Annotated in this window: 57 protein-coding genes and 1 tRNA gene (1 of these 58 only partly in view); 20 read left to right on the top strand and 38 right to left on the bottom strand. The window is 67.5% G+C overall.

Annotated features, from left to right (window positions below):
- Both ACK5F2_RS06425 and ACK5F2_RS06420 read right to left on the bottom strand, forming a co-directional pair.
- Positions 1–354, bottom strand: the 5' portion of a protein-coding gene (locus ACK5F2_RS06425; protein ID WP_409863602.1) for a PTS sugar transporter subunit IIA. 75 nt of this gene lie to the left of the window's left edge; the window shows 354 of its 429 coding nt (coding positions 1–354); it begins with the start codon at positions 352–354; the stop codon falls past the left edge of the window.
- Between the two features lie 30 nt (positions 355–384).
- Complete coding sequence (locus tag ACK5F2_RS06420; RefSeq protein ID WP_409863601.1) at positions 385–846, bottom strand: hypothetical protein; 462 nt, start codon at positions 844–846, stop codon at positions 385–387.
- A 144-nt stretch (positions 847–990) separates the two neighbouring features.
- On the opposite strand from ACK5F2_RS06420, the gene ACK5F2_RS06415 reads away from it, so the two are divergent.
- The 5 genes from ACK5F2_RS06415 to ACK5F2_RS06395 all read left to right on the top strand — a co-directional run bounded on the left by ACK5F2_RS06415 (position 991) and on the right by ACK5F2_RS06395 (position 5,684).
- On the top strand, positions 991–2,250 hold the full coding sequence (locus ACK5F2_RS06415) for a CaiB/BaiF CoA transferase family protein (RefSeq protein WP_409863600.1): 1,260 nt from the start codon (positions 991–993) through the stop codon (positions 2,248–2,250).
- Complete coding sequence (locus ACK5F2_RS06410) at positions 2,247–2,966, top strand: alpha/beta fold hydrolase (protein ID WP_409863599.1); 720 nt, start codon at positions 2,247–2,249, stop codon at positions 2,964–2,966. Before ACK5F2_RS06415 ends, ACK5F2_RS06410 begins: the two co-directional genes overlap by 4 nt.
- A gap of 152 nt (positions 2,967–3,118) precedes the next feature.
- The gene (locus tag ACK5F2_RS06405) at positions 3,119–4,273 is read left to right on the top strand and encodes a hypothetical protein (protein WP_409863598.1); all 1,155 of its coding nucleotides are present in this window, start codon (positions 3,119–3,121) and stop codon (positions 4,271–4,273) included.
- 46 nt (positions 4,274–4,319) lie between these two features.
- Positions 4,320–4,832 (top strand): TlpA family protein disulfide reductase, encoded by a 513-nt coding sequence (locus ACK5F2_RS06400; RefSeq protein WP_409863597.1) that lies wholly within the window; start codon positions 4,320–4,322, stop codon positions 4,830–4,832.
- 15 nt (positions 4,833–4,847) lie between these two features.
- The gene (locus ACK5F2_RS06395) at positions 4,848–5,684 is read left to right on the top strand and encodes a substrate-binding periplasmic protein (RefSeq protein WP_409863596.1); all 837 of its coding nucleotides are present in this window, start codon (positions 4,848–4,850) and stop codon (positions 5,682–5,684) included.
- 15 nt (positions 5,685–5,699) lie between these two features.
- Here ACK5F2_RS06395 and lipA read toward each other — a convergent pair whose 3' ends face one another.
- The 3 genes from lipA to ACK5F2_RS06380 all read right to left on the bottom strand — a co-directional run bounded on the left by lipA (position 5,700) and on the right by ACK5F2_RS06380 (position 8,288).
- On the bottom strand, positions 5,700–6,701 hold the full coding sequence (gene lipA / locus ACK5F2_RS06390) for a lipoyl synthase (protein WP_409863594.1): 1,002 nt from the start codon (positions 6,699–6,701) through the stop codon (positions 5,700–5,702).
- Positions 6,702–6,734: 33 nt separating this feature from the next.
- Positions 6,735–7,403 (bottom strand): lipoyl(octanoyl) transferase LipB, encoded by a 669-nt coding sequence (gene lipB / locus ACK5F2_RS06385; RefSeq protein WP_409863592.1) that lies wholly within the window; start codon positions 7,401–7,403, stop codon positions 6,735–6,737.
- A gap of 66 nt (positions 7,404–7,469) precedes the next feature.
- Positions 7,470–8,288 carry a hypothetical protein gene (locus tag ACK5F2_RS06380; protein WP_409863590.1) on the bottom strand — a complete coding sequence of 273 codons (819 nt, stop codon included), beginning with the start codon at positions 8,286–8,288 and terminating at the stop codon, positions 7,470–7,472.
- A 142-nt stretch (positions 8,289–8,430) separates the two neighbouring features.
- On the opposite strand from ACK5F2_RS06380, the gene ACK5F2_RS06375 reads away from it, so the two are divergent.
- A complete protein-coding gene (locus ACK5F2_RS06375) occupies positions 8,431–9,729 on the top strand; it encodes a leucine-rich repeat-containing protein kinase family protein (RefSeq protein WP_409863588.1) in 1,299 nt (432 codons plus the stop codon).
- Positions 9,730–9,752: 23 nt separating this feature from the next.
- On the opposite strand, the gene ACK5F2_RS06370 is transcribed toward ACK5F2_RS06375, so the two are convergent.
- From ACK5F2_RS06370 to ACK5F2_RS06330, 9 genes are all read right to left on the bottom strand, one after another.
- Entirely contained in the window at positions 9,753–9,947 is a 195-nt protein-coding gene (locus tag ACK5F2_RS06370; RefSeq protein WP_409863587.1) for a DUF2892 domain-containing protein, read from the bottom strand.
- Positions 9,948–10,049: 102 nt separating this feature from the next.
- A complete protein-coding gene (locus ACK5F2_RS06365) occupies positions 10,050–10,733 on the bottom strand; it encodes a Crp/Fnr family transcriptional regulator (RefSeq protein WP_409863585.1) in 684 nt (227 codons plus the stop codon).
- 70 nt (positions 10,734–10,803) lie between these two features.
- Positions 10,804–11,079, bottom strand: a complete 276-nt coding sequence (locus ACK5F2_RS06360) for a DUF493 family protein (RefSeq protein ID WP_409863583.1) — start codon at positions 11,077–11,079, stop codon at positions 10,804–10,806.
- A 14-nt stretch (positions 11,080–11,093) separates the two neighbouring features.
- Positions 11,094–11,969 carry a D-amino acid aminotransferase gene (locus ACK5F2_RS06355; protein WP_409863582.1) on the bottom strand — a complete coding sequence of 292 codons (876 nt, stop codon included), beginning with the start codon at positions 11,967–11,969 and terminating at the stop codon, positions 11,094–11,096.
- Between the two features lie 41 nt (positions 11,970–12,010).
- Positions 12,011–13,159 carry a D-alanyl-D-alanine carboxypeptidase family protein gene (locus ACK5F2_RS06350; protein WP_409863580.1) on the bottom strand — a complete coding sequence of 383 codons (1,149 nt, stop codon included), beginning with the start codon at positions 13,157–13,159 and terminating at the stop codon, positions 12,011–12,013.
- Positions 13,160–13,211: 52 nt separating this feature from the next.
- Positions 13,212–13,829 carry an alpha/beta hydrolase gene (locus ACK5F2_RS06345; protein WP_409863578.1) on the bottom strand — a complete coding sequence of 206 codons (618 nt, stop codon included), beginning with the start codon at positions 13,827–13,829 and terminating at the stop codon, positions 13,212–13,214.
- Positions 13,830–13,840: 11 nt separating this feature from the next.
- A complete protein-coding gene (locus ACK5F2_RS06340; protein WP_409863576.1) occupies positions 13,841–14,167 on the bottom strand; it encodes a (2Fe-2S) ferredoxin domain-containing protein in 327 nt (108 codons plus the stop codon).
- Positions 14,168–14,216: 49 nt separating this feature from the next.
- Positions 14,217–15,344 carry a VanZ family protein gene (locus ACK5F2_RS06335; RefSeq protein ID WP_409863575.1) on the bottom strand — a complete coding sequence of 376 codons (1,128 nt, stop codon included), beginning with the start codon at positions 15,342–15,344 and terminating at the stop codon, positions 14,217–14,219.
- A gap of 2 nt (positions 15,345–15,346) precedes the next feature.
- Positions 15,347–15,775 carry a CopD family protein gene (locus tag ACK5F2_RS06330; protein ID WP_409863574.1) on the bottom strand — a complete coding sequence of 143 codons (429 nt, stop codon included), beginning with the start codon at positions 15,773–15,775 and terminating at the stop codon, positions 15,347–15,349.
- Between the two features lie 284 nt (positions 15,776–16,059).
- Here ACK5F2_RS06330 and hemB point away from each other — a divergent pair, with 284 nt between their 5' ends.
- Positions 16,060–17,088, top strand: a complete 1,029-nt coding sequence (hemB, locus tag ACK5F2_RS06325; RefSeq protein ID WP_409863573.1) for a porphobilinogen synthase — start codon at positions 16,060–16,062, stop codon at positions 17,086–17,088.
- Between the two features lie 10 nt (positions 17,089–17,098).
- Positions 17,099–18,190, top strand: a complete 1,092-nt coding sequence (locus ACK5F2_RS06320; protein ID WP_409863572.1) for a magnesium transporter CorA family protein — start codon at positions 17,099–17,101, stop codon at positions 18,188–18,190.
- A gap of 13 nt (positions 18,191–18,203) precedes the next feature.
- Here ACK5F2_RS06320 and ybeY read toward each other — a convergent pair whose 3' ends face one another.
- The gene (gene ybeY / locus ACK5F2_RS06315; protein WP_409863571.1) at positions 18,204–18,647 is read right to left on the bottom strand and encodes an rRNA maturation RNase YbeY; all 444 of its coding nucleotides are present in this window, start codon (positions 18,645–18,647) and stop codon (positions 18,204–18,206) included.
- Complete coding sequence (locus tag ACK5F2_RS06310; protein WP_409863569.1) at positions 18,644–19,648, bottom strand: PhoH family protein; 1,005 nt, start codon at positions 19,646–19,648, stop codon at positions 18,644–18,646. Before ACK5F2_RS06310 ends, ybeY begins: the two co-directional genes overlap by 4 nt.
- Before the next feature lie 94 nt (positions 19,649–19,742).
- Here ACK5F2_RS06310 and ACK5F2_RS06305 point away from each other — a divergent pair, with 94 nt between their 5' ends.
- The 4 genes from ACK5F2_RS06305 to ruvB all read left to right on the top strand — a co-directional run bounded on the left by ACK5F2_RS06305 (position 19,743) and on the right by ruvB (position 23,471).
- A complete protein-coding gene (locus tag ACK5F2_RS06305) occupies positions 19,743–20,984 on the top strand; it encodes a sensor histidine kinase (protein ID WP_409863567.1) in 1,242 nt (413 codons plus the stop codon).
- A 104-nt stretch (positions 20,985–21,088) separates the two neighbouring features.
- Positions 21,089–21,742, top strand: a complete 654-nt coding sequence (locus ACK5F2_RS06300) for a response regulator (RefSeq protein ID WP_409863565.1) — start codon at positions 21,089–21,091, stop codon at positions 21,740–21,742.
- A 101-nt stretch (positions 21,743–21,843) separates the two neighbouring features.
- The gene (gene ruvA / locus ACK5F2_RS06295) at positions 21,844–22,413 is read left to right on the top strand and encodes a Holliday junction branch migration protein RuvA (protein ID WP_409863563.1); all 570 of its coding nucleotides are present in this window, start codon (positions 21,844–21,846) and stop codon (positions 22,411–22,413) included.
- On the top strand, positions 22,410–23,471 hold the full coding sequence (gene ruvB / locus ACK5F2_RS06290; protein WP_409863562.1) for a Holliday junction branch migration DNA helicase RuvB: 1,062 nt from the start codon (positions 22,410–22,412) through the stop codon (positions 23,469–23,471). Before ruvA ends, ruvB begins: the two co-directional genes overlap by 4 nt.
- A gap of 100 nt (positions 23,472–23,571) precedes the next feature.
- On the opposite strand, the gene ACK5F2_RS06285 is transcribed toward ruvB, so the two are convergent.
- The 5 genes from ACK5F2_RS06285 to ACK5F2_RS06265 all read right to left on the bottom strand — a co-directional run bounded on the left by ACK5F2_RS06285 (position 23,572) and on the right by ACK5F2_RS06265 (position 29,111).
- Positions 23,572–24,492: a porin gene (locus ACK5F2_RS06285; RefSeq protein ID WP_409863561.1), complete on the bottom strand. Its 921-nt coding sequence runs from the start codon at positions 24,490–24,492 to the stop codon at positions 23,572–23,574.
- 164 nt (positions 24,493–24,656) lie between these two features.
- Complete coding sequence (locus ACK5F2_RS06280; RefSeq protein WP_409863560.1) at positions 24,657–25,304, bottom strand: histidine phosphatase family protein; 648 nt, start codon at positions 25,302–25,304, stop codon at positions 24,657–24,659.
- The gene (locus tag ACK5F2_RS06275; protein WP_409863559.1) at positions 25,304–25,624 is read right to left on the bottom strand and encodes a DUF1840 domain-containing protein; all 321 of its coding nucleotides are present in this window, start codon (positions 25,622–25,624) and stop codon (positions 25,304–25,306) included. Before ACK5F2_RS06275 ends, ACK5F2_RS06280 begins: the two co-directional genes overlap by 1 nt.
- Positions 25,625–25,689: 65 nt before the next feature.
- Positions 25,690–27,819, bottom strand: coding sequence for a putative bifunctional diguanylate cyclase/phosphodiesterase (locus tag ACK5F2_RS06270; protein ID WP_409863557.1), 2,130 nt, complete (start codon positions 27,817–27,819; stop codon positions 25,690–25,692).
- Positions 27,816–29,111, bottom strand: coding sequence for an HD-GYP domain-containing protein (locus tag ACK5F2_RS06265; protein WP_409863556.1), 1,296 nt, complete (start codon positions 29,109–29,111; stop codon positions 27,816–27,818). Before ACK5F2_RS06265 ends, ACK5F2_RS06270 begins: the two co-directional genes overlap by 4 nt.
- 330 nt (positions 29,112–29,441) lie before the next feature.
- Here ACK5F2_RS06265 and pcaF point away from each other — a divergent pair, with 330 nt between their 5' ends.
- A complete protein-coding gene (pcaF, locus tag ACK5F2_RS06260; protein WP_409863555.1) occupies positions 29,442–30,650 on the top strand; it encodes a 3-oxoadipyl-CoA thiolase in 1,209 nt (402 codons plus the stop codon).
- A 440-nt stretch (positions 30,651–31,090) separates the two neighbouring features.
- Positions 31,091–31,921 (top strand): IclR family transcriptional regulator C-terminal domain-containing protein, encoded by an 831-nt coding sequence (locus ACK5F2_RS06255; protein WP_409863553.1) that lies wholly within the window; start codon positions 31,091–31,093, stop codon positions 31,919–31,921.
- Positions 31,922–31,993: 72 nt separating this feature from the next.
- Here the strand turns inward: ACK5F2_RS06255 and ACK5F2_RS06250 are convergent, their stop codons facing one another.
- The 3 genes from ACK5F2_RS06250 to ACK5F2_RS06240 all read right to left on the bottom strand — a co-directional run bounded on the left by ACK5F2_RS06250 (position 31,994) and on the right by ACK5F2_RS06240 (position 35,884).
- Entirely contained in the window at positions 31,994–33,469 is a 1,476-nt protein-coding gene (locus ACK5F2_RS06250) for a M20 family metallopeptidase (RefSeq protein ID WP_409863551.1), read from the bottom strand.
- Between the two features lie 50 nt (positions 33,470–33,519).
- On the bottom strand, positions 33,520–34,395 hold the full coding sequence (locus ACK5F2_RS06245) for a lysophospholipase (protein ID WP_409863549.1): 876 nt from the start codon (positions 34,393–34,395) through the stop codon (positions 33,520–33,522).
- A 100-nt stretch (positions 34,396–34,495) separates the two neighbouring features.
- Positions 34,496–35,884, bottom strand: a complete 1,389-nt coding sequence (locus tag ACK5F2_RS06240; RefSeq protein ID WP_409863548.1) for an esterase-like activity of phytase family protein — start codon at positions 35,882–35,884, stop codon at positions 34,496–34,498.
- Between the two features lie 178 nt (positions 35,885–36,062).
- Between ACK5F2_RS06240 and ppk2 the strand changes: the two genes are divergently transcribed.
- Positions 36,063–37,223 carry a polyphosphate kinase 2 gene (ppk2, locus tag ACK5F2_RS06235; protein ID WP_409863547.1) on the top strand — a complete coding sequence of 387 codons (1,161 nt, stop codon included), beginning with the start codon at positions 36,063–36,065 and terminating at the stop codon, positions 37,221–37,223.
- Between the two features lie 13 nt (positions 37,224–37,236).
- Here the strand turns inward: ppk2 and ACK5F2_RS06230 are convergent, their stop codons facing one another.
- The 4 genes from ACK5F2_RS06230 to sppA form a co-directional block, all read right to left on the bottom strand.
- Entirely contained in the window at positions 37,237–37,611 is a 375-nt protein-coding gene (locus ACK5F2_RS06230) for a VOC family protein (protein ID WP_409863545.1), read from the bottom strand.
- Between the two features lie 73 nt (positions 37,612–37,684).
- On the bottom strand, positions 37,685–38,269 hold the full coding sequence (gene metW, locus ACK5F2_RS06225; protein ID WP_409863543.1) for a methionine biosynthesis protein MetW: 585 nt from the start codon (positions 38,267–38,269) through the stop codon (positions 37,685–37,687).
- Positions 38,266–39,399 (bottom strand): homoserine O-acetyltransferase, encoded by a 1,134-nt coding sequence (locus ACK5F2_RS06220; RefSeq protein WP_409863541.1) that lies wholly within the window; start codon positions 39,397–39,399, stop codon positions 38,266–38,268. Before ACK5F2_RS06220 ends, metW begins: the two co-directional genes overlap by 4 nt.
- A gap of 174 nt (positions 39,400–39,573) precedes the next feature.
- The gene (gene sppA / locus ACK5F2_RS06215) at positions 39,574–41,436 is read right to left on the bottom strand and encodes a signal peptide peptidase SppA (RefSeq protein WP_409863539.1); all 1,863 of its coding nucleotides are present in this window, start codon (positions 41,434–41,436) and stop codon (positions 39,574–39,576) included.
- Between the two features lie 125 nt (positions 41,437–41,561).
- On the opposite strand from sppA, the gene ACK5F2_RS06210 reads away from it, so the two are divergent.
- Positions 41,562–42,461, top strand: coding sequence for an alpha/beta hydrolase (locus ACK5F2_RS06210; RefSeq protein WP_409863538.1), 900 nt, complete (start codon positions 41,562–41,564; stop codon positions 42,459–42,461).
- A 1-nt stretch (position 42,462) separates the two neighbouring features.
- On the opposite strand, the gene ACK5F2_RS06205 is transcribed toward ACK5F2_RS06210, so the two are convergent.
- The 10 genes from ACK5F2_RS06205 to ACK5F2_RS06160 all read right to left on the bottom strand — a co-directional run bounded on the left by ACK5F2_RS06205 (position 42,463) and on the right by ACK5F2_RS06160 (position 51,402).
- Positions 42,463–43,974 (bottom strand): 3-hydroxyacyl-CoA dehydrogenase, encoded by a 1,512-nt coding sequence (locus tag ACK5F2_RS06205; protein WP_409863537.1) that lies wholly within the window; start codon positions 43,972–43,974, stop codon positions 42,463–42,465.
- Positions 43,975–43,988: 14 nt separating this feature from the next.
- Positions 43,989–44,774 carry an enoyl-CoA hydratase-related protein gene (locus ACK5F2_RS06200; protein WP_409863536.1) on the bottom strand — a complete coding sequence of 262 codons (786 nt, stop codon included), beginning with the start codon at positions 44,772–44,774 and terminating at the stop codon, positions 43,989–43,991.
- Between the two features lie 136 nt (positions 44,775–44,910).
- Complete coding sequence (locus ACK5F2_RS06195; protein ID WP_409863534.1) at positions 44,911–45,219, bottom strand: hypothetical protein; 309 nt, start codon at positions 45,217–45,219, stop codon at positions 44,911–44,913.
- 227 nt (positions 45,220–45,446) lie between these two features.
- Positions 45,447–45,812 carry an HU family DNA-binding protein gene (locus tag ACK5F2_RS06190; RefSeq protein WP_133602312.1) on the bottom strand — a complete coding sequence of 122 codons (366 nt, stop codon included), beginning with the start codon at positions 45,810–45,812 and terminating at the stop codon, positions 45,447–45,449.
- Positions 45,813–45,826: 14 nt separating this feature from the next.
- The gene (locus tag ACK5F2_RS06185) at positions 45,827–46,126 is read right to left on the bottom strand and encodes a hypothetical protein (RefSeq protein ID WP_409863532.1); all 300 of its coding nucleotides are present in this window, start codon (positions 46,124–46,126) and stop codon (positions 45,827–45,829) included.
- Positions 46,097–46,181 (bottom strand) — tRNA-Leu (locus ACK5F2_RS06180). Before ACK5F2_RS06180 ends, ACK5F2_RS06185 begins: the two co-directional genes overlap by 30 nt.
- 66 nt (positions 46,182–46,247) lie before the next feature.
- Positions 46,248–47,684 (bottom strand): FAD-binding oxidoreductase, encoded by a 1,437-nt coding sequence (locus tag ACK5F2_RS06175; protein ID WP_409863531.1) that lies wholly within the window; start codon positions 47,682–47,684, stop codon positions 46,248–46,250.
- A gap of 1 nt (position 47,685) precedes the next feature.
- Entirely contained in the window at positions 47,686–48,714 is a 1,029-nt protein-coding gene (locus ACK5F2_RS06170; RefSeq protein WP_409863529.1) for a DUF1338 domain-containing protein, read from the bottom strand.
- A 61-nt stretch (positions 48,715–48,775) separates the two neighbouring features.
- Positions 48,776–50,293 carry an aldehyde dehydrogenase family protein gene (locus tag ACK5F2_RS06165; RefSeq protein WP_409863527.1) on the bottom strand — a complete coding sequence of 506 codons (1,518 nt, stop codon included), beginning with the start codon at positions 50,291–50,293 and terminating at the stop codon, positions 48,776–48,778.
- 14 nt (positions 50,294–50,307) lie between these two features.
- Complete coding sequence (locus ACK5F2_RS06160; protein ID WP_409863525.1) at positions 50,308–51,402, bottom strand: saccharopine dehydrogenase C-terminal domain-containing protein; 1,095 nt, start codon at positions 51,400–51,402, stop codon at positions 50,308–50,310.
- Positions 51,403–51,557: 155 nt separating this feature from the next.
- Between ACK5F2_RS06160 and ACK5F2_RS06155 the strand changes: the two genes are divergently transcribed.
- The 4 genes from ACK5F2_RS06155 to ACK5F2_RS06140 form a co-directional block, all read left to right on the top strand.
- Positions 51,558–52,001, top strand: a complete 444-nt coding sequence (locus ACK5F2_RS06155) for an Lrp/AsnC family transcriptional regulator (protein ID WP_409863523.1) — start codon at positions 51,558–51,560, stop codon at positions 51,999–52,001.
- 183 nt (positions 52,002–52,184) lie between these two features.
- Positions 52,185–52,337 (top strand): hypothetical protein, encoded by a 153-nt coding sequence (locus ACK5F2_RS06150; RefSeq protein ID WP_409863521.1) that lies wholly within the window; start codon positions 52,185–52,187, stop codon positions 52,335–52,337.
- A gap of 150 nt (positions 52,338–52,487) precedes the next feature.
- Complete coding sequence (locus ACK5F2_RS06145) at positions 52,488–53,408, top strand: DUF3365 domain-containing protein (RefSeq protein WP_409863520.1); 921 nt, start codon at positions 52,488–52,490, stop codon at positions 53,406–53,408.
- Between the two features lie 2 nt (positions 53,409–53,410).
- A partial coding sequence (locus ACK5F2_RS06140) for a mechanosensitive ion channel family protein (RefSeq protein ID WP_409863518.1) occupies positions 53,411–54,345 on the top strand: 935 nt, incomplete at its 3' end.

The following is a 54,345-nucleotide window of genomic DNA, read 5'->3' as shown; positions in this document are numbered from 1 at the left end:
GCCGTCGCTGGCACGCTGCACCAGCTGGGCCACCGGTTCCGCGGCGTAACACAAAGACCGCCAGAGCATGGGCACATTGACGCCGGCAATCACGCGAACATGACCGGCGTCGTCCAGCAAACGCTGGGCGGCATTGCAGGGCGTCGCACCGAACACATCGGTCAGCACCAGAAACTCGGCATGGCCGGCCGCCGCGAGCAGGGCCCGAGCTTCGCGTTCCACGGCCTCCACCGACATCTCCGGCGTCACATCCAGAACGGTCAGCTGCGGGGCGCAGTTGGGAAATGTATGCTCGGCCACCGCCTTCAGGGCGGTGGCCAGGGGAGCATGGGCGATCAGCAACAAGCCGGACATGCGCCCATTATCCCCGGCAGACCCCACACTTCAGGGCAGCAACTTCAATCCCGTGAGAAAGGTCTCCCAGGCTTGCTCGTCAAGGCCTGCTCCCATCTGCGTCAGCTGATAAACCCGGAGACCTCGGGCGAAGACCGCCACCCTCGCAGCCTGATCTCGTCCCTGCAGTCGCAGCTGAACGGCCTCCATCTGGGGCGTCATGCCGGGCACGACCAGCGTCTGGGCCTCTGGTAGCGGGGCGCCCAGCTTCACCGCCAAAGCCTCGCGCATGGCGCGCAACGCCGCGCCGACCTGGGCGGGCTCGGCCACCTCGGCCCAAGACAGCGAGAAACTCTGTGCCGCCGCCTTGCAGACCACCAAGCCCCTGGGGCTGGGCGCCGGGCGCACATCGATATCGGGCTTGCAGGGAAACAGCGCTTGCGCACCGCTGCCCTCGGGGCGCAGCTCTCGCCAATCAAGATGGGGTGAGCACGCCGCCAAAGCCAGTCCCACCAAGAGGCAGACGCCGGGCCGAGCCGCCCCCGGGAGCGGGGTCGCGGGGCGGACTGCGAGCGGTTTGTTCATCATGCGCCCATTATGGACAGCCGCGCCTCAGGGACGCGGCGACAGACCGCAGCGCTGCAGCACAATGCCCGCATGAACAAGCAAGCCGACCGCGACACGCAAGCCCAAACTCCCGGAGCCCTCAGCGGGGTCCGGGTGCTGGACCTCTCGCGCGTGTTGGCCGGCCCCTGGTGCACCCAGACCCTGGCCGACCTGGGGGCTGACGTGATCAAGATCGAGCGCCCCGGCAGTGGCGACGACACGCGCGCCTGGGGCCCGCCCTATCTGAAGGACCGCGAGGGTCAGGACAGCTCCGAGGCCGCCTACTACCTGGGCGCCAACCGCAACAAGCGCTCCCTAGCGGTGGACATCGCCAGCACCGCGGGCCAGGCCCTGATCCGCAAGCTGGCCGGCCAGGTGGACGTGCTGGTGGAGAACTTCAAGGTGGGCGATCTGGCTCGCTACGGCCTGGACGCCCAGAGCCTGCTGGCGCAGTACCCGGGCCTGGTGATCTGCTCCATCACCGGCTTCGGCCAGACCGGCCCCTACAAGGACCGCGCCGGCTACGACTACGCTGTGCAGGGCCTGGGCGGCCTGATGAGCGTCACCGGCGAGCGCGACGATCTGCCCGGCGGCGGCCCGCAGAAGGTGGGCGTGGCCGTGGCCGATCTCTTCACCGGCCTGTACAGCACCGTGGCCATCCTGGCCGCCCTGCGCCACCGCGACGCCACCGGCCAGGGCCAGGTCATCGACATGGCCCTGCTGGACACCCAGGTCGCCATGCTCGCCAATCTGGGTGCCAACTACCTGTGCACGGGCGTCGCGCCGCGGCGCATGGGCAATGCCCACGCCAATATCGTGCCCTATCAGGCCTTTGAGGCCAGCGATGGCCACCTGATTCTGGCTGTGGGCAATGACAACCAGTTCGCCAAGTTCGCCGAGATCGCCGGCCGCCCGGACTGGGCGACCGATGCGCGCTTTGCCCGCAATGCCGACCGGGTCCGTCATCGCCAGCTGCTGGTGCCCGAGATTGCGGCCACCCTCAAGACCCGTCCCCGACAAAGCTGGCTCGACGCCCTTGAAGCCGCCAAGGTGCCCTGTGGCGCCATCAACAATCTGGCCGAGGTGTTTGCCGACCCGCAGGTCCAGGCCCGTGACTTGCAGGTGTCGATGGAACACCCGCTCAGCGATTCGCTGCGCCTGGTCGCCAATCCCATCAAGCTCTCGGCCACGCCGGTCAGCTACCGCCGCGCGCCCCCCTTGCTGGGCCAGCACAGCGAAGAACTGCTGGTGGAAGCCGGTCTCAGCGCAGACGAGATCGCGCAACTCAAGGCGCAAGGGGTCGTGCAATGAGTGACTTCGTCCTGGTGCACGGCGCTTGGCATGGTGCCTGGTGCTGGAAGCGGGTTCTGCCGGGCCTGTGGGCTGCGGGCCACAGGGCTTTCACCGTCAGCCTGACAGGCGTGGGCGAGCGCGCCCATCTGGCCGGCCCGGGCGTTGGCCTGTCCACCCATATCGAGGATGTGGTCGCCGTGATCGAGGCGGAAGAGTTGCAGCACTGCATCCTGGTGGGCCACAGCTATGCCGGCATGGTCATCACCGGCGCAGCCCAGCGACTGGCCGCGCGCATCGGCCAACTCGTCTATGTGGATGCCAGCGTTCCCCTGCCCGGCGAGGCCTGGAGCAGCGCCCACGCACCCGAGACCCAAGCGCAGCGCCGTGTCACCATCACCGCCCTGGGGCATCTGCCGCCCTCTCCGCCCGATGTCTTCGGACTGCAGGCCGAGGATGCTGAATGGGTCAGCCGGCACCTGACACCCCAGCCCGGGGGCTGCTATGACGAGCCCCTACATTTCGATGCGGACCGCATTGCGGCACTGCCGCGCAGCTTCATCGATTGCACCGATCCAGCCCTGCCCACCATAGACCGGGCACGGCGCCGTGTACGCGAGCAGGCGGGCTGGCAGGTGCTGGAGATTCCCACGGGCCACGATGCCATGATCAGCGCACCCCAGGCCCTTCTGCGCCATCTGCTGGCCGTGGCTGACGCGCCTCGCGGCGTGAGATAGTGCCGGAGGGGGCGGCGCGCACCACCTCGCCACGGGGGTTTCCCCCGGGACGGGGGATGGACGGGTCAGAGGCCCGCCCAGACCATGGCGACCGCTCCCACTGCCCCACCCCATTCAGACAGCCATCGCCAACAGCGCAGCCAGCCTCGCCCATGGAAAGCCCCAAACCCGCCCCTACAGCCGCGCCGATCACGGGCGCAGCCAATGATGTGGCGCAGGAGCTGACCGCGGCGCAATGGGCCCAGATCATGCAGCAACTGGGCGCCGAGATTGCGGGCCCCTTGTCGGCGGCCCTGGAACGCATCCACAACCTGACCGTCACCGGCCAGATCGATCGACAAGGCCTGCGAACCTTGCGCGAGTCCGTCGGACATGCCCGCGAGGCCGGCATGCTGGGCCAGCAACTGGCCCGCCTGGCTTCGGGCAGGCTGCGCCTGGCCCGCGAGCGCCTGCACCTGGCCCAGTTGTTGCGCGGCGTGCTGGCCCAGCGCAGCCGGGAAACCCAGGCCCGCGGTATTCAGATACGCCAGATGCTCAAGCCCATCGAGGTCATGGCCGACGGCGCGCTGATGCACTCCCTGCTCAATGCCCTGATGGACTGGGCCCTGAACAGCACCCACTCCTCCATCGACCTGCGCCTGGATCTGACGCCCTGGCCTCACAAGGCGAGGCTGGTGTGCCGTTTCGCCCACCGCTCCCAGGACCTGACGCAGGCCGCCCTGAACTCCGCCGAGCCCCCTGCCACGCTCAACTCCCTGGCTTGGCGGCTGGTTGAACAGACCGCGCTCACCATGGGTGTGCTGCCGCTGCGCGAAGACCAGGCCGGCATCACCGCGCTGACCCTGGAGTTCCCCCAAACCATGGGTGAGGACGACGCGCCCGCGCCGCCAGCGCCGCTAGCGCCGCCCCTGGCCGAACCCGCTGGAGCCGCCAAGCCGCTGACAGGCAGTCACTTGCTCATCGTCTCGCCACGCCAGGAACTGCGCAGCCAGCTGCAGTCCGCTGTGCAGCATATGGGCCTGCTGACAGACGCGGTCGACTCCGTCGCGCAGGCCGCGGACTTCTGCGCCGAAGGTCTGCCTCACGTCATTCTCTTTGAGAGCGCCCTGCGCAGCCCCGAATTGGAGCGCCTGCGTCAGAACCTGAGCCTGGATGCGCCGGGGCTTTGCTTCATCGAAGTCCTGGACGGTGAACAACTCACGCAGCTCTCCACCGCCACGCCTGAGGGCATTGCGCGCATCTCGCGGAGCCATGTCGACGACGCCCTGCCGTCGGTGTTGAGATTCGAGCTGTCCAAGCCGCAGTAAACGCGCGGCACTGCGGGCGCTCGCCCCCTGGTCTACACTGCCAGCCATGAAAGCGAGCCGACTTCTCGGGCCCCTGCTGGCCGTGGCGCTGCTGGCCGGCGCTGGCCTGCTGACCTACCAAAGCCTGGGTCAGCGGGACAAAGCCCCTGCCATCAGTTATGTGCTGCTGGACGGCAGCAAATTCGACTCCGCCCAGTGGCAGGGCAAGGTCATGCTGGTGAACTTCTGGGCCACCAGCTGCACCACCTGCGTGGCCGAGATGCCCGAGATCGTCGCCACCCACGAGAAGTTCAAGTCCCGCGGCTTCGACACCCTGGCTGTGGCCATGAGCTACGACCCGCCGGCCTATGTGGCCAACTTTGCCGCCAGCCGCAAGCTGCCTTTCGGCGTAGCCATCGACAACACCGGGGCAATCGCCCAGAAGTTCGGTGATATCCAGCTGACCCCCACCACCCTGCTGATCAACAAGCGCGGCGAGATCGTCAAGCGCTATGTGGGTACGCCGGACTTCGCCGCGCTGCACGGCCTGGTCGAAAAGCTGCTGGCAGAAGCCGGCTGAGCAGCGGAGCCTCGCATGCTGGCCCCGTGCATCCTGCGGCAGGCACTTCATCGTGGGGGCTTGGTGGCCAGGGCCACCCTGACTCTGGCACTGATGCTTGGCGGATATTCCTCAGCAGGCGCGCAATCAGCAGCCCCTGCGCAGCCGACCGCCGAAATCGTGTTGGCGGGGGAGGACGACTGGCCCCCTTACAGTTCGGCATCGACTGCCGAGCCTCAGGCTGCTCCTGTCGGCTTCGCCGTCGACTTGGTACGCGCTGTCTTTGCCTCTCAGGGCCTGACTGTCAAAATCATCTCCGTGCCCTTCGCTCGCTGCATGCTGTACGCCAAGACCGGACAGGTGGCGGGCTGCTTCAACGCCACGATCACCGACGACAACCGGGGCGACTATGTCTGGCATCAGCCGGCGATGTTCGAAGAGGAGTTGTCCATCTACGGACGTGTGGAGGAAACCGCATCGGAGATGCGCTTGTCCGACCTGCGCGGCAAGCGCGTGGCCTATACGAACGGCTACACCTACCCCAGCGAGTTCATGCATGACAGCCGCATCCAGAAGTTCAGCGCGGTCTCGGACACGGCACTCATCCGCATGCTGTTGAGCAGGCGTGTGGACTACATCTTGCTCAATCGAACGCCTGGCTCCATGCGGATCGACAACACGCCTGAGTTCCGTGGTCGGGTCAGGCGCACCGGCATCGTCTCGATGGACGGCTTCTGGCTGGCCTTCTCGAAGCAGCATCCGCAGGGCGAGCGCCTTGCCCTGCAATTCGGACAAGGCCTGAGCCAGATGCGCAGGGATGGCAGCTATCAGCGCATGCTCGACGAATTCAGGAGCCGCGTCGGCTACCGCTGATTCGCCGAAGCGGCTTCAAAGCACTTCGCGAGCACCGGCTTTCAGCACATCGTGGGCCTGCTGGTCGGCATGGTAGCTGCTGCGCACCATGGCGCCCACGGCGGCATGGGTGAAGCCCATCTTGTAGGCCTCTTCCTCGAACATCTTGAAGGTATCCGGGTGCACATAGCGGCGCACCGGCAGGTGGTGGCCCGAGGGCGCCAGGTACTGGCCGATGGTCAGCATGTCGATGTTGTGCTCGCGCATATCGCGCATGACCTGGAGGATTTCCTCGTCGGTCTCGCCCAGGCCCACCATGATGCCGCTCTTGGTGGGCACGCCCGGCACTTCTTCCTTGAAGCGCTTGAGCAGGTTCAGGCTGAACTGGTAATCCGAGCCCGGGCGTGCTTCCTTATACAGGCGCGGCGCGGTCTCGAGGTTGTGGTTCATCACGTCCGGCGGGGCGGCCTTCAGGATGTCCAGCGCGCGGTCCATGCGGCCGCGGAAGTCGGGCACCAGCACCTCGATCTGGGTCTGGGGGCTGAGCTCGCGCACCTTGGTGATGCACTCGGCAAAGTGGCCGGCGCCGCCGTCGCGCAGATCGTCGCGGTCCACGCTGGTGATCACCACGTACTTGAGCTTGAGCGCGGCAATGGTCTTGGCCAGGTTCTCGGGCTCGTTCACATCCAGCGGATCGGGGCGGCCATGGCCCACATCGCAGAAGGGGCAGCGGCGGGTGCACTTGTCACCCATGATCATGAAGGTGGCCGTGCCCTTGCCGAAGCATTCGCCGATATTGGGGCAGGAGGCTTCCTCGCAGACCGTGTGCAGCTTGTGCTCGCGCAGAATCTGCTTGATCTCGTAGAAGCGGGTGCTGGGCGAGCCGGCCTTGACGCGGATCCAGTCCGGCTTCTTCAGGGTCTCGGCCGGCACGATCTTGATGGGGATGCGCGCGGTCTTGGCCTGGGCCTTCTGCTTGGCTGACGCATCGTAGTCAGCGGCGCTCTGCGCCTGGTGGATCACGTTCTCGGTTGCCATGGCGGCTGCTCGCTTCTTGTGGATGCGGAAGAATCAGCGGCTCAGCTGGGCTTGAAGCCGCTCGCCGAATCGCCGGGCCACCTCGGGCCAGTCCGTGGAAACCCCGATTCTAGCGAGGTCCACCGTCTCCAGCCCGGCATAGCCACAGGGGTTGATGCCGCGAAAGGGCGCCAGGTCCATGGCCACGTTCAGGGCCGCGCCGTGATAGGTGCAATGGCGGCTGACCTTCAGCCCCAAGGCCGCGATCTTGCCCAGGCCCTTGAAGGGGTCGCTGGGATCGGCCGGGCCGCTCAGCGCGCCATGGGCGCCGGGATCGTCCAGGCGCACATAGATGCCCGGCGCGCCCGCCACGCGGTGCCCGGTGACGCCGAACTGCTCCAGGGTCTGGATCACCGCGGCCTCCAGGCGGAACACATATTCCTTGACGAAGATGCCCAGGCGCTTGAGGTCCACCAGGGGATAGGCCACCACCTGGCCGGGGCCGTGGTAGGTCACCTGGCCGCCGCGGTTGGTCTGCACCACGGGGATGCCCTGGGAGTTCAGCACATGGCCGGCCTGGCCGGCCAGGCCCTGGGTGTAGGTGGGGGGGTGCTCGCAGAGCCAGAGCTCGTCCTCGGTGTCCGGGCCGCGTGCCTCGGTGAAGGCGCGCATGGCGGCCTCGGTGGGCGCGTACTCAACCCGCCCCAGGGTTTTCACAATCATGGGCAGGATGTTAGCCTCAGCCCCTAAGGCCTGAGCTTGGCGGGGCGACTGAGCTGGACAAAGCACTCAGGCGCCGGGCACCCAGACCATGGCCAAGCTCACCCAGACACCCACGCTGAAATAGGGCGTGAGCCACAGGGCATCGGCCTTCCAGGCCGCCCAACTGCCGCTGGGCACGCGGCGGCGCCAGGCATCGCGCGCGCCCTGGTCCAGCGGCATATAGGCCTGGCCGCGGGCGCGGCCCGCCTGGTAGCGGCGCCAGTACATGGGCGCATCCACCATCAGCACATAGCTCACAAAGGCCAGGGCGCCCACGATGCCAAAGCCGGCCAGGGCAGGCACCCAGCCATCGCTGTTGACCGCGATCAGACCCAGCAGCGCGGCCATCAATGTGAAGCCCGCGGCCCAGAGCAGAGACTCCACGGCCTGGGTGATGTGGTTGAGCGTGAGCACGCTATGCCAGCAAAAGCCCTGGGCCAGGGTCATGAAGATCGGAATGGCCCAGGCCGCGCGCTGCACGCCGGGCAGGCCGGCATGGCCGGCCAGCTGATGCACCAGCAGGCCCAGCTGCAGGGCAAAGCAGATCTCGGCCACGGTGGCCGCGGCACGGCCCAGAAAGATGCTGGAGAGGTGGCTGTCCACCACCACCAGGCGCTCCAGGTCCACCCGCGGCAGCACCGAGCGGTAGGCGCAGACCAGCACATAGACGCCCGACAGCGCCAGATGCGCCTCGCCATAAGGGCTACCCACCGGCCCCAGATGCAGCATGGTGAACCACAGGCCCACATTCAGCAGGGCCAAGGCGCAGAGCAGGCGCCACCACAGCAAAACCCGCGCGTCCGCTGCAGCAGGCTCTAGCGAAAAAATATGGCGAAATGATGACATGGCGCCGTGAGCGTAACCGTGCTCTGCGCCGCGCGGCAAGCATGGCCCGGATGGATCATGGCCACCCCGGAGCCCGCAGCGACAATCGGGGCCCGCCGGGCGCTCAGGCCCGAGGCTCCCCGATTCTCTTTGGCTACACCGCGTGTCCCACACCCTTGAACAACTGCGCGCCGGCGCCCTGGCCGGCAGCCCGCGCATCAGCCTGAACGGCGCCGGGCTCACGGCCCTGCCGCCCGAGCTCTTTGAACCGGCCATGGCCCAGACCCTGGAGATCCTGGATGTCTCGGGCAATGCCCTGGATACCCTGCCCGAGGCCCTGGCCGCGCTGCCGCGCCTGCGCATCGTCTTCGCCTCGGCCAACCGCTTCACCGCCCTGCCCGAGGTGCTGGGCCGCTGCGCGCAGCTGGAGATGGTGGGCTTCAAGAGCAACCAGATTCAGGAAGTCACGGACGCCGCCCTGCCGCCGCGCCTACGCTGGCTCATCCTCACCGACAACGCCATCGAACAGCTGCCCGAGGCCCTGGGCGAGCGTCCCCGCCTCCAGAAGCTGGCCCTGGCCGGCAACCGCCTTCGCGCCCTGCCGCAGCGTCTGGCCCAGGCCCGGCAGCTGGAGCTGCTGCGCATCTCGGCCAACCGGCTGGAGGCCCTGCCCGAGGGCCTGCTGCAGCTGCCGCGCCTGGCCTGGCTGGCCTGTGGCGGCAACCCCTTCAGCGAGGCGCGCGAGCAGGCCGCCCTGGCCCACACGCCCGTGCCCACACTCACCTGGACGGCCCTGCGCCTGCACGAGCGCCTGGGCGAAGGCGCCTCGGGCGTGATCCACCGCGTGGAGTGCGAGGGCCAGGCCCTGGCCCTCAAGCTCTTCAAGGGCGAGGTCACCAGCGATGGCTGGCCGCACAGCGAGATGGCGGCCTGGCTGGCCGCCGGCAGCCACCCGGGCCTGATCCCGGTGACGGGCCGGCTGCACGCTCACCCCGAGGGACGCGCCGGCCTCTTCATGCCCCTGGTCCCGCCCAGCTTCCGCGCCCTGGCCGGCCCGCCCAGCCTGGACTCCTGCACCCGCGACATCTACCCCAGCGGCCTGCGCCTTGACCTGGGCTCCGTACGCCGGCTGGCCGGTACGGTGGCCGCTGCGCTGGCTCAGCTGCACGAGCGCGGCATCAGCCATGGGGATCTGTATGCCCACAACATCCTCCACGGCCCCGGTGGCCAGGCCTATCTGGGTGACTTTGGCGCAGCCAGCCTCTTTGAACCCGACACGGCGCATGCCCGCGGCCTGCAAGGCTTGGAGGTGCGGGCCTTTGGCTACCTGCTGGAGGAACTGCTGGCGCACTGCCCGGATGGAGAAGATTCCTCCGAGCTGCGGACGCTGATGCAGGCCTGCCTCGTGGAAACGCCCGCGGAGCGGCCGCTGTTTGCGACGCTGGCGCGGGCACTGGGCTGAGCAGACGGCTCCGCCGTCCGTCTTCAGTCCTGCTTGACGGGGCAGGTGCTCATGCCCAGCAGGGGGTAGGCGGGGCAGAAACGAAACAGCCCCGTCAGCAGGGGCACCACGCCCAGATAGCCCCACAGGCCCACGGCGCCCGTCGCCGCGGCGGCAATGAGCGCCGCGCCCACAACGATGCGCAAAACGCGGTCGATGCCGCCGACATTGCTTTTCATGATTCAGCTCCTCGCGATTGAGTGGTCCGGATTGCCACGGATTTCGTGATCCGTGACCCCACTGTCGCAGCGGTCTCGGCCCGCGTCTGTGACCGGGGTCACTTAAGCCTGGCCGCCGGCCAGAGCGCGCAAGGCAGCGGCATCAAGAATCTCGATGCGCTCCCGTCCCAGGAGCAAGCAGCCCTCGCGCTCAAAGCGCTTGAGCAAGCGGGTCACGATCTCGCGTACCGTGCCCAGCTCGTCGGCAAGCTGCTGATGGGTGGTCTGCAGAACGGCACCATGCCCCAGCAGGGCGCCGGCCAGGCGCTGGTCAAGACGCTGAAAGGCCACGGCCTCGGCCAGGGCCATGAGCTCGGCAATGCGGTCGGCAAAGATGCCGAAGACATAGCGTCGGAAGCCTTCATCGGCCGTCCATTGCGCAAAACCCTGCGGGTCAAGCAGGATCAGCTCACAGGGCTCGGTGCTCACACCGTGCGCGGCCAATACCGCATGCCCGAACAGGCAGGAGGTCGAGGCCACGCAGAGCTCACCATGCTGCACACGGTAGAGCTCCAGCGAGCGACCATTGGGCGCGCCGCGCGCCACGCGCACCTCGCCCTTGAGCACCATGGGGAAGCCCTGGCAGGGCTGCCCCTCGCTGAACAGCAGCGTGCCGCCCGGCACCTGCAAAGCCACGGCATGCTCGGCCAACACGGACTCACGCATCGCGGCGGGCAGGGCGGCTACCGCGGGGTAGCGCGCGAGCAAGTCTTCAATCTGTGCCGCATTCGGGGCGCTGGAGTTCATGTGATCTCGGGGGTGATGTCAGCGGCGCCGGCACGCCCGGGGTCCGGGCCGATGAGCCCAGTCGGACGGCTCAGAGCACCACCTTGACCATGGGATGGGTGGTCAGGGTGCGGTAGAGCTCATCGAGCTGCTCGCGGCTGGTGGCCGTGATGGTGATGGTCAGGCCGAGGTAGTTGCCGCCCTTGCTCGGGCGCTGCTCGATGGTGGCGGCGTCAAACTCCGGATCGAACTGCCGAGCCACATGGGTGATGGCTTCGATGAACCCCTCCACATGCGCGCCCATCACCTTGATGGGAAAGCGCGAGGGGTACTCGATCAGCGACTCTTCGGGGGAAATGTCACGCATGGTGTGTCGGTCTTTCAGATCGATTGCAGGGGCTTGGCCCGCTGGTAGGCCTCGTACAGGCGCGCATAGACCGGCCCTGGCTTGCCGCGCAGGGCGCCATGCCCTACGGGCTCATGGTCCAGCGTGGTGACGGGCAGAACTTCCTTGGTCGCCGAGCTCAGCAGGATCTCGTCCGCCGTAAAGACCTCGCTCTCGGCGATGGGGCGCAGATTGAAGGCGATGCCGCAGTCCTCGCAGAGCTCACGCAGCAACTCCACGCGTATGCCCTCCAACACCTGCTCGCTCTTGGGTACGCCCAGCAGGGCGCCTTCCTTGACGATCCACACATTGGAGGCCGAGGCCTCGGTCAGATGACCGTCGCGGAACAACAGGGTTTCGAGCGCGCCGGCATCGGCCGAAATCTGGCGGGCCAGCACATTGCCCAGCAAGGAGGTGCTCTTGATATCGCCACGCTCCCAGCGGAAGTCACGCGCGCTGATGCAGGCCACACCGTGATGGCGCTGCTCCGCGGTGGGCAACTTCGCCGGCACGGCATAGGCAAAGGCCGTCGGTTCGCAGTCCTCGGGCATCACATGGTTGCGCGGCGCGGGACCACGGGTGACTTGCAGATAGATCCACTGATCCTCGGCAGACTGGCCATCGACCAGCCGTCGGCACACGCTCAGCCACTGATCCCGACTCAGGGGATTGGGGATGCGCAGCTTGGACAGACTGCGGTCCAGGCGGTCCATATGCTGGACAAAGCGGAACAGGCGTCGCGCATAGACCGGGATCATCTCGTAGACACCGTCACCGAAGATGAAGCCCCGGTCCATGACCGAGACTCTGGCCTGGGCCAGAGGGCCGTACTCGCCGTTCAGATAGCACTGAACCTCGGGCAGCTCGATCATGCGCACCTCCTGAGCAGAGTGCTCAGCATAGGCTCAAAGCCTTACTTGATCCACAGGCGGATGGAGTCCCAGGCGCGGCCGAAGATACCGGCCAGGGGCACGTCCTGCTGCACCACCAGGGGCACCTCGGCCACGGCCACGCCGGCGGTCGTGGTGACCTTGAGCGTGCCCACGCGCTGCCCCTTGGTGAGGGGGGCCACCAGGGGGTCGGTGCGCTCGACCTTGGTCTGCAGCTTGCCACCTTCGCCGCGCGGCACGGCCACGAAGACCGGGCCCAGGGCGCCCAGCTTGGCCTCGGGCGCAGCGCCCTTCCAGACCGGCACGGTGGAAACGGCCTGGTCCTTGTCGAACAGGCGCACCGCGTCGAAGGCCGCATAGCCCCAGTTCAGCAGCTTCTGGCTCTCGGCGGCACGGGCCTCCTTGGAGGCCGTGCCCATGACCACGCTCAGCAGTCGGCGCTTGCCATTGGGAAAGTCGCGTTGAGCGCTGGACACCAGGCAATAGCCGGCGGCATCGGTGTAGCCGGTCTTCATGCCATCCACGCTGGGATCACGGCCCAGCAGCAGATTGCGGTTGTGCTGCTTGATCTTGTTGAAGGTGAAGTCGCGCTGCGAGTAGTAGGTGTAGTACTCGGGGAAGTCCTGAATGATGCGCGAGGCGATCACGGCCATGTCGCGGGCCGAGCTCTTGTGGCCGGGCTCGGTGATGCCGGTCACATTCTTGAACTGGGTGTTCTTCAGGCCCCAGGCCTGAGCCTGGCGGTTCATCATGGCGACGAACTGCTCCACCGTGCCGCCCACGCCCTCGGCCAGAGCCACCGAGGCGTCGTTGCCACTCTGGATGATCATGCCCTTGAGCAGCTCATCCACCTTGGGCGTCATCGTGGTGTCGATGAACATCAAGGAGGGATCGCCCTTGCGCTCATCCCAGGCTCGCTTGGACACAGTCAGGGGCTGGTCCAGCGTGAGGCGCTTTTCCTTGAGCGCATTGAAAACAATGTAGGCCGTCATCAGCTTGGTCAGCGAGGCCGGGTCCTGGGCCACATCGGCCTCGCGCTCGGCCAGCACCTTGTTGGCGGTGACATCGAGCAGCAGGTAGTTGCGCGCCGCGATCTCGGGCGGCTGCGGAGCCTGGGCCAGGGTATTGGAGGCCGCAGCAGCGGCCAGCGCAAAGGCAATCAAACGCTTCATCGGAACAGAGGCAGCAAGGGAAAACGAGCAAGAAGACGGAACATGAACCGGCTCAATGCCAGCCACGCACCACGATGTCACGCAGCAGCGGCAGCTGCCCGTGAAAGAAATGGCCCACACCGGGCACCACGGTCACCGGCAGCGCCTGCGGGCGCGCCCAGTCCAGCACGGCGGAGAGCGGCACCACATCGTCCACCTCGCCATGCACCACCAGGGTGTCGGCGGGCACGGGCGCCATGTCGAAGCGGCTGGCTGCCGGCCCCACCAGGGCCAGACGCTCGGGGCGCAGGTCCTCGGGCAGGGCCTGGTTGGCCCGCGAGGCCACATAGCCGCCGAAGGAAAAGCCTGCCAGGGCCAGGGGCAGGCTCGCCTCGCGGTGGGCGGCAATCACGGCCAGGGCGTCGTCCACCTCGCCACGGCCCTCATCCCAGCCGCCCTGCGAGCGGCCGATACCGCGGAAGTTGAAGCGCGCCGTGCGGTAGCCCAGCTGCAAAAAGGCGCGCGCCAGGGTCTGCACCACCTTGTTGTCCATGGTGCCGCCCTGGGTGGGATTGGGGTGGCAGATCACGGCCACGCCACGCAGCGAACGCTCGGCGGCGGGCTGGTCGATGGCGCATTCGATCGCGCCGACCGGACCGTCGATCAGGCGCTTCTCGGTCTGGGAATTCATGGGGCCGGACCTCAGCGCCCGACGTTGTCGGGCAGCACCAGGCGCTCGACGACCTGACCGTTCTTCAGATGGCTCTCGACGATCTCGTCGATATCGCTCTGGTCCACATAGGTGTACCAGACCGCATCGGGGTAGACCACGGCCACCGGCCCGCCTGCGCAGCGGTCCAGGCAGCCGGCCTTGTTGACCCGCACGCCGTCCTTGCCAGCCAGGCCCAACTGCTTGACGCGCGACTTGCAGTGCTCGAAGCCTGCCTGCGCATCGTGCTGGGCGCAGGCGGCCTCGCCGTTCTCGCGCTGGTTGAGGCAGAAGAAGATGTGGCGCTGGAAATAGCTCATGGCCCGATTGTAGGCAGGCCGGGTTTTCCCCGGCTCAGCGCGGGCCGGCTCAGGACTCCCGCCGCACCAGCAGGCGCAGCAGCCAGGCCAGCACGCCAAAGGGCCAGAGCCAGCCCACCCATTGCGCTAGGCCGTAGAAGCTGATGAAGCGCCCCTGCTCCCAGCCCTGCAGGCTCTGGGCCAGATAGGGATCACCCGGCGCTTCGCTCACCAGGGCGATCAGGGCGCACACCGCCACCAGGCCCCAGGCCGCGCAGGCGCGGCGCGAGCAGGCGCAGAGCATGCAAGCCAGGCCCAGGCCCAGGGCCAGGCCCGGCCAGCTGCTGGGCGTGAGCCAGGCCCAGGCATGTTGGGGGCCGAAGTTCAGCGCGGTGGACAGAGCCGTGCCCAGGACGCCCAGACCCGCCGCGCCAAAGACCAGGAGCAGGCGCTGCCAGCCCGGCCGCGCCACCGAGAGCGCCAGCACGCACGGCGCCAGCAGGCCCAGGGCAATGGTCAGGCCCTCCAGACCGGGCGGCAGCGGCGGGCTGTCGGCCAAGCTCGCGGCCTGATCCCACTGCAGGTCCCAGGGCGTGTCCTCCAGCGCGCTGGCCGCCAACTCGCGCAGCCGCGGCAGCACCTGGCCCAGGCCCAGGGGCACGGGCGCGGGGAAGAGCAGGCCCATGGGCCAGAGCGCCAGCAGGGCCAAGGCCCCGGCGCTGTGCGGCACGAACCAGTGCTCGCGCCGCGCCTGCCAGCGCGTGAGCCCGCCGATCAGGTGCAGCAGCAGGCCCAGCAGCGCGCCGGCCGCGGCGCCTGCGGTATTGAGCCACCAGTCCACGAGCGAGGGCACGCGGCGCGGCAGGAAGTACTGCAGGCTCTCCATGCCGAAAGACAGCAGGGGCGCCAGGCCCAGGCCCAGGCCCAGGGCCAGCAGCAGAGACCCGCCGCTGCGCACCACGGCCGCATAGACCAGCAGGCCCAGGGGCAGGTAACCGGCCAGATTGGCCTGCACATCGAAGCCCCCCCAGTACTTGGGCCAGGGCAGGCCGATCAGATCGCCGGCCTTCAGGCCGGGCGGCCAGGCCCAGGGCCCGAAGGGATAGAGGCTGGCATAGACCACCAGCATCGCGTAGGCCAGGGCCAGCAGGCTTGCCGAGCTGGGACGCCGCGGCAGGCGGGGAGGCAGCCAGGCCATACTCAGAAGGGCTTGACCACCACCAGGATCACGATGGCAGCAAAGCCCAGTACCGACACCTCGTTGAAGACGCGGAACCAGCGGTGGCTGCGCTTGTTGGCCAGCTGCTCAAAACGGCGCAGCAGGGCGCGGCAGTAGTGGTGGTAGCCGATGGCCAGCAGCACCAGCGTGAGCTTGGCATGCATCCAGCCATTGCCCGGGCCGCGGCCAATGCCGTAGTACAGCCAGAGGGCAAGACCCAGCAACAGGGCCGGAATCATCAGCAGGCTCGTGAAGCGGTAGAGCTTGAGCCCCATCAGGAGCAGGCGCTCGCGCTCGGCATGACTGTCCGTCGGCACCATGGCCAGGTTCACGAAGATGCGGGGCAGATAGAACAGGCCAGCAAACCAGGCGGCCACGAAGACGATGTGGAAGGCTTTGATCCAGAGCATCGGGCCATCATAAGCGGCGGCCGCCCACAGCCTGTGGTGGCACGAACGAGCCCACTGGGCGAAAAAAAACCCCGGCCATCAGCCGGGGTTAGAAAGCCTTTTCGCTGTCATCACGTTAAGGCTCCTGCTCAGGGAGGAAAAGCAGGGAACGACCACCTTGCGGCTATCATTCGCTGGCAAGTTTAACAGAGGACGTCCGGCCGCGTCTCTACGGGATGTTGCGTAGAGTGAGCATATTGGCACACTCCGCCCTGCGTCCCACCTTTGCTCACGGAGTCCCGCCCTTGTCCGCCTTCCGCCGCGCCGCAGCCGCCATCCCCGCCCCCTACCCTGCCAGCCGCCCGCGCCGCCTGCGCCGCGATGCCTTCACACGCGCCCTGGTGCGCGAGCATGCGCTGCAAGCCAGTGACCTGATCCTGCCGGTCTTTGTGCACGAGGGTGAGAACCGTGTCGAGGCCGTGCCCTCCATGCCCGGGGTGTCACGCCTGAGCCTGGACAAGCTGCTGGAACTGGGCCACGAGTGCGTGGCCCTGGGCATTCCGGTGATGGCCCTGTTCCCCGTGATCGACCCCGCGCTGAAGACGCCCGACGGCCGCGAAGCCACCAATCCTGACGGTCTGGTGCCGCGCGTGGTGCGAGCACTCAAGGCTGAACTGCCCCAACTGGGCCTGCTCACCGATGTGGCGCTGGACCCCTACACCAGCCATGGCCAGGACGGCGTGGTCGATGAGACGGGCTACATCATCAATGACACGACGGTGGATATCCTGGCTCGCCAAGCCTGCATGCAGGCACAGGCCGGGGTGGACATCGTGGCGCCCAGCGACATGATGGACGGCCGCGTGGGCGCCATCCGTCAGGCGCTTGAGGACGCAGGCCATGTGCACACCCGCATCATGGCCTACAGCGCCAAGTACGCCAGCGCCTTCTACGGCCCCTTCCGCGACGCGGTGGGTTCCAAGGCCAATCTGGGCAAGGCCGACAAGAAGACCTACCAGATGGACCCCGGCAACAGCGACGAGGCCCTGCGCGAAGTGGCGTTGGACCTGGCGGAAGGCGCGGACATGGTGATGGTCAAGCCCGGCATGCCGTATCTGGACATCGTGCGCCGCGTCAAGGATGAGTTCCGCGTGCCCACCTTCGCCTACCAGGTGAGCGGCGAGTACGCCATGATCAAGGCGGCCGCCGCCAATGGCTGGCTGGACCATGATGCGGTGATGATGGAATCGCTGCTGGCCTTCAAGCGCGCGGGCGCCGACGGCGTGCTGAGCTATTTCGCGCTCGAAGCGGCGCGCCTGCTCAAGCGGGGCTGATAAGCGCCTGATGCGGATCTTCCACGTTCAGGGCGATCGCTTTCTCGAGCTCGAGGCCCTGCCGGCCCAGTTGCCGGCCCAGGGCTTTGTGTGGATCAGCTGCGCGCAGACCGAGTTCGGCCAGCGCGTGGCCGCGGTGCAGGAGAAGCTGCAGGCCTGGACTGGCGGCCAGCTGGTGGACCTGCATGTCTCCGACCTGCTGAACCCGCAGCTGCCCTCGCATTTCGACTACACCTCCTGGTACGACCTGCTGGTCTTTCGCCGCCTGGGCTCGGCCCTGCTGGAGGCGGCGCCGGACGAGCCCGCCGCGCCGCGCCCGACGCAGCGCGCGCACGCGACGGTGGCCACCAGCCCGGTGGGCTTTGTGATCTTCGACCGGGTGCTGGTGAGCGTGCACCCCGGCGACTGCCAGGTGCGCGACTTCTTCGCCGAGCGTCTGGGTCGCCTGGCCCAGGGCGCGGCCGACTACCGCGGCAATGCCCGGCTGCCGCAGAGCCCGGCGGACCTGATGCTGCGCATGGTCAACCACATGGTGGACAGCTATCTGGAGCTGCGCCGCCTGCTCAGCCGCGAGCTGGGCGCGCTGCAGCAGCAGCTGCTGGACCCGCGCAGCCGTTTTGCCGACTGGCCCCAGCTGCTGGAGGCCCGCAATCTGCTGACCTTGCTGGAAGACGTTTGCGAGGACCAGCGCAGCGCCGTGCAGGAATGGCTGGACGCGCTGGAGGAATGGCCGGCGGCCGAGACGGCGCCGCAGCAGCGTGAACGCGAGTTGCTGCGAGTGCGCTCACGCGATGTGCTGGAGCATGTGGAGCGGGTGCACTCCCATGTGCGGCGCCTGGAGTCTTCGGCCGAGTCGGCGGTGCAGATGCACTTCTCGGCCCTGGGTCACCGCACCAACAACATCATGCGCACGCTGACGGTGCTCACCGCCATCTTCCTGCCGCTGAACCTGATCACCGGCATCTTTGGCATGAACTTCGATGCCCTGCCCCTGATCCACAGCGCCACCGGCTTCTGGGTGGCCTTCGGCCTGATGCTGGCCGTGGGCCTGGGCCTGGCGGCCTTCTTCTGGCGCAAGCGCTATCTGAGCAGCCGGCAGTGAGCCGCGCAGGCCTTCAGCGGGCGTAGGGGTCGGCGAAACCCAGGGCCTGCAGGATCTCGCTTTCGCGCGCCTCCATGCACTCGGCCTCGTCATCTGCCTCGTGGTCATAGCCCTGGGCATGCAGGGTGCCGTGCACCAGCATATGGGCGTAGTGATCCACCAGGGCGATGCCCATCTCGCGCGCCTCGCGCTCCACCACCTCGGCGCAGATCACCAGATCGGCGCCCACCACCGGCTCGTGGCTGTAGTCGAAGGTGAGCACATTGGTGGCGTAGTCCTTGCCGCGGAACTCGTGGTTGAGCTGGCGCCCTTCCTCGGCATCCACGATGCGCACCGCGATCTCGCCCGGCAGTTCCAGGGCCGCGCGGATCCAGCGCGCCACCTTGTGGCGCGGCAGCTGGGCCTTGTGGCGCGGGTCGGCAAACTGCAGGGACAGGCTCAGTTCGGGACGGCTCATGCGGCACCCGCCTGGCGGCCGGCATCGCGCTTCTTCTGCCGGCGCTCATAAGCCTCGACGATGCGCGCCACCAGGGGATGGCGCACCACATCGGCACTGGTGAAGCGGGTCATGGCAATGCCCTTGACCCGGGCCAGCACCTGCTCGGCATCGACCAGGCCGCTGGGCACGCCCTTGGGCAGGTCGATCTGGCTGGTGTCGCCCGTCACCACGCATTTGCTGCCAAAGCCGATGCGGGTGAGGAACATCTTCATCTGCTCGGGCGTGGTGTTCTGGGCCTCGTCCAGGATCACGAAGGCGTGGTTGAGCGTGCGGCCGCGCATAAAGGCCAGGGGCGCGATCTCCAGCTGGCCCTTCTCGAAGGCCTTGTTGACGCGGTCGAAGCCCATCAGGTCGTAGAGCGCGTCGTAGAGCGGGCGCAGATAGGGGTCCACCTTCTGCGTCAGGTCGCCAGGCAGAAAGCCCAGGCGCTCGCCGGCCTCCACCGCGGGCCGGGTCAGGATGATTCGCTGCACCGTGGAGCGCTCCAGCGCATCCACCGCGCAGGCGACGGCCAGAAAGGTCTTGCCGGTACCCGCCGGGCCGATACCGAAGCTGATGTCGCTCGCCAGGATCTGGCGCAGGTACTGGTGCTGGTTGGGCGTGCGGCCCGCCAGGTCGGCGCGGCGGGTGCGCAGCACCAGGTCCTGGCCCGCGACCGGCACACCGGCAGCGGCCAGCTCGCGCGCCGGAGCCGCACCCAGATCCGCCAGGGCCTCGGCAATGGCCAGCTGCAGGGTCTCGGCGGGTATGGCGCGGCGTGCGCGCTCGTACAGCGCCTGCAGCAGAGCTTGCGCCCGCTGGGCTGCGGCCTTGGGCCCCTCGATGCGGAACTGTTCCTGCCTTCTTGTAATGCGCAAGCCCATTGCGGCCTCGATCTGGCGCAGATGCTCGTCCAGCGTGCCGCAGAGGTGGGACAGGCGGGTGTTGTCTATGGGGGTGAATTGCGGTCTGAGTATCAAGGCGGAATCTCGCGCTGGCTGCGGCATCGGGCTCCGATTGTCGCCCCTTGGAGGGCTTCGCCGCCGTCATAGGCTTACTGCACAATCGCCCCCCATGCAAAGCACAAGCCTCTCCCTGCTGCTGGGCCTCATGCTGCTGCCCATGGCCTTGCTGCTGGGTCTGCTGGCAGCCCGCCATGCGCGCGAGCGCCACTGGTCCTGGTTGGCGGCATCCATGGGGCTGTGGTCCCTGGCCAGCGCAGCAGCGGCCTGGCCACAGCGCCAAGCCCTGCACCTCTCCCTTGCCCTGATGGCCTGGGCGGCAGGCACCCTGATCATCTATCTGCTGCGCAGCATGGGGAGCAAGCCGAGCTGGCTGCTGGCGGCCTTGGTCGCACAAGGACTGGCCCTGCCGGCCAGTCTGCTGCTGCTGCCAGAGCATGCGCCCTTGCTGAGCCGAGGCTGGTCCGTGCTCTTGATGCTGGAAACGGCGGCTGCCCTGCTGCTGCGCCTGCGCAATCCCGGCCTGCTGCTCGGAGAGGGGCCAGCCCCGGCCCTGCTGGTTGGGGCCACGCTGGCCCTGGCGGCCGAGCTGGGCCCCTGGCCGGTGCTGCCCTATGTCCTGCCCATCCTGGGCTTGGCCCTGGGCATGCAGCTGGTCTTGAGTTTTGCCCAGGCTCGCGACGAGGCAGAACGGCGCCAGCTGGAGCTGGAGCAGCATGTGCAATCCAAGGTCAGCGAGATCGAGCGCAATTACAGCGAGCTGGCCGAACAGAAGCTGGAGCAGGTGACCGAGCGAGAGCGCAAGCGCATCGCCGCGGATCTGCATGACGATCTGGGCGCGAAGCTGTTGACCATCGTGCACACCAGCGAATCCGACCGCATCTCCACCCTGGCGCGCGAGGCCCTGGAGGAGATGCGCCTCTCGGTGCGCGGCCTGACCGGCAAGCCGGTGCAGCTGCTGGACGCCCTGGGCGACTGGCGGGCCGAGGTGGTTTCGCGTCTGGGCCAGGCCAATATCCTGGCCGAGTGGAAGGCCCCGGCCGAGGATGTGGTCCACACCCTGCCCGCGCGCGCCTATGTGCAGACCACGCGCATCCTGCGCGAATCGGTCAGCAACATCATCAAGCACAGCGGCGCCACCCACTGCATCGTCAGCTGCACGGTCAAAGACGGCGACTTCCAGGTTGTGATCCAGGACAACGGGCAGGGCATCTCCACCGAGCTGGATGGCCGCCTGGATCGCGGTCACGGCATGGCCAGCATGAAGTCCCGCGCCAAGCAGATGCATGGCCAGTGCCTGGTCGAGTCCGGGCCAGGCTGGGGAACCGTGATCCGTCTCACGATCCCCCTGTGAATGAGTCGATGGCGGGCTGCAGCCATTGGCAAGCCTGCCGATAAGCGCTAAGTTGCCACCTCCTGGCCTCGCGACCCAAGCGGGCATAGAAAGAACCTCAAGACATGAACCACATCCTCCTGCTCGAAGACATCCCCGAGATCCGCGCGTGGCTCAAGGCCTTGGTGAAACAGATCTTCGCCAACGCCCAGATCACCGAGTGCTCGCGGGTGCAGGATGCGCTCAAGCAGGTACAGACCCAGCGCTTCACCCTGGCTTTGTTGGATCTGGGCCTGCCGGACGGCTCGGGGGTGGAGGTGGTGACGGCACTGCGGGAGCATCAACCCGAAGTGCAGTCGGTCATCGTGACCATCCACGACGATGACGAGCACCTGTTCCCCGCGCTTCAGGCCGGCGCTTTCGGCTATCTGCTCAAGGAACAGTCGCGCGAGCTGCTGGTGGAGCAGCTGCAACGCATCAGCCAGGGCGAGCCGCCGCTCTCCCCTTCGATCGCACGCAAGGTCATCTCCTACTTCGCCGCCCAGAGCCGCCCCCAGGCCAGCGCCCTGCTGCACGAGGTTTCGCTCACCGACCGCGAGACCGAGGTGCTGCTGCGCGTGGCCAAGGGCTTCACCCTGCCCGAGATCGGCGTGCAACTGGGCCTGTCTCGCCACACCATTGCCGACTATGTGAAGCAGATCTACCGCAAGCTCAATGTGAGCTCGCGCGCCGAGGCCGCGCTGGAAGCGCAGCGCCTGGGTCTCTTTGGCAGGAACTGAGCCGAGTCCGCCCGGCAAGGTGGCGCGTCCGACACGCGCCACTGCAAAAACACTGGACGAATATCCAGCCGGCGTGCGCCAAACGCGGATAATCCGCGCTCATGATCGGCAAACTCAGCGGCGTCATCGCGGAAAAGTCGCCCCCGCAGGTTCTCATCGATGTGCAAGGCGTCGGCTACGAGCTCGACGTGCCCATGAGCACCTTCTACAACCTGCCCGCCCTGGGCGAGCGCACCAGCCTGCTGACGCATCTGAGCATCCGCGAGGATGCCCATGTGCTCTTCGGCTTCCTCACCGCCGAGGAGCGCAACACCTTCCGCCAGCTGATCAAGATCAGCGGCGTGGGCCCCAAGATGGCCCTGTCCCTGCTCTCCGGCCTCTCGGTGGCCGAGCTGGCCCAGGCCGTCTCCAAGCAGGAGAGCGGACGCCTGGTCAAGGTGCCGGGCATCGGCAAGAAGACGGCCGAGCGCCTGCTGCTGGAGCTCAAGGGCAAGCTGGGGCCGGACCTGAGCCAGCCCGTCAGCGTGGCCAACGACGCCCAGGCCGACATCCTGCAAGCCCTGATCGCCCTGGGCTATAGCGAGAAGGAGGCCGGTGCGGCGCTCAAGGCCCTGCCGCCCGAGGTGGGTGTCAGCGAGGGCATCAAGCTGGCCATGAAGAAGCTGTCATGAGCATACAGACCGACGATTTCGCGCCCGCCCCGCAGCAGCAACGCCTGATCAGCGCCGCCTCCACCTCGCCCAACGAGGACGCCATCGAGCGCGCCCTGCGGCCCAAGCTGCTGGACGAGTACGTGGGCCAGAGCAAGGCGCGCGAGCAGCTGGAGATCTTCATCGGCGCGGCCCGCAAGCGCGCCGAAGCCCTGGACCATGTGCTGCTGTTCGGCCCGCCGGGCCTAGGCAAGACCACCCTCTCCCACATCATCGCCGCCGAGCTGGGCGTGAACCTGCGCCAGACCTCGGGCCCGGTGCTGGAAAAGCCCAAGGACCTGGCGGCCATCCTGACCAACTTGGAGCGCAACGATGTGCTCTTCATCGACGAGATCCACCGGCTCTCGCCCGTGGTCGAGGAAATCCTCTACCCCGCGCTGGAGGACTATCAGATCGACATCATGATCGGCGAGGGCCCGGCCGCCCGCTCCATCAAGCTGGACCTGCAGCCCTTCACCCTGGTGGGCGCCACCACCCGCGCCGGCATGCTGACCAATCCGCTGCGCGACCGCTTCGGCATCGTGGCGCGCCTGGAGTTCTACACGGCCGAAGAGCTGCAGCGCATCGTGACCCGCTCGGCCGGCCTGCTGAACGCGCCCATCGACCCCGAGGGCGCGCTGGAAGTGGCCCGCCGCTCCCGTGGCACGCCGCGCATCGCCAACCGCCTGCTGCGCCGGGTGCGGGACTATGCCGAGGTCAAGGGGGATGGCCGCATCACCAAGCCCATCGCCGACAAGGCCCTGGCCATGCTGGACGTGGACCCACAGGGCTTCGACCTGATGGACCGCAAGCTGCTGGAGGCCGTGGTGCACCGCTTCGACGGCGGCCCGGTCGGTCTGGACAATGTGGCCGCCGCCATCGGCGAGGAGAGCGGCACCATCGAGGACGTGATCGAGCCCTATCTGATCCAGCAAGGCTATCTGCAGCGCACCCCGCGCGGCCGCATCGCCACCCTGGCGGCCTTCCGCCACCTGGGCGTCGCGCCGCCCAAATCGGCCGGACAGCTGTTCGACGAATAGGCCGTCTGCCGAGATCACACTCGGCGACTCGATACCAAAGATCTAGCGGCCAAAAGAAAAGGCGCCCCGAGGGGCGCCTTTCTCACATCCGATCCGGAGATCAGAAGTTGTGGCGGATGCCAGCAGCCAGGGAGTTGAAATCCTTGCTGTTCAGCTTGGCGTCCACGTCGGTGTAGTACGCGTACACCTTGGTGCGCTTGCTCAGGTTGTAGTTGTAGCCCAGGGTGAACTGGTTGGTCTTGCCTTGAGCGGCGAAGTCGCCCTTGCCTTGGGTGGCGCCGTAGTTCACGTGGAACTCGGACTGACCCAGGGTGTACATGCCCGAAACGCGATACACGTTGCGGTTCTGAGCGCCGTCGTCGGCACGCTGGTAGTAGCCACCGAAGGTGAAGGCGCCCAGCTCATACAGGCCGCGGACAGCGAACTGCGAGCGCTTGTCTTCCTTGCTGTAGCCGGCGCCCAGGTGCAGGGGGCCGCCCACGTAGTTGGCAGCCAGGTCGAACAGCTTCTCTTGACCAGCCTGGCCTTCGCCAGCCGACACGGAAGCGCTGGCGCTGAAGCCACCGTAGGTCGGGGTGAAGTAGCCGATCTTGTTGGACGAACGGAACGGGCCGCCGTACAGAGCGTCGCTGGACGAACCGGTGTCGTGGTTGTGCATGCTGACGTAGTCAGCAGTGGCGAAGTAGGACTCGGGCGTGAAGTTACCCAGACGCACGGCACCGAAGGAACCGGCCAGCTGCACCCAAGCCTCGCGACCCCAGAAGGTGGCAGCTGCGCGACCGTCGTCGGAGTTCAGGCCGCTTTCCAGGTTGAACGAAGCCTTCAGGCCGCCGCCCAGGTCTTCAGCGCCCTTCAGGCCGAAACGCGAGCTGTTGTTGGCCACGACCACCTTGCGGTCGCCGGTGCCTTGCTTCTGGCTTTCAACGGTGGTGTTGATGCGACCGTACAGGGTCACGGAGCTTTGAGCGAAAGCCGAAGCGGAGATAGCGGCCAGGGCGGCCACGAGAGCGATCTTTTTCATCATCTGCCTTTGAGAGTTGAAGGGAAGCCGGGCTGTCGCCCGATCTTTTTCGGTGATGTGGCCGCAGTATAGGAGGGCTAGGGTAAGACCGAATGTTGACCGACGCGAATTTGCAACAGTGCTGTGATACAGATAAGGCTGCGTCGGCGACCGCGCCAAAGCGCTCAGGCCGCTACCTCGTCCTGGCCCAGGCCATCCAGATGCAGATCGTCGTTCCAGCCCACCACGCTCAGGCCCGCCGGCGTGTAGAGCAAGCGGTTGATCGTGGCATTGCCCAAGGCCCAGCTCCGGGGCGCCTCCAGCGGCAGTCTTCGGCCGGCCCGGTACAGGCAATCCATCACCCCGCCATGGGCAACCAGCAGCAAGGTCTGGCCCGGGTGAGCCTGGGCCAGACGCTCCACGGCACCGACGGCTCTTTGGTAGAAGTCGTGCAAGCGCTCCCCACCCTCGGCCCCAAAGTCGGGGTCGCGCCGCTTCCAGCGCAGCACCTGATCGGGCCAGCGCGCTTCGATTTCCGCCCAGCTCAGACCCTCGAAACAGCCGAAGCCACGCTCACGCAAGCCGACGTCCTCCCCCACCGGGAGTCCGCTACGCGCAGCGATGGCGGCCGCCGTCTGGCGGGCACGCATGAGATCGCTGGCATAAATGGCGTCAATCGGCTCACCGGCCAAGACCTCGGCCAGACGCTGAGCCTGGGCCTCGCCCAGGGGGCTTAAGGGCACATCCAGATGCCCCTGGATACGGCGCTCGCGATTCCAGGCCGTCTCACCATGGCGCACCGCCAACAAGGTGGTGACAGTGTCCAGGCCCATCAAGACTGCCAGATCAGATCATGTCCACCGCGCAACGCCAGGCGCATGGCGCCCAGCAGCGGCCAGGCGCGCTGACGTAGCGTCACGCCGGTGCGGCGCGGGATGGGCTCGCCCGCCGCCTCGGCCTGTGCCTGTTGGCGGGAAAAAGCGGCCTCGTCCTCGGCCACCGCCTGCTCCAGATGCTCGATCGCCTCGACCAGCTGGCTGCTCGTGATGATGCCTTCCGGGGTGGCCTCGCGCCCCATCAGCGTCAGGATCTGCTCGCCATGGGCGGCGAGCATGATCACATCGGCACTGTCCTTGGACTGGAATCGGTACATAGGGTCTCCTGATCGCTGAGCGGCCACTCGGGCATTGTGCCCGTGGAGTGGCCGGCCAGGCAGATTCAGGCGGCCCGACCTCGCACCAGGCGTACGGGCGACAAGGCCGGACGGGGGGGGGGAAGCTGGGGCTGCCAGACCTTGTCCTCGAAGGCGCGTGTCTCCAGCGCCGGGGCGAAGAGATAGCCTTGATACTCATGACAGCCCGCGCGCGCCAGAAAGTCGCGCTGGGCTTCGGTCTCCACCCCTTCGGCAATCACCAGCAGGCGCAGGGCGCGCCCCATCTGGATCACGGCATTCACAATGCCGGCATCGCTCTCGTCCGCGGGCAAGCCCTGGATGAAGCTGCGATCGATCTTGAGGCGCTGGATGGGGAAGCGCTTCAGATAGCCCAGGCTGGAATAGCCGGTGCCAAAGTCGTCGATGGACATGCACACGCCCAGTTCGGCCAGGGCCTGCAAGCGCAGCAGCGCCTCCTCGGCATCGCGCAGCAGAATGGACTCGGTGAGTTCAAGCTCCAGCAGCGAGGGCGGCAGACCGGCAGCCTTGAGGGCTTGCGCAACCGTATCAACGAACTGGCTTTGCTGAAATTGCAGGGCCGAGACGTTCACGGCCACCTGGATGCGTCGCCCCTGGCGCAGCCAGTCGGCGGCCTGCTGCACCGCCTGACGCAACACCCAATCGCCAATGGCGACGATAAATCCACTCTCCTCGGCCACCGGCACAAACTCGGAGGGCGGAATGTCACCGCGCAGCGGGTCGCGCCAGCGCAGCAGGGCTTCGGCGCCAATCACACGGCCGCTGCCCAGGTCCACCTGCGGCTGGTAGTGCAGCCGGAACTGCCCCTCCAGCAGAGCCTGACGCATGGCGTGATCCAGTCGCATGCGCGAGAGCAGATCCACATGCTTGCGCGGCTGGTGAAAGCGGAAGGCACCACGCCCACTCTCCTTGACCCAGTGCATGGCACGCTCGGCACTCGCCATGAGCTCATCGGCCCCACCCCCATCGCTGGGGAACAGGGCAATGCCCACCGAGCAGGTGACGGTGAAACTCAGCGTGTCGAAGCTGAAGGGCCTGGCCATGGCCTCCTGAACCCGGCGCGCCGCATGCTCCGCCCCACGCGCATCGGCCTGGTGGACCAGCAAAGAGAACTCGTCGCCGCCCAGGCGCGCCACGGTGTCCACCTCCCGCAGGCATTCCCGCAGACGCTGGGCCACTTCCTTGAGCACACGATCGCCGTAGGAATGCCCCAGGGTGTCATTGATCTGCTTGAAGCGATCCAGGTCGACATTGAGCAGGGCGAAGCCCGAGGCGTCGCGGCGCGCCATGGCTTGGGCGTAGTCAATGCGCTCGGCCAGGGCCCGCCGGTTGGGCAGGCCGGTCAGCATATCGGTGTGCGACAGCTCATCGATGCGCTGACTGGCAGCGAGCTTCTCGCTGAGGTCGCGGAAGGAATACACCCGGCCGATGGGGCGCCCCCGACTCCACTGCGGCAGCGAGACGCGCTCCAGCACCCGGCCATCCAGCAGCTTGATGATGTCGCTGGTCTGCAGCAGGGGAGCTTCCTGAATGGCGGCCAGACGGGTCGCGTAGGCCACGCCATCCACCACGCTGCGCCGCATCCAGGCCTGCACCGCCTCGTCATTGCGCTCCAGCAGCAGGTCTTCGGGAAGGCCCCAGAGCGAGGCAAAGCGCTGATTGAAGCTGCGCATGCGTCCGGCCAGATCCGACACCAGGATGCCATCGGCCGTGGACTCCAGGGTCGCTTTCAGCTCGGCGAGCAGGGTCTCGCGCTCCTCATCATGCTGCCGTTGCCGGCTGAGATCACGCATCGAGACCAGCCAAACCCCATCACCATCGGACAGCGCCATATGGCTGATGCGTCGCGCGGCCCAGATCATCTGGCCGTCGGCGCGCCGCAGCATGGTGTCGGTATGCAAGCCCTCGCGGGAACCTGCCGCAGCCTCCATCCAGAACAGCGCATCCTCTGCCGTGCAGGCCAGCGATTCCATGCTGGCACCGATCAGGCGCGCAGGCTCCAGCCCCAATAGCTGGGTAGCCGCCTGATTGACGGCAATAACGCACAGCGTACGCGCATCCACCAGCCACACCGCCTCTTGAAGCCCGTCGATCAGGGCTTGGTCGTGGTGCGGGCGCGGGTGAATCGAGCTACTGCCGAGCGTTGCGGGGATCACGCCGCCAACTCCCCGAGTGGCATGGTGGTGCTCTCAAAGAAGTAGGCCACTCGCGTACGGGGGCTCAGATAGTCCAGTGCCGCGCGAGGCAGCAGACTGGGCTTGAGGCTGCGGCGTATGCCCAGATCCGGGTGATCTTCCAGGTTCAGGATCAGGGCCTCCTCCCTAGGCACCTTGGGGTCATGCACCATCACCCGCGGCTTGAGCGGCCGCGATGAGTTCACGGCCACCACCAGAGCGTAGCGATCATCGGTGAGCTGCACCGCCGAGCCGGGCGGATACACGCCCATCATCCGGATGAAGGCATTGAGCATGGTAGCGTCGAAGCGATTGCGCCCCTGGGCAAACATGAGGGACAAGGCCTCGTGCGGCGTCATGGACTTGGACGCCAGCAAGGGGTTGCAAAGACCGTCAAAGCGATTGACCAGGGCCACGATGCGGGCGGCGGCACTCATGCGATCCACATTGATGCGCTGCGGAAAACCACTGCCATCGGCATTCTCATGATGCTGGGCAATGACCAACAGCGGGCCCGGGCTCAGCCCCATGGCCTGAGCCAAGGCCACGCCCTTTTGGACATGCTGCTGGTAGGCCTGAGTCTCGGCCAGGGTGAAGCTGTCATCGCGATTGCGAACCCGTGCCGGGAGCTCGGTCTTGCCGAGATCGTGCAAGAGCGCGCCGACGCCGAGGTCCATCATCTCCTCGCGGCCCAGCCCAAAGGCTCGTCCCAGCAACATGGAGATGATGGCCACATTCAGGGCGTGAGCCGTACCGCGATCCCCCGCCCCTTCATTGAGCAGGCGGATATTGAGGTCGCCTTCGACCAGCATCTTGTCCAACAGGGCGCCGGACAAGGCGATGGCCTGATCCCGAGAGCCTCGCGGCTCCCGCGGCAGCACTTCCATGATGTCGCGGAAGGCTGTCGCCGCCTCGCCGTACTGACGCTCGCACAGGGAGAGTGCCTCGCGCTGGGCGGCCAGAGCACGCTTGTGGGCCTCGCGGGCGAGTTGCTCGGGGCTGGGCTTGGCCTGTTGCTGAGCCTGGTCGGGGCTCTCGCCCCCGGGCTGCGCCTCATTCGGCGCCGCGGCCTCGGTCTGCAAATCACTGCGGCTGGGACTCCAACGCACCTGTTTGAGTCCCAGGCGACGCAACACCAGGAGCTGATCCTCCGAACTCAGCTTGAAGCTGCTGAGCGGAAACGGATGCGCCATCCAGCCCAGGTCCAGGTGAATGAACATGCCCACCTTGAGCTGCGCAACGTCGATCAAAGGATCCGAAGTGTTGTCCTTCATCTTCTTCCTACGCCTTTTCTAGGCGCCCTCGGCAGCTGCATCGGCACGATGTCTGCACCACTTAAGCAGTAAACCAGCCCGGCGCGGGGCTTGCACCTGATTACAAACGCCTAACGTGCGAATTGTCACGGGAAATTCTTGACCGGAAATGAAGCTCCGGCCTAGCATGTTCATTTTCAGAACCAAAGTTCCAATAAAGAACTTTTACACCCAGAGCTGGAAGCCGCCAAAGGTGGCTGCAGCCACAGCCCCGCAGCGCCGATGCGTCGCAGCCCTCAGGTGCTCACGCATGCCGCCTCATATCACACACAAACCCGGAGTCTTTCCTCCATGAATTCCCGACACGCCTTCATCTGTGATGCCTTGCGGACCCCCTTCGGCCGCTACGGCGGCGCCCTGTCCTCGGTGCGCGCCGATGACCTGGGTGCGGTGCCCCTGCGCGCCCTCATGGCACGCAATGCCCGCGTGGACTGGGAGGCCGTCGACGATGTGCTGTACGGCTGCGCCAACCAGGCCGGCGAGGACAACCGCAATGTGGCCCGCATGGCCGCCCTGCTGGCCGGCCTGCCCATCGCCGTACCGGGCATGACCATCAACCGTCTGTGCGGCTCGGGCATGGACGCTGTTGGCAGCGCCGCGCGCGCCATCCGCGCCGGCGAGGCCGAGCTGATGATTGCCGGCGGCGTGGAAAGCATGAGCCGCGCGCCCTTCGTGATGCCCAAGGCGGAAAGCGCCTTCTCGCGCGCCAACGCCGTCTACGACACCACCATAGGCTGGCGCTTCATCAACAAGCTGATGAAGGAACGGTACGGCGTGGATTCCATGCCCGAAACGGCCGAGAACGTGGCCAGCGACTTCGGCATTGAGCGCGAGGCTCAGGATCGCATGGCCCTGGCCAGCCAGCTCAAGGCCGTGGCCGCCCAGCAGAGCGGCTTCTTCGACACCGAAATCACGCCCGTGACGATTGCGCAGAAGAAGGGCGATCCGATCATCGTCTCCAAGGACGAACACCCGCGCGAAACCAGCCTCGAAGCACTGGCCAAGCTCAAGGGCGTGGTGCGCCCCGATGGCCGCGTGACGGCCGGCAATGCCTCGGGCGTGAACGATGGCGCCTGCGCCCTGCTGCTGGCCAGCGAAACCGCCGCGGCCCGGCACGGCCTGAGCCCGCGCGCCCGTGTGGTGGGCATGGCCACGGCCGGCGTGGCGCCGCGCATCATGGGCATGGGCCCGGCCCCCGCTGCCCGCAAGGTGCTGGCCCAGACCGGCCTGAGCTTGGCCCAGATGGATGTGATCGAGCTGAACGAAGCCTTCGCCGCTCAGGGCCTGGCCGTGCTGCGCGATCTGGGACTGGCCGACGACGATGCCCGCGTGAACCCCAATGGCGGCGCCATCGCCCTGGGCCACCCCCTGGGGGCCAGCGGCGCCCGCCTGGTGACCACGGCCGTCAACCAGCTGCAGCGCAGCGGCGGCCGCTATGCCCTGTGCACCATGTGCATCGGCGTCGGGCAGGGCATCGCCCTGATTGTGGAACGCGTCTGACAGCAAACCCCAGGCCTTGCACCACGGCGGTGCAAGGCATGAGCTCAGCTCAAGGGATGCTGCATTTTTGTCATCGTAAAGCCGGGGCGTCGGCGCCACGTGGCGCGATGCTGCGTGGGATACTGGATCCAGAAACCAAACGCAGAGCGCACATATACGACTCAAATCCAGTTTGTGGACCGCGTAAGTGGTAGTACGTAGCCCGTTGGCGCCGTACTGCGTCAAGCTTCAGGCTCCTCTTACCGCCCCGCATCCCGCCCACACCCGCCCGAAACGGCCGTGGGAGGAGTCCTATGCGAAAGCACCTTATTGGTGCACAAAGGTGCGGATGCCGCCCTTTTTGCGGCAGTTCTGCTTGCGCTGCGTGTTTGGGGCTTCCTATAGTCAGCGTTTCCCCGGCTTGCGCCCAGCATATTTGGGCGATTAACGCACCCAATGCCATGTCTGCTGCCCGCGCACTTGATGATCTGACCGCCCTCGAAATTCCGGCCACAACGCCGGCCGACGCTCCCAGCGGCCCGCTCAAGCGCGATCTGGTGGCGGGCCTTGAGAAGGGTCTGGCCGTGATCGAAGCCTTCGATCAGGAGCGCCCCCGTCTGACCATCTCCGAGGTGGCCGCCCGCACCGGCCTCACCCGTGCCGCGGCCCGCCGCTATCTGCTGACCCTGACCCATCTGGGCTTTGTCTCGCAGGACCGCAAGATGTTTGCCCTGACCCCCAAGGTGCTGCGCCTGGGACAGAGCTATATGCACTCGGCCCGCCTGCCGCGCATTGTGGAGCCCGAGCTGCACAAGCTGGCTTACGCCCTCAAGGAGGCCAGCTCCGCGGGCGTGCTGGACGGCAACGATGTGATCTGCATTGCCGCCACCAGTGCCGGCCGCGTGGTCTCGCCCACCCTGCAGCCGGGCACCCGGGTGCCCGCCTATTGCGCTGGAAACGGTCGCGTGCTGCTGGCGGCCCTGCCCCAGGCCGAGGTGGATGCCTGGATCGCGCGCCAGGAGCTCAGCCCCCTGACGCCCCACACCATCACCCATCCCGAGCGCCTGCGCATCGAGATCGCCCGCGCCCGCGCCCTGGGCTATGCCTGCATTGACCAGGAGCTGGAGCTGGGCCTGCGCACCGTGGCGGTGCCCTTGAAGAACTACCGCGGCGATGTGGTCGCCGCCATGAACATCAGCGTGCATGCCTCGCGCATGAGCATGGACCAGCTGGTCGAGCATTGCCTGCCGCCGCTGCTGCAGGCCCAGGCCCATCTGCGCATGCTGCTCTGAGGCCCTGCACCCTGGAAACAAAAAACGGGATCCCGCTGGGATCCCGTTTGCTTTCCAGCTTGTTCGGCTAGATCAGGGATGGGCCGCCATCACCTGGGCCACGGCGGCCGTCAGGCGCTTGCCATAGGGCACGTGCAGAAACTCATTGGGGCCGTGGGCATTGCTCTTGGGGCCCAGCACGCCGCAAACCATCATCTGCGCCTGGGGGAAGCCCTTTTGCAGCATGCTCATCAGCGGGATGGTGCCGCCCTGGCCGATGAAGCCCACCGGCCGGCCGAAATGCGCCAGGCTGGCCTCGTTGAGCGCGCCCGAGAGCCAGGGGCTGAGCTCGGGCGTGTTCCAGCCGGTGGCGCCGAAAGCACCGGCGCGACCATCCGGCACAAAGGTGACCCGGGCGTTGTAGGGCGCGTTGTCCTCTAGCAGGGCCTTGAGCTTGAGCGCGGCCTCATTGCCGTCCACCAGGGGCGGCAGGCGCAGCGAGAGCTTGAAGGCGGTGTAGGGGCGCAGCACATTGCCGGCGTTCTTGAGCTCGGGGAAGCCGTCCACGCCGGTCACGCTCAGCGTGGGGCGCCAGGTGCGGTTGAGCAGCACCTCCACCGGGTCCTGGGTCACGGGCAGCACGCTGCCGCCATCGGCGCCGCAGGCCCAGGGATAGCGCTTCCAGACCTCGTCCTTGAGGATCTCGGCGGTGGCGCGAGCCTGGTCCAGCCGGTCGCCCGGGATCTCGCAGTGGAAGCTGTCGGGCAGCAGGCGGCCGGTCTTGGAGTCCTCCAGACGGTCCAGCACCTGGCGCAGGATGCGGAAGCTCGAAGGCACCAGGCCCGAGGCGTCGCCGCTGTGGATGCCCTCGGTCAGCACCTCCACCTTGAGCACGCCCGAGACCATGCCGCGCAGCGAGGTGGTGAGCCAGAGCTGCTCGTAATTGCCTGCGCCGGAGTCCAGGCAGACCACCAGGGAGACATTGCCCAGGCGCTCCTTGAGCACGTCGATATAGGCGGGCAGATCGTAGGAGCCGCTTTCCTCGCAGGTCTCGATAATGCCCACGCAGCGCGGCCGGGGGATGCCCTGCTGGTCCAGGGCCATGATGGCGGTCAGCGAGGCATAGACGGCATAGCCGTCATCGGCGCCGCCGCGGCCGTAGAGCAGGCCGTTCTCGTACTTGGGCGTCCAGGGGCCCAGGTCGGAGCGCCAGCCATTGAACTCGGGCTGCTTGTCCAAATGGCCGTAGAGCACGATGGTGTCATCGCTGCCCGGCTTGGTGGACGGCACCTCAAAGAAGATCACCGGCGTGCGGCCTTCCAGACGCACCACCTCCAGCTTGAGGCCGGCCACCTTCTTGCTCTCCACCCAGGAGGCCGCGTCGCGGAGCACCTTCTCGATATGCCCGTTCTGCGCCCAGTCGGCATCGAACATGGGGCTCTTGGCGGGAATCGCGATGTAGTCGCTCAGCGCGGGAACGATTTCCTCGTCCCAGACGCGTTCGGCAAAACGGCCCAGGGCCGAGGCTTCATCGGGCTGCAGCGGCAGCGCGGGATCGCGTGCATTCATGGTGGTGTTCCGGCTTGTGGCGGGGAGTCGGAATTCTAGTTCCCGCGCTCTCAGCGCGCTGGCGCAAAGCGCTGCTCCAGCCAGGCCTGCAGCCGTGCAAAGACCTGCTCGCGCTCGGGCTCGTTGAAGAGCTCGTGATAGAGCCGCTCGAAGCACTGCGTCTGCACCACGGCCCGCGGCGCCTCGGCCGCGAAGCGGGCGCTGCCCTCGGGGTCCACACACTGGTCTGCGCCGGCCCACATCAGCAGGGTGGGAACCACCCACAGGGGGGCCTGGTGTTGCAGCTCCGCGCCTGCGTCCGCAATCATGGCGGCCAGGGTGGCGCTGACGCGGTCATGCACCAGAGGATCATTCTCATAGGCGGCCACGACCGCAGGATCGCGCGAGATCCAACTGGTCTTCAGGCCATTGCCCACCGCCAGATGCGGGAGCAGGGGCCGGGCCGCCCCGAGCAGCATGCGCTGCACGCCCGAGAGCCCGGGGTCCAAGGCCGGCGAGCTCAGCACCAGCCCATCGACCGGGCGAAACCATGCTGGCAGAACGCCGCCCTGCCCCAGGGCAAGCCCACCCGCGACGAAACGCGCCGCCACGAGCCCACCCATGCTGTGGCCCAACACCACCAGAGGACCGCAGCCCAGCTGGGGATCGGCCCGAAGCTCATCGATGACCAGGGCCAAATCGCGCTGAAGACGATCCGCCTCGGGGATATCCCCACGCGGGCCACCGGAGGCGCCGTGCCCTCGCTGATCATGGCCCACCACATGCCAGCCCCAATCATTCAGGCGGCCGGCCAGCGCCTCGTAACGCCCGATATGTTCACCCAGGCCGTGCACGATGAGCACCGTGCCGCGTGCCGGCCCCGGACCGGGGCGGCTCCATTGCCGCCAGTGCAGGGGCAGACCGTCATCGGTTCTCAGAGTACGCATGTCGGCCAGTGTAGGGAGCGGCCGACACCCAAGGGCCCAGGACTTCCCCGGTCGGTGAAAGTACGCAAGCCGTCCCTACATTTGGCGACGGTTGCGTCGCTCAGCGCGCCTTCAGCAGCTCGGGCACCTTGAGCAGGATGAACTCGTTGTCGTCCTGCACGCCCAGCTTGCGGCCGCTGGAGTAAGGCAGGTTGTTGTCATTGGCCACCACGATGTGCTCGGCGTCCACCACGTCCACGTTCTCGATGGTCACGAAGGGGAAGCTGAAGCGGCCCTGGCGGGTGGCACCGTTGCGGCCCAGGCTCTTGGGGTCGGCGATGTCCATCAGGTCCACATAGCCGATCTTGCGTACCAGGCCTTCAGCGTCTGCGTCCTTGAGGCTGATCTTGTAGACGCGCTTGAAGCGGGCCGGCACGTTCTGGCAGTCGGGGCGGGCGGGTCCGTTGCAGGCCTCGTCCACCGAGCCCTCGCCGTTGTCGCGCTCGATCACCAGGGCGGTGTCCGCGTCGATCATATTGAAGTCGCCGATATTGTTGCCCTTGAGCTCCAGCGGGTACTTCCAGCTGCGGCCGCTCCAGGCGCGCTGGGCCACATCGAACTCCAGCACGCGCAGCACTTCGCGGCCATCGGCCGTGCTTTCCCACTTCTTCTCGCCCTCCAGCCACAGCGGGCCTTCCAGCAAGGGGTAGAGGAAGCGGCCGTCCGGGCTCGCCGCCATGCCCTCATAGCCGCGCGAGCGGCGCACCGGCGTCGTCACCGGCGTGCCGGGCACGGCCGGCGTCGTCACCGTGTAGTGGTCGGGTGCGCGCAGCAGCTTGCCGTCCAGCCGGGTCTCGTACAGACCCAGCACCTTGCCCTGCAGATCGGTGCGGATCAGGTAGGGGCCCAGCTCGTCGCCGAACCAGAGCTCATTGCCCACCGGCTGCATGGACTCGATATCCAGATCGGCGCCGGTGAGGTAGCGCTTGGTCGTGCCCTCGTTGACGATCAGAAAGGGGATCTTGCGATCCGGGTCATGCAGGAACAGGGTCTGGCTGCGCTGCACGCTGCCTTGTTTCCAGTCGATGCGCAGCTTGTGGAACATCAGCATCGCGTCCGCGCTATTGTTCTTGGCGCCAAAGCCGTTGTCGGTCAGCACCCAGAAGCTGCCGTCCTTCATGGTCTTGATGCCCGAGAAACCCTGCACCGGCTGGCCCTTGAAAGGCAGCTTGACGCCGGTCTCGCGCGGGGCGGCCTTGTCCGAGAGGAAGGACGTGCCCATGATCGATTCCAGCGCGTCCACGCGGCGGCCATCGGCGGCGGTGAACTTGCCGCTGGTCTGCAGAAAGGCCGGCGCATCCTTGGGCGCGGGCACAAAGCTGCGCGCGGGCAGCAGGGCATGGCCGGCCAGCTCGGCGGGCAGGGCCGGGGCGGCGCCGGTCTGGGCCACGGCACCCAGTGAACACAGGGCCAGCACGGCGGCGGCAATCAGTGCAGATTTCGTTTTCATGATGTGTGGACTCGCTCAATGGAAGCAAGTCCGGCAGCCTAGGCAGCGCAGATGACGGGATCGTGATGAACAGCCGCAGCGGGGCGGACAGCGCCAAGCGCCGCTTGATCAAGCTCAAGGCCCGGCCGGGCAAGCGATGCGAACCTTGAATGTCACGGATTCGTCACATTCCAGAACCATGAGCAGCAAGCCCAACTCCGCCCCTCCTGCCAAGTCCGCCCGCAGCACCACCCTCCCCCGCACGCCACGGGCACGCCGTGTGCGCAGCGGCGACACCGCGGGCAGCATCCAGCCCGAGCGCATTGCCCGCCATAGCGTGGATGAGGCGGTAGAGAAAGCGCGGGCACGAGAGTTGGCGGCCCTGCAGGACATCGTGAGCCAGCGGGGGGCCAGCAGCCTGGCCAGCTCGGTGCGCGAGATCGTGCGCGGCGCCTCGCCGGACGATGCCGCCGCCCTGCGCCGTGCCCTGCTGAAGGAGCTGGAGGCCCCGGCCAAGGCCCTGGGGGTCGATGCCGACGAGGAGCTGGCCCCCGACTGGCGCAAGGGCGGCTACCCCTACAAGAACCTGATGTCCCGCAAGGCCTACGAGAAGCAGAAGGACCGCCTGCAGGTGGAGCTGCTCAAGCTGCAGGCCTGGGTCAAGCAGACCGGGCAGAAGGTGGTGATCCTCTTCGAGGGCCGCGACGCCGCCGGCAAGGGCGGCACCATCAAGCGCTTCATGGAGCATCTGAACCCGCGCGGCGCGCGCGTGGTGGCGCTGGAGAAGCCCAGCGAGGTGGAGCGCGGCCAGTGGTACTTCCAGCGCTATGTGCAGCACCTGCCCACCGCGGGCGAGATCGTGCTGTTCGACCGCAGCTGGTACAACCGCGCCGGCGTGGAGCGAGTGATGAGTTTCTGCAGCAATGACGAGTACACCGAGTTCATGCGCCAGGCCCCCGAGTTCGAACGCAATCTGGTGCGCTCGGGCGTGCATGTGGTGAAGTTCTGGTTCTCGGTCAGCCGCGAGGAGCAGCGCCGCCGCTTCAAGGAGCGCGAGGCGCATCCGCTCAAGCAGTGGAAGCTCTCGCCCATCGACAAGGCCTCGCTGGACAAATGGGGCGACTACACCAAGGCCAAGGAGGCGATGTTCTTCAACACCGATATCGCCGAGGCGCCCTGGACCGTGGTGAAGTCGGACTGCAAGAAGCGCGCACGCCTGAACGCGCTGCGCCATGTGCTGCACCAGCTGCCCTACACCAACAAGGACCTGGACAAGATCGGCCAGCTCGACCCCCTGCTGGTGGGCCGGGCCAGCGTGGTCTATGAGCGCGGCGAGGCGCTGAGCCCGGCGCCGCGCTGAGCCTGCGGGGCGATTACTCGGCGCTCATGCAAAAAGCATTGAGCTTGTTGCCATCCAGATCGCGGAAATAGGCGGCGTAAAAGCCGCCGCCGCGCGGCCCCGGGGCGCCCTCGTCCTGGCCACCCAGGGCCAGGGCCTTGGCATGCAGGGCCTGCACGGTGGCGGGGCTGTCGGCGGCCAGGGCGATCATCACGCCGTTACCCACCGTGGCGGGCTGGCCGTCAAAGGGCAGCATCACGGCAAAGCCGGGGGAGCTCATATCGCGGCCCCAGGCGATGCCGCGCTCGAAGTCCATGGTGCGCTTGATGCCCAGGGTCTCGAACAGCGCGTCGTAGAACGCCGCGGCACGCGGCAGGTCGCGCGTGCCCAGGGTGGTGTAGCCAATCATGATTCGCACCTCCGATGCGTTGATGAGGCGGCCATGATGCCCGGGGCAGGGTCCGGAATCTGTCAGCAGCCGCTCAGCCGCGGTCGAACTTGAACACCGCCATGCTGGCCAGCAGATTGGGCATGGTCCGCACGACCTGACCCTGCTGGATGCCAAAGCTGTCCAGCACGCGCAGGCGGTTCTTGCGCGCCAGCACCTCGAAGTCGGCATAGGTGCCGACGCGGATATTGGGCGTGTCGTACCACTCGTAGGGCAGCACCTTGGTGACCGGCATGCGGCCCAGCAGCACCTGCAGGCGGTTGGGCCAGTGCGCGAAATTGGGAAAGCTGACGATGCCCATGCGGCCCACGCGTGCGGTTTCCCTGAGCATGGCCTCGGTATTGCGCAGATGCTGCAGGGTCTCCAGCTGCAGCACCACGTCGAAGCTCTGGTCCTCGAAGATGGCCAGGCCCTCTTCCAGGTTCAGCTGGATCACATTGACGCCGCGCTTGGCGCAGGCCAGCACATTGGCGTCATCCAGTTCCACGCCGTAGCCGGTGCAGCCCTTGCTGCTCTGCAGATGGTGCAGCAGCTCGCCAGTGCCGCAGCCCAGGTCCAGCACGCGCGAGCCGGCCGGCACCAGGGCGGCGATCGCTTCCATCACGCTACGGTCGCTCATGCTGCGAACTCCTTGGCAATGCGCTCGAAGTAGGCGCGCAGCACACCGTGGTAGCGCGGGTCTTCGAGCAGGAAGGCGTCGTGGCCATGCGGCGCGTCGATCTCGGCATACGAGACGTCGCGCTTGTTGTCCAGCAGCGCCTTGACGATTTCCCGCGAGCGCGCCGGCGAGAAGCGCCAGTCCGTCGTGAAGCTGGCCAGCAGGAACTTGCAATGTGCGGCGGCAAAGGTGCGGCTCAGATCGCCGCCATGCTCGCGGGCCGGGTCGAAGTAGTCCAGGGCGCGCGTGATCAGCAGATAGGTGTTGGCGTCGAAGTACTCGCTGAACTTGTCGCCCTGGTGGCGCAGATAGCTCTCGATCTGGAACTCGATGTCCTGCGTGCTGTAGCCCAGCTCGGCAGCACGCATCTGGCGGCCGAACTTCTGCTCCATCACATCGTCGCTGAGGTAGGTGATGTGACCGATCATGCGCGCCACGCGCAGGCCGCGCTTGGGCACCACGCCATGCTCATAGAAGTGGCCGCCATGGAAATCGGGGTCGGTGATGATGGCGCGGCGCGCCACCTCGTTGAAGGCGATGTTCTGCGCCGAGAGGCTGGGCGCGGTGGCGATGGCGATGCAGTGCCGCATGCGATCCGGATAGCGCAGCGACCAGTCCAGGGCCTGCATGCCGCCCAGGGAGCCACCCAGCACGGCGGCCAGTTGCTTGATGCCCAGTTCGTCCAGCACGCGGGCCTGGGCATCCACCCAGTCATGCACCGTGACCACGGGGAAGTCCGCGCCATAGACGCGGCCCGTGGCCGGATTGATGTGCATGGGCCCGGTGGAACCGAAGCAGGAACCCGGGTTGTTGATGCCGATGACGAAGAAGCGCTCCGTGTCCAGAGGCTTGCCCGGCCCGATCAGGTTGTCCCACCAGCCCTCGCTGCGCTCCTGGCCGGCATAGCTGCCGGCCACATGGTGGCTGGCATTCAAGGCATGGCAGACAAGCACGGCATTGCTCTTGTCCGCATTGAGCTGGCCGTAGGTTTCATAGACCAGCTCGTAGTCACTCAGCTGCGCGCCGCTGCGCAGCGGCAGGGGACGGCTGAACTTCATGCGTTGCGGCGTGACATGGCCTACGGATCCCATGCATTCACCTCTGATTTTCATAAGGCCCAAAAACAAAAACACCGGTGTCGCTGACGGAGCGGACACCGGTGCATCGGGCGTCCCTCTTTAGCGGCATTTGTAGAGCGCCCGCAATCCGGAACAAATCGGCGCTATGGCACGGAGTATATCGGCCCCGTGCTCAAGGACGGTGACTCAGGGCGCCGTGCACAGGCAATGCACCAGGGCCGCATAGGGCTTGCGGCCCGCACTCAGCTCGGCCAGCGAGGCTAGCTCATGCTGGGCCTGCAACGCGGCGGCAGGCAACTGCAGCGGCATCGCCGCACGCACCATATCGGCCACCGTGGGTGCCAGCACCGAGTCCATGGACTTCAGCAGTCGGTCCAGCTTGCCGGGCTCGCGCTCGACATAGGCAATGCGCGGTTCACCCTCGATCTTGGCCAGCGTGGCAGCGGCTTGCAGCGCATCGCCCAGGCTGCCCAGCTTGTCCACCAGACCGCGATCCAGCGCCTGCGAGCCGGTCCAGACCCGGCCCTGCGCCACCTCGTCGATCTGCTCCACCGTTTTCTTGCGCGCCTTGGCGGCCCGGCCGGTGAAGTCGTCGTAGATGTACTGCACGGCCGATTGCACCGTGCTGCGCAGGCGCTCATCCAGCGGACGGCGGGGGTCGAAGCCGCCGGTCAGCCAGGTGGTGGTGTAGCCGCCGGTATGCACCGAGAGCTTGCCCATGAGCTTGTCGGCCGTCGGCAGCATGCCGAACACGCCGATCGAGCCGGTGATGGTCGAGGGATCGGCCAGCACCTGATCCGCCGCCATCGAGATCCAGTAGCCGCCCGAAGCCGCCACATCGCCCATGGACACCACCACCGGCTTGCCGGCGGCACGGGTGATCTCCAGCTCCCGGCGCACGATCTCGGACGCAAAAGCACTGCCGCCGGGCGAATTGACGCGCAAGACCAGGGCCTTGATCTTGTCGTCCTCGCGCGCCTGACGGATCAGCTGGGCGGTGGAATCGCCCCCCACCTTGCCGGGAGCGGCCTGGCCATCGACGATCTCGCCCTCCGCGACCACCACGCCGATGGCCGCAGCCTTGTCGTCCCACTTGGGCTTCACATGGGCCAGATAGGCCAGCAGATCAATCTGTCGGAAGCTCTTGCTCTTCTCGTCCTTGGCGCCGCGCTCGATGAGCAGCGCGCGCATCTCGTCGCGGGTCTTCAGCGCATCGACCAGTTTTTCCTTCAGCGCCAGCTGGGCGGTATCGCCCTTGACGGCCTGCATGCGCTGCGGCAGCTCGTCGATGGCTCGTGCGATGGCACCCTTCTCCAGCTTGCGCGCCGCCTCGACGGACGCGGTGTAGCGCGTCCACAGATCACCGTAGAGATAGGACTCGGACTCCAGCGTCGCCGGCGACGGGGCATTGGCAAAGAAGGGCTCGCCAAAGTTCTTGAACTTGCCGACCCGGATCACGTTGGCGTCGATACCCACGCGGTCCAGCGCGTCCTTGTAGTAGTTGCGATAGCGGCCAAAGCCATCGATCAGCACACCGCCCATGGGGTGCAGATAGACCTCGTCCGCACGCGCGGCCAGAAAGTAGGCACGCTGATTGAACTCGTCGCCATAGGCCAGCACCTTCTTGCCGCCCGAGTCCTTCTTGAAGCGCTCGATGGCGGCCGCCACCTCGTGCAGCCCGGCCATGCCGGCGCCGCCGAACTGGTCCAGTTGCAGCAGCACATGGCTGATCTGGGGATCGCGGGCGGCAGCATCCAGCGCCGCCAACACATCGCGCAGCCGGGTCTGCGCCTGTGGGGATTCCCCTCGCGCCTGAGCCAAGGCATGCGAGCGCAGGGATCCCGAGGCTTGCTCCACCAGCGCGCCCTGCAGATTCAGCACCAGCGCCGTCTTGTCCGCCAGCGGCTCCGGCCCGCTCCGCACCAGGGCTACGATCAGCACCAGGATCAGGCCCAGCATCAGCAGATTGAACAGGCCGCGGCGCAGCGCATCCACCCAGGCCCAAACCTTGGCAACACCCCGCCCGCAGGCGCGAATGGCAGACATCATGTATCGATCCTCCTTGTTGGCATCGGGTTGGCACCAAGCTGGGCCCGCTGCTCGGGGATTCTAGGCACGGCATGCCGCAAAGCCCGAGGCGGGCCAGGATTCGCAGCATGATCTACGCTCGCGTCATGGCCAAGCTTCTCCCGCTTCAACCTCTGCTCTCACGCCGGCCCAGCCGTCTGCTCGCGGGCATCGCCCTGGGTCTGATGCTGACCATGAGCGGCTGCGCCACCCTGGACGAAAAGCAGCGCGAGTGGATCTTCCAGCCCAGCGACCGGACCTGGAGCGGTGGCCTGGCGGCCGCCCAGGGCATGGAGGATGTGTGGATCACGTTCCGCTCGGCCCTGAGCGAGCGCGAGGTGCGGCTGCATGGTCTGTGGCTGCCGGCCGAGCGCGCCGACGCACCCGTGCTGCTCTATCTGCATGGCGCGCGCTGGGATGTGCGCGGCAGCGCCAACCGCATGCGCCGCATGCAGGAGCTGGGCTTTGCGGTGCTGGGCATCGACTACCGCGGTTTTGGCAAGAGCGGCTATGGGCAGGAGCTGCCCTCCGAGGCCATGGCCTATGAGGACGCCCGCGCCGCCTGGGACTGGCTGGCGCGCCAGCACCCGAACCGGCAGCGCTTCATCTTCGGCCACTCCCTGGGCGGCGCCATCGCCACCGAGCTGGCCCAGCAGGTGCAGCAACAGGCCGCGGGCCTGATCGTGGAGGGCAGCTTCACCTCCATCGCCGATGTGGTGGGCAGCTACCGCTGGGGCTGGCTGCCCGTTGCCCCGCTGATCACGCAGCGCTTTGAGTCGGCCGAGCGCATCGCGCGGGTTCAGATGCCCGTGCTCATCGTGCATGGCAGCGAGGACCGCGTGATCAAGCCCGAGCTGGGCCGTGCCCTGTTTGAGCGCGCGCCCGAACCCAAGCGCTTTGTGCTGGTGGAGGGCGGCTCCCACCACAACACCAATGCGGTGGGACAGGGGCACTACCGGCAGGCCCTGGCCGAGCTCTTCGGCCTGGGCCCTTCCCGCCCCCACTAAGTCAAGACCAGCGTCGCTGCTGCAGCAAGGGGCTGACGCGGTAACGCTCGCTGCGGTAGGCGGCGAACAAGCCGTCCAGCAGCTCCACCACGGCGGGCGCGCCCAGCTGCGCCAGCCACTCGAAAGGGCCGGCCGGGTAGTTCACACCCAGCTTCATCGCGGTGTCGGCACCGGCCTCGTCGCACACGCCCTGCCAGACGGCATCGGCGCCCTCGTTGACCAGCATGGCCAGGGTGCGCGCCACGGCCAGGCCCGGCACATCGCGCAGCACCAGGGGCTCCCAGCCCAGATGGCGCAGCAGGTCCTCGGCCTCGGTACGCTGTTCGGCGCTGACCTGGGGCGCATAGGCCAGGGCCAGGGCCTCGCAGCGATCGGGGGCCAGCACCCAGTCGATCACAGCCAGGGCCCGATGCGGGCGCTCATGCGCCAGCTGGGCCGCGCTGCGGCCGCTGCTGAAGTGCAGCTGCAGCTCGCCGAGCTGCAGACCGCACCAGTCGGCCGACTCGCCGCGGGCGAAGGCCATGCCCTTGTGCGTGAGCCAGCCGGCCAGCACCTCCACCAGACCGCCGCGGCCGCAGAGCGTGGGCTGGGGCGCGGGGCCTGTGGGCGCGGCCACCGGCGCGGCGGCAGCGGGCTGGCCCTCGTAGAAGCCCTTGCCCACCTTGCGGCCCAGACGCCCGCCGTCCACCAGGGCGCGCTGCACCAGGGAGGGCATATAGCGCTTGTCGCCAAAGTTGGCCTCGAACACCGACTGCGTGACCAGGAAGTTGGTGTCGTGCCCGATCAGGTCCATCAGCTCACAAGGCCCCATGCGGAAGCCCGCGCCACGCAGGGCACGATCCAGCTGAGCCGGCGTGCCGGCCTGCTCCAGCAGCAGGGCCAGGGTCTCGGCGTAATAGGGCCGGGCGATGCGGTTGACGATGAAGCCGGGCGTGCTCTTGGCATGCACGGGCGTCTTGCCCCAGCGGCGCGCCAGCTCGAAGATGGTCTGGGCCACCGAGGGCGCGGTCTCGGCGCCCGAGACCACCTCCACCAGCTTCATCAGCGGCACGGGGTTGAAGAAGTGCATGCCCACCAGACGGCCGGGATCGGCCATGCCGTTGGCCAGGGCCGTGATGCTGATGGAGGAGGTGTTGGAGGCAATGATGGCGCCCGGTGGCAGCAGGGCATCGAGCTCGCGCAGCAGGGCCTGCTTGGGCTCCAGCTTCTCGACGATCACCTCCACCACCAGGGCGGTCTCGCGCAGCTCGGCGGTGGCGCTGGCGGGGCGGATGCGGCCCAGCACGGCTTCGCGTTCCTCGGCCGCCATGCGGCCCTTGGCCACCAGGCCGTCCAGGCCCTTGGCGATCTGCGCAATGGCAGCAGTAGCCGCGCCCTCGCGCACATCCAGCAGCAGCACCGGGTGGCCGGCCTGGGCCGCCACCTGGGCAATGCCGGCCCCCATGACGCCGGCTCCGATCACGCCCACGGCGGCCTCGGCCGCGGGGCGCTTGGCAACAATCCAATCGCTCATCAGTGTGTCCGTCCTCAATCCTGGTGGGGCACCCAGGCGGCGGGCCGCTTGGCCAGAAAGGCAGCAAAGCCCTCGCGGGCCTCCTGGCCCATGCGCACGCGGGCGATGGTCTGGGCCGTCAGCTCGCGCACCGCGGGCGTGATCGGGCCGACCTCCAGCTGGGCGAACAGGGCCTTGATCTCGCCCAGGGCACCGGGGCCATTGAGCAGCAGCTCGGCAATCCAGCGCTCCAGTGCGGTGTCGATGTCCTCGGCCACCTCCTGCACCAGGCCCAGGGCCAGGGCTTCGGAGGCCGGAATGCGGCTGGCGGTGAGGGCCAGGCGGCGCGCCTGGCGTGGGCCCACGGCATTGATCACATAGGGGCCGATCACGGCGGGCAGGATGCCGAAGCGCGCCTCGCTGACGGCGAACTTGGCGTCCGGCGTGGCCAGGGCAATGTCACAGGCAGCGGCCAGTCCCACCCCGCCACCCAGGGCCAGACCATGCACCCGCGCCAAAGTGGGCGTGGGGCAGTCTGCCAGGGCCTGCAGCATGCCGGCAAAGCGCCGTGCATCCTCCAGATTGGCCTCTTGCGTGGCCTCGGCCGCACGCTTCATCCACTGCAGATCGGCGCCGGCACTGAAGGCCTTGCCGGCGCCTGCGAGCACGATGATGCGTACATGCGGATCAGCGGTCAGACGGCCCAGGGCCTGGGCCATCTCGTCGATCATGGTCTCGTTGAAGGCGTTGAACACCTCCGGACGGGTCATGGTCAGGCGCGCCACGCCGCGCTGATCCACCGCGATATGCAAAGTCTCCACCGCAGAACTCCTGCTACTACTTCTTGTTGATGGCAAGAAGTATCGCAGCCCGCGTTGGCCCACCGTGCGCGCTATGGACCGGCCGTCATCGTGCAGGCGCGCAGCGCCAGCAGGCACTCAAACGCAGCGGCATGCGTCAGGGCTTGGTGGAGGGACGGCCCGCGGCAGTGGGATAGGCGGACATCACGCGCACCGGATCCAGGGTGTCCAGAAAGGCGGCGTACTGGGCCTCGGCACAGGCCAGGGGCTTGCCCGCCTGTTGCTCACCGCGGTACTGCCCCTTGTAGTAGACGAAGCGATGCTCGTTGGCAGCAGGCTTGGCACTGAGCGCGGGCTGGTGCTTGGCGGCGCATTCGGCGCGCAGGCTCTCGGGCGTGCTCTGGGCCGCAGCCGATCCGGCCAGGGCGAGAAGGGACAGCGCGAGGAGGGCTTGCTTCTTGTGCATGGATGTCTGAAGGCTTGGGTTGGATGAGCCGCCAGCTTATCCAGGGCGCTTGCGACAGACCACCCGCGACTGCGGGTAGGAGCAGCACTCTTGCTTTGTGCGCCCGTTTGGGATTTGCCGGAACGGGACGCACGGGGACAGCCCGCACAGACGAAAAAGGCCGGCCACCTCGTACAAGGTGCCGGCCTGGTAGGGCGCAAACCTAGGCGGCTTGCTGAGGCAAGAATTTACTTCTTGGCCTTGGCCTTCTTTGCGGGCGGCTTGGCAGCAGCCTTGGGAGCGGCCTTGCCGGCCTTCTCGGCCTTGCGGGCAGCAGCCTTGGGATCCACAGCGGCCTTGAAGCCAGCACCCGGAGTGAACTTCGGCAGCTTGGCGGCGGCGATCTTGATCTTCTCGCCGGTGCTGGGGTTCACGCCGGTGCGTGCAGCGCGGGCGTGCTGCTTGAAGGAGCCAAAGCCGGGGATGGAAACCGTGCCACCCTTCTTGACGGTGGTGACCACGGCGTCCAGCAGGGTTTCGATGATGCGGCCGGCCTCGGCCTTCGTCAGCTCATGCTTGCCAGCCAGGTGCTCGATCAGTTCGGTCTTGTTCATTCCTGAGTCTCAGTTCAAAGTGATGTCGCCCGACCATCTCGGGCGGCGCCATTCTCACCCAGAATCAACGCCACACCCGATGGCCACGAGGGAAAACGATGATCGTTGCCGTACGCGGCGATCAGAGTTTCTGTAAAACGATGATCGTTGCCGTAAGCGACGGTCAGAGTTTCGGTAAAACGATGCTCGCGGTGCGGCGATGACCACGTGCTCGACGCTTGCAGCGCGACGGGACGGAACAACCAAAACGAAAAGGCCAGCACTTGCGTGCTGGCCTTCGTATTTGGTGCCCAGGAGAGGACTCGAACCTCCACGGAGTTACCCGCTAGTACCTGAAACTAGTGCGTCTACCAATTCCGCCACCTGGGCTTTCAGGGTTTTCTTCGCTTCCGTCTTGCGTCATCAGCGAAGAGGCCGAACTATAGCACGCTTTTTTTAGGACGCGCAAGAGTTTTCGTCGGCGGGCCCAAATCGCGTCAGGCCCAGGGTCTGTTTGGGGTTGAGCAAGACCTGGATCTCGCCCGCCAAGCGCAGGCCCACCGGATCGCTCAGCTGCCAGTAGGCCTGCTGGATCTGCGGGCCCACGCCATGCTCGGCGCTGAAGCTGCCGCCCAGGCGCAGCACGATATTGTTGATGCCCGCGCGCAGGCGCGCCATGGCCTCGGTATCGAGCGGCGGCGCCTCATGCGGCCAGGCCAGATTGAAGTGCAGGCCGCCATCGCCCAGATGGCCGAAGTCCGCCAGGCGGGCCGGCGGGAAATGCTCAGCCAGCCAGGCCGCGCCCTCGGCGCGAAAGTGCATGAAGTGGCGGCGCGGCAGGGAGATGTCGAAGCCGATCACCTTGCCCCAGTCGCGCAGGCCCTCGCTGATGCTGTGGCGCAGGGCCCAGATCTCCGCGTCGGCGCCGATGACGGCATCGACCACGCGGCCGCTCTCGAACTCGCGCTCCAGCACCTCCTGCAGCAGGGCGTTGAGATCCAGGCGCGCGGCCGGCAGCTCGCTGGCCAGCTCGATCAGCAGGGCGTACTCGGGCAGTTGGCCGTCGAAGAGCTTGCCGCTTTCCTTCCCATGTCGGCCCAGATGCTCCAGCGCCGCCTGCAGCGCGGGCCTGGAGATGCCCTCGAAGGCGCTGACCAGGCCGGCCAGCTCGCTGGCCCTCAGGGCCTGGGAGAGCGGCAGCACGGCGTCCACATCGGCGGGCGCCACCAGGGCCGCGGCGCGCTGGCGCGGCAGCGGGTGCAGCTTGAGCGTGGCCTCGGTGATCAGACCCAGCGACCCCGAGCTGCCCACAAAGAGCTGCTGCAGGGCCAGGCCGGTGTTGTCCTTCTGCAGGCCGCGGCCGGCCTGCAAGACCTGACCCTGGGACAGGACCACGGTGAGGCCCAGGGTGTTGGCCCGCACATCGCCATAGCGCAGCATGCGGGTGCCGCCGGTGTTGTGGGCCAGCATGCCGCCCACGCTGGGGTCGGCGCTCAGGTCGATAGGGAAGAACAGGCCCTGGGCCTCCAGGCGCTCATTGATCTCGCTGAGCTTGTAGCCGGCGGAGACGCGCAGCGTGCGGTCCAGCGGGTCGAAGTCGAAGTGCTCGCGCAGCCGGTCGGTGGCCAGCAGCACATGGCGACGGGCATCGGTGGGCGTGGCGGCGCGCACCAGGCCGGTGTGTGCGCCCTGGGGCACCAGGGTCAGGTCGTGCGCGGCGGCCAGGGCCACCAGCTCGGCCACCTGGGCCGCGGTGGCCGGACGCAGCAGGGCCGCGGCCTGGCCCGGCGCATAGCGGGCCGGCTCCAGATAGCGCGGCTCGATGTCCGCGCCCGCCAGCGCGAACTCGGGCCCGACGATGGCGCGGGCAGCGTCGAGAAAGGCCAGACTCATCTCAGCAGGCCTCGGCCGGGGTGGCGCCGGCCGTCATCTTGAAGATGCCGGTGGCATTGCCCGCGTCGAAGCGCAGATCCAGCCCCTGCTCGTCGCGCTCGCGCTGGATGAACTCGTGGAAGCTGCCCGGCACGCTGCGGCTGACCAGCTGGCCCTCGTGCAGGAACTGGCGCTGCACCGTCGCCGCGCGAAAGGCGGTCTGGCGCACGCGGCCGCTCTTGGAGGTCTCGATCGTGTCCTTGATCGGACGGTCCAGGGCGCGCTGCAGATCGGCCACGGCCTCGATATTGGCGACGCGGTCGGTGGCGTGGTTGAAGGCATTGCCCTCGGTGGCGATCCAGGCCATCTCGGCGGACTCGGCCAGCAGGCGCTCGTAGTCGGCCAGCTCGAAGACACCGTGCTGGCGCTCGAAGCAGGCGCGCAGGCGCGGCAGCAGGCGCAGGGCCTCGCCCCAGGGCAGCTGCTGGTCGCGCGCCAGGCGCTCCAGCGCGGCCAGATCCTCGGGCGCCAGCGGGTCGCGCGAGGCGCCGATCACACGGCTGACCGCGGCCTGGAACTCGCCGCTGAACTGCTCGGGGTGCAGCTCGGAGACGAAGAACTGGGCGATGTCCTCCGGGAAGTCCTGGTGGCGCCAGCTGCGGCCCGTCATCTTGAGCCGGGTCAGCGGATAGGTCTCGGCATGGGCAAAGCCCAGGGGGCGCAGCACGCGGGTGATGGCGGCCTCGCCGGGTGGCAGGGCGCCGCTGGGCCAGGCCACGGTGCGCAGGGCGCCATGGTCGAAGACCAGGCGCTGGCCGGCACGCTGGCAGTCGGCCACATAGGCCGCGCCGGCCGGCACGCGGCGGGTCACGTCCACGAACAGGGCCATGTTCAGGGCCTGGGCCAGCTCGGCGCGCGTCACGCGCTCGCCCACCGGCTGCAGCAGGGCCGGCAGCAGCTGCAGCTGCGCGAAGGCGGTCTGGGCCTCGGCCTCGCCGAGCAGGGAAGACAGGAGACGGAAGAGGCCCGTATCCAGGGGATTCGTCGTCATCTCAGGAACTCCAGATGGAAGAACGCCCCGCAGGGGCGGGGCGTGTCAAGGATAGAAGCAATCAGACGTCGAACTTGACGCCCTGTGCGAGCGGCAGCTCGCGCGAGTAGTTCACCGTGTTGGTGGTACGGCGCATATAGGCCTTCCAGGCATCGGAGCCGGACTCGCGGCCACCGCCGGTTTCCTTCTCGCCGCCGAAGGCGCCACCGATCTCGGCGCCCGAGGTGCCGATGTTCACATTGGCGATGCCGCAGTCCGAGCCGCTGGCCGAGACAAAGAGTTCGGCCTCGCGGATGTCATTGGTGAAGATGGCCGAGGACAGGCCTTGCGGCACCTCGTTCTGCAGCGCGATGGCTTCGTCCAGGCTCTTGTACTTCAGCGTGTACAGGATGGGCGCAAAGGTCTCGTGCTTGACGATCTCGGTCTGGGCCGGCATGCGCACCAGGGCCGGCACGGCGTACCAGGCCTCGGGGTATTGCTCGGTCAGGGCACGGCCGCCGCCGCTCACCTCGCCGCCCTGCTCGCGCGCGGCGGCCAGGGCCTTTTGCATGGCATCGAAGGCGCCCTGGTCGATCAGCGGGCCGATCAGATTGCCAGCCTCGAGGGGCGAGCCGATCTTGAGCTGGGCACGTGCGCGGTCCAGGCGGGCCACCAGCTCGTCATGGATGCTCTCGTGCGCGATCAGGCGGCGCGTGGTGGTGCAGCGCTGGCCGGCCGTGCCGTAGGCGCCGAAAAGGATGCCGCGCACGGCCAGGTCCAGGTCGGCGCTGGGCGTGACGATGATGGCGTTGTTGCCGCCCAGCTCCAGCAGGCAGCGGCCGAAGCGCGCCGCCACGCGCGGGCCCACGGCGCGACCCATGCGGGTGGAGCCGGTGGCCGAGACCAGGGCCACGCGGGCATCGTCCACCAGGGCCTCGCCCACGGCGGCGCCGCCGATCAGCAGCTGGGACAGGTGGTCAGGCGCGGCATGGCCGGCCGCCTGGTAGCGGGCCAGGGCCTTGTCGAACAGGGCCTGGGTGGCCAGGGCGGTGAGCGGAGTCTTCTCGCTGGGCTTCCAGACGCAGGGATCGCCGCAGACCAGGGCCAGGGCCGAGTTCCAGGCCCAGACCGCCACCGGGAAGTTGAAGGCCGAGATGATGCCGACCACGCCCAGGGGCAGGTACTGCTCCATCATGCGGTGGCCGGGGCGCTCGCTGGCGATGGTCAGGCCATGCAGCTGGCGCGAGAGGCCGACGGCGAAGTCGCAGATGTCGATCATCTCCTGCACCTCGCCCTCGCCCTCGCTCGTGACCTTGCCGGCCTCCAGCGAGACCAGTCGGGCCAGGTCCATCTTGTGGGCGCGCAGCTCCTCGCCAAACAGGCGCACCAGCTCGCCGCGCTTGGGCGCGGGCACGGTGCGCCATTGCAGGAAGGCAGCCTGGGCGCGGGCGATGGCCGCGGTCATGTCGGCAGCGCTAGCCTCGGGCACGGCACCGATCTGCGCGCCGTCGATGGGGCTGCGCACGATCAGGCTGCCACCGGTGTAGGCGCTGCTCGGAACGCCCAGGGCGCTCAAGAGGTCTTGGGTTTGCTTGCTCATGGATTGATTTTCCTTCAGCCGATGCTCTCGACCTGGCGCGACTGCTGATAGGCCTTGCCGAAGCGGTTGGCCAGGAACTCGGGCAGCTGCACCTCTTCCTGACGGATGAAGCCCTGCTGGGGCAGCTTGCCCTCGCGGAACAGGTCCACGGCGGCGCAGATGCCGGCGGCGGTCGTAATCTGGATGGCGGAGAGCGGCGCGGCGGCATCGCGCTCGGCGAAGATCTTGCGGGCGAACACCTCCTGCAACAGGGTGCCGTTCTTCATGCCCGAGACGGTGACGAAGACCAGCACCACGTCCTGCATGGTGGCGGGCATGCTCTTGCGCATGATGTCCTTGAGCTTCTCCTGGTCGGCGGCCAGGCCCAGGTCCTCCAGCAGGAACTTCATCAGATCGCGGTGGCCGGGGTAGCGCACGGTCTTGTAGTCCAGGTTCTTGACTTTGCCGGACCAGGTCTCGCACAGGGTGCCCAGGCCGCCCGAGGTGTTGAAGGCCTCGTACTCCACGCCGTCCAGCGAGAAATGCTCCAGGCCTTCCAGCGGCAGGGCCGAGATGAACTCGCCGCCATGGATGGCCTCGCAGGGGTGGCAGTACTCGTTGATCAGACCATCCACCGACCAGGTCAGGTTGTACTTGAGCTTGTTCGTGGGGAAGGCCGGCAGCGCACCCACGCGCATCTGCACATCGCGCACCTCGTCGAACTGCTTGGCCAGATGGTGGGCCACGATGCCGATGAAGCCCGGCGCCAGGCCGCACTGCGGCATGAAGGCGGTCTTGCTGCCCTGGGCCAGTTCCTTGATGGCCTTGGTGGCGGCCACGTCCTCGGTCAGGTCGAAGTAGTGGCAGCCGCATTCGCGCGCCAGGGTGGCGGCGGTGATGGCCAGGTGGTAGGGCAGCGCATTGACCACCGCGTCCTTGCCGCGCAGCTGGGCGGCCAGGGCGCCGTGGTGGGCGGTGTCCACCTCGGCGGTGGCAATGCCCTCGGCCGCCAGCACGGCCAGGTACTTGGCGTTCTTGTCGATCACGGTGACCTGGTAGTCGCCGGTGGCGTGCAGCAGGCGAGCGATGGTCTGGCCGATGTGGCCGGCGCCGAGCAGGGCGATCTTCATGGTGTGTCTCCTAGTATCCAAAGAAATGCGGTGCGGAATGCGGCGCAGTCTAGGAAGGAGCACGGACGAAAGAAAGCGATGTTTCGTCGAAACAAGAGATTGATCTGACGTTATGACAAACTTGTGCTGCACATCGTCAAAAACAAGGGTTATCCATGACCGAAGCCGCCAAGGACCAGACCGATCGCCAGCTCATCACCCTGCTGCAGGCCAATGCCCGCGCCAGCACGGCCGAGCTGGCACGCAAGCTGGGCATTGCGCGCACCACGGTGGTGGCCCGCCTGGCCCGGCTGGAGTCGGCCGGCGTGATCGTGGGCTACACCGCCAAGCTGGGCAGCGAGGCGCAGGACCGCGGCGTTCAGGCCTTTGTGGGCGTCACGGTGCAGCCGCGCGCGGGCCGCGAGGTGGTCAAGAAGCTGACGAGTTTTCCGGAGCTGCGCCAGCTGGCTTCGGTGAGCGGCGAGTTCGACTACATGGCCGTGCTGCGCGCCGAGTCCACCATGCGCCTGGACGCGCTGCTGGACGAGATCGGCGAGATCGAGGGCGTGATCAAGACCACCAGCTCGGTGGTGCTGGCGCTGCGGGTGGACCGCATGTAGGTTGAGCTCCCCCCCTACGGCCTGCGGCCGCCCCCTCGAGGGGGCGGGTCCGAGGGACCGGCAAAGCCGGTTCCCTGGACCTCGTGCGGGAATTCAATCCTTGTTTGCGGCAGAAGGTACACCGGGCACGGCTCTTGCACGTTGAGCGCGAGGCGGCCAGGAGGTCGCCCCTGGAGCCCCACCATGATCAAGACGCTCTCTGCCGCCCCGCTCACCACCCAGTCCCCGCGCCTGCAGCGCGCCGCCACCGCCTTCAAGGCCCTGCTGCTGGTGGCCGCGGTCTGGGGCCTGGCCTACCCCGCCCTGCTCTGGGGTCTGGGCACGCTGCTGGGCTGAGTCCCCGCCCGCCTCCTGAACGCCGGCGGGCCACGCCCGCCACCGCGGCGTCATCCGGCCGTCATCGTTGCTCCCTAGGCTGGGCGCCGCTCGGCGGCCGGCACCCATCCAAGCCACGGCCCGGCCAGCCTGCCTGGGAGGGACAACACAATGCGTATCGAGACACGCTTCGCGTGGATCATTGCCTTTTGCTTTTGCTTCGGCGTGACCGTGGCCGGCTATATCTCCTACCGCCTGGAGATCCGCCAGGCGCATGAGGACATCAAGCAGAAGGCCGACCTGCTGCTGGAAACCGCGATGGCCCTGCGGGCCTTCACCTCGGAAGAGCTGACGCCGGTGCTGCGCAGCCTGAGCCAGACCGATTTCCACGCGGCCCAGGTGCCCTCCTTCGTGGCCCAGACCACGCTCAAGCGCCTGAACGCGCGCTTCCCCGAGTACCGCTACCGCGAGAGCGCGCTGGACCCCACCAATCTGAACGACCGCGCCAGCGACTGGGAGGTGGGCCTGCTGCGCCAGTTCCGCGCCGACCCCGAGCGCCTGGAACTGGTGGGCGAGCACGGCGAGGGCGAGCAGCGCCGCTTCTATGTGGCCCGGCCCATCCGTATCAAGTCCGAGGCCTGCCTGCAATGCCACAGCACGCCGGCCGCCGCACCCGCGGCCATGCTGGCCAAGTACGGCAGCGCCCACGGTTTCGGCTGGCGCCTGGGCGAGACCGTGGCCCTGCAGCTGGTGGAGGTGCCCACCGGCCCGGCGCGCCAGAAGGCCTGGAGCAGCGTGCTGGTCACCGTGGGCTCGCTGGCCTGCGTCTTCGTGCTCTCGGCCGCGGTCTTTCTGCTGCTGCTGCGCCGCCATGTGACGCATCCGCTGGAGGCCCTGACCCGCGCCGCCCATCTGGAAAGCCTGCACAGCGAAAGCCAGGGCGGCCAGCTGACCGGCGTGGGCGGGCAGTTCGGCGAGCTGCAGGCCGCCATCCAACGCCTCAAGCACAGCCTGGACCGCGCCCTGCGCCTCTTCGAAGGCCAGGCCCCGCCGGCGACGCGCCGCACCAGCGATGACGGCGAGGCACGCTGAGCATGTGGACCCTGATCATCGTGGCCCTGGCAGCCCTGAGCTGGCTGCTGCAGGTGAGCCTGGGCAGCGAGGCCGGCGGCCCCGCCTGGCTGCCCCCCGACGCCCTGCGCCAGCTGGCCACGGGCCTGAGCGTGCTGGCCCTGGTGCAGCTGCTGCAGAAGCTGCTCAGCCATGCCCTGCGCCCGGCCGGCCACCACGCCAGCTCCGACCTGCTGCGCGCCCTGCTGCGCGGCCTGCTCTATCTGCTGGCCAGCATCCTCTATCTGCGCCTGGGTCTGGGGCTGGACATCAGCAGCGTGCTGGCCACCTCGGCCATGCTCTCGGTCATCATCGGCCTGGCCCTGCAGCCCACGCTGGGGCATCTCTTTGCCGGCGTCTCGCTGGAGATCGAGCGCCCGCTGCGCGTGGGCGACTATGTGCGCCGCGATCAGCTCGAAGGCGAGGTGGTCTCGCTGAACTGGCGCTCGGTCTATGTGCGCACGCCGCGCGGCTCCACCGTGGTGTTGCCCAATGCCGAGTTCACGAGCCGCGCCCTGGAGGTGCTGCCGCGCGAGCAGCCCTACCGGCATGAGCTGGGCTTCAGCGTCTCCAGCCGCCATCCGCCGGGCCAGATCATCCGCTGCGCCCTGCGCGTGCTGCACAGCGGCCTGCCCGGTGTCTGCCACGCGCCTGCGCCCAGCGTGCTGCTCAGCGACAACGATGCCCGCAGCGCCAGCCTGCGCTACACCGCCCGCTTCTTCACCGAAGACTTCCTGAACCGCCAGGCCCTGGGCTCACAGTTCCTGGAGCGGCTCTGGTACGCCCTGGCCCGCGAGGGCGTGGCCCTGCCCGAGCCGCCCGCGCTCTGGGCCCTGGATCCGGCCGAGTCGGCCGGCGGCGCGGCGCCCAGGGCAGGGCCTCCAGGCCGGCGGGCATGGGCTCGCCGCCGGCCGACTCG

The sequence above is a fragment of the Roseateles sp. genome (assembly GCF_046300915.1).
In the GTDB taxonomy this organism is placed as follows: Bacteria; Pseudomonadota; Gammaproteobacteria; order Burkholderiales; family Burkholderiaceae_C; genus Kinneretia.
The sequence above is the reverse complement of the archived record's forward strand: the minus strand, read 5'-3'. Positions and strand labels throughout refer to the sequence as shown.

Excerpts from the sequence above, each read along its gene's own strand:
- ACK5F2_RS06395 (WP_409863596.1), top strand. The coding sequence starts at position 4,848 with ATGCTGGCCCCGTGCATCCTGCGGCAGGCACTTCATCGTGGGGGCTTG.
- ACK5F2_RS06340 (WP_409863576.1), bottom strand. The coding sequence starts at position 14,167 with ATGAGCTATTTCCAGCGCCACATCTTCTTCTGCCTCAACCAGCGCGAG.
- ACK5F2_RS06355 (WP_409863582.1), bottom strand. The coding sequence starts at position 11,969 with ATGATCGAGCTGCCCGAGGTTCAGTGCTATCTGAACGGCGAGTACGGC.
- ACK5F2_RS06190 (WP_133602312.1), bottom strand. The coding sequence starts at position 45,812 with ATGAACAAGACCGAACTGATCGAGCACCTGGCTGGCAAGCATGAGCTG.
- ACK5F2_RS06150 (WP_409863521.1), top strand. The coding sequence starts at position 52,185 with ATGATCAAGACGCTCTCTGCCGCCCCGCTCACCACCCAGTCCCCGCGC.
- ACK5F2_RS06350 (WP_409863580.1), bottom strand. The coding sequence starts at position 13,159 with ATGAAGCGTTTGATTGCCTTTGCGCTGGCCGCTGCTGCGGCCTCCAAT.
- lipA (WP_409863594.1), bottom strand. The coding sequence starts at position 6,701 with ATGGCAACCGAGAACGTGATCCACCAGGCGCAGAGCGCCGCTGACTAC.
- ACK5F2_RS06265 (WP_409863556.1), bottom strand. The coding sequence starts at position 29,111 with ATGAAGGACAACACTTCGGATCCTTTGATCGACGTTGCGCAGCTCAAG.
- metW (WP_409863543.1), bottom strand. The coding sequence starts at position 38,269 with ATGAGCGACCGTAGCGTGATGGAAGCGATCGCCGCCCTGGTGCCGGCC.
- ybeY (WP_409863571.1), bottom strand. The coding sequence starts at position 18,647 with ATGAGCCGTCCCGAACTGAGCCTGTCCCTGCAGTTTGCCGACCCGCGC.
- ACK5F2_RS06405 (WP_409863598.1), top strand. The coding sequence starts at position 3,119 with ATGGAAAGCCCCAAACCCGCCCCTACAGCCGCGCCGATCACGGGCGCA.
- ACK5F2_RS06175 (WP_409863531.1), bottom strand. The coding sequence starts at position 47,684 with ATGAGTCTGGCCTTTCTCGACGCTGCCCGCGCCATCGTCGGGCCCGAG.
- pcaF (WP_409863555.1), top strand. The coding sequence starts at position 29,442 with ATGAATTCCCGACACGCCTTCATCTGTGATGCCTTGCGGACCCCCTTC.
- ACK5F2_RS06165 (WP_409863527.1), bottom strand. The coding sequence starts at position 50,293 with ATGAGCAAGCAAACCCAAGACCTCTTGAGCGCCCTGGGCGTTCCGAGC.
- ACK5F2_RS06250 (WP_409863551.1), bottom strand. The coding sequence starts at position 33,469 with ATGAATGCACGCGATCCCGCGCTGCCGCTGCAGCCCGATGAAGCCTCG.
- ACK5F2_RS06205 (WP_409863537.1), bottom strand. The coding sequence starts at position 43,974 with ATGAGCGATTGGATTGTTGCCAAGCGCCCCGCGGCCGAGGCCGCCGTG.
- ACK5F2_RS06380 (WP_409863590.1), bottom strand. The coding sequence starts at position 8,288 with ATGTCATCATTTCGCCATATTTTTTCGCTAGAGCCTGCTGCAGCGGAC.
- ACK5F2_RS06280 (WP_409863560.1), bottom strand. The coding sequence starts at position 25,304 with ATGGGCCTGGACACTGTCACCACCTTGTTGGCGGTGCGCCATGGTGAG.
- sppA (WP_409863539.1), bottom strand. The coding sequence starts at position 41,436 with ATGATGTCTGCCATTCGCGCCTGCGGGCGGGGTGTTGCCAAGGTTTGG.
- ACK5F2_RS06320 (WP_409863572.1), top strand. The coding sequence starts at position 17,099 with ATGCGGATCTTCCACGTTCAGGGCGATCGCTTTCTCGAGCTCGAGGCC.
- ACK5F2_RS06410 (WP_409863599.1), top strand. The coding sequence starts at position 2,247 with ATGAGTGACTTCGTCCTGGTGCACGGCGCTTGGCATGGTGCCTGGTGC.
- ACK5F2_RS06195 (WP_409863534.1), bottom strand. The coding sequence starts at position 45,219 with ATGCACAAGAAGCAAGCCCTCCTCGCGCTGTCCCTTCTCGCCCTGGCC.
- ACK5F2_RS06155 (WP_409863523.1), top strand. The coding sequence starts at position 51,558 with ATGACCGAAGCCGCCAAGGACCAGACCGATCGCCAGCTCATCACCCTG.
- ACK5F2_RS06400 (WP_409863597.1), top strand. The coding sequence starts at position 4,320 with ATGAAAGCGAGCCGACTTCTCGGGCCCCTGCTGGCCGTGGCGCTGCTG.
- ACK5F2_RS06240 (WP_409863548.1), bottom strand. The coding sequence starts at position 35,884 with ATGAAAACGAAATCTGCACTGATTGCCGCCGCCGTGCTGGCCCTGTGT.
- ACK5F2_RS06285 (WP_409863561.1), bottom strand. The coding sequence starts at position 24,492 with ATGAAAAAGATCGCTCTCGTGGCCGCCCTGGCCGCTATCTCCGCTTCG.
- ACK5F2_RS06145 (WP_409863520.1), top strand. The coding sequence starts at position 52,488 with ATGCGTATCGAGACACGCTTCGCGTGGATCATTGCCTTTTGCTTTTGC.
- ACK5F2_RS06370 (WP_409863587.1), bottom strand. The coding sequence starts at position 9,947 with ATGAAAAGCAATGTCGGCGGCATCGACCGCGTTTTGCGCATCGTTGTG.
- ACK5F2_RS06305 (WP_409863567.1), top strand. The coding sequence starts at position 19,743 with ATGCAAAGCACAAGCCTCTCCCTGCTGCTGGGCCTCATGCTGCTGCCC.
- ACK5F2_RS06160 (WP_409863525.1), bottom strand. The coding sequence starts at position 51,402 with ATGAAGATCGCCCTGCTCGGCGCCGGCCACATCGGCCAGACCATCGCT.
- ruvA (WP_409863563.1), top strand. The coding sequence starts at position 21,844 with ATGATCGGCAAACTCAGCGGCGTCATCGCGGAAAAGTCGCCCCCGCAG.
- ruvB (WP_409863562.1), top strand. The coding sequence starts at position 22,410 with ATGAGCATACAGACCGACGATTTCGCGCCCGCCCCGCAGCAGCAACGC.
- ACK5F2_RS06415 (WP_409863600.1), top strand. The coding sequence starts at position 991 with ATGAACAAGCAAGCCGACCGCGACACGCAAGCCCAAACTCCCGGAGCC.
- lipB (WP_409863592.1), bottom strand. The coding sequence starts at position 7,403 with ATGATTGTGAAAACCCTGGGGCGGGTTGAGTACGCGCCCACCGAGGCC.
- ACK5F2_RS06300 (WP_409863565.1), top strand. The coding sequence starts at position 21,089 with ATGAACCACATCCTCCTGCTCGAAGACATCCCCGAGATCCGCGCGTGG.
- ACK5F2_RS06230 (WP_409863545.1), bottom strand. The coding sequence starts at position 37,611 with ATGATTGGCTACACCACCCTGGGCACGCGCGACCTGCCGCGTGCCGCG.
- ACK5F2_RS06210 (WP_409863538.1), top strand. The coding sequence starts at position 41,562 with ATGGCCAAGCTTCTCCCGCTTCAACCTCTGCTCTCACGCCGGCCCAGC.
- ACK5F2_RS06275 (WP_409863559.1), bottom strand. The coding sequence starts at position 25,624 with ATGTACCGATTCCAGTCCAAGGACAGTGCCGATGTGATCATGCTCGCC.
- ACK5F2_RS06220 (WP_409863541.1), bottom strand. The coding sequence starts at position 39,399 with ATGGGATCCGTAGGCCATGTCACGCCGCAACGCATGAAGTTCAGCCGT.
- ACK5F2_RS06335 (WP_409863575.1), bottom strand. The coding sequence starts at position 15,344 with ATGGCCTGGCTGCCTCCCCGCCTGCCGCGGCGTCCCAGCTCGGCAAGC.
- ACK5F2_RS06170 (WP_409863529.1), bottom strand. The coding sequence starts at position 48,714 with ATGACGACGAATCCCCTGGATACGGGCCTCTTCCGTCTCCTGTCTTCC.
- ppk2 (WP_409863547.1), top strand. The coding sequence starts at position 36,063 with ATGAGCAGCAAGCCCAACTCCGCCCCTCCTGCCAAGTCCGCCCGCAGC.
- ACK5F2_RS06330 (WP_409863574.1), bottom strand. The coding sequence starts at position 15,775 with ATGCTCTGGATCAAAGCCTTCCACATCGTCTTCGTGGCCGCCTGGTTT.
- ACK5F2_RS06245 (WP_409863549.1), bottom strand. The coding sequence starts at position 34,395 with ATGCGTACTCTGAGAACCGATGACGGTCTGCCCCTGCACTGGCGGCAA.
- ACK5F2_RS06345 (WP_409863578.1), bottom strand. The coding sequence starts at position 13,829 with ATGAATTCCCAGACCGAGAAGCGCCTGATCGACGGTCCGGTCGGCGCG.
- ACK5F2_RS06255 (WP_409863553.1), top strand. The coding sequence starts at position 31,091 with ATGTCTGCTGCCCGCGCACTTGATGATCTGACCGCCCTCGAAATTCCG.
- ACK5F2_RS06365 (WP_409863585.1), bottom strand. The coding sequence starts at position 10,733 with ATGAACTCCAGCGCCCCGAATGCGGCACAGATTGAAGACTTGCTCGCG.
- ACK5F2_RS06360 (WP_409863583.1), bottom strand. The coding sequence starts at position 11,079 with ATGCGTGACATTTCCCCCGAAGAGTCGCTGATCGAGTACCCCTCGCGC.